Raw genomic sequence first — 46,990 nt, 5'->3', positions numbered from 1 at the left:
TTGTTCGCTAAGTTTTTGAATATTTATGGGTGAAACCCATTTACCAAATGATGAAATTAGTGTATTCTTGTCCATAACGGTTATCCTTTACGATTGGATTTGGACAGGAACCACCTGTACTTCCATTGTAAAGGATTTTTTTGTTTCGAAATCAATAAAAAATTGAACATTCTTAGTATTTTGAATCATCAGATTTAATTACTGCAATGCTAGTGAAAACACCTATTATTTTTACGCCGCACAGCGGTGGAGTGATGGCGCTTCAAGTATTTAATGAGACTGAAAAGTTTTTGATTGGTGCCTATACGAGTGAACCGGATGTAACTGATGCCGGGAACTCCCTTACGATCGGCATACCGCCGCGTTATGACGGCTACGCGGAACCTTTTACAGATTATTCCATGGAACGGTTTGGCAAAAAATTAGCCGCTCTTCCGCCGTCTACACAATATGGGAAAGACTGGGCAAAAACTTTGCTTCCACAATGGGAAAAGAAGGGCGGAAAGGTTGTATATCATTCATCCATTGATTTTTCAAAGGAAACCGACTTTTTCACCATTGTCACAAATGCTCTTAAAGAGAAACCGGATGTTCTATTTATAGGCGGAGCTTCAGAACCTACTGCAAAAGTGGCAAAGCAAGCTAGAGAGCTAGGATTTAAAGGCGGATTCATTATCATGGATCAGGCAAAACTGGATTTTATGGAAAAAATAACAGGTTCCTATGACGTATTAGAAGGTTCTGTTGGAGTGCTGCCGCTCGTAAAATCTAATGATCCGGGAGCGCCGGCATTTGTCGAAAACTATCGAGCAAAATTTAAAGATGAACCTAGCTCTGAATCAGGGCTCAACTATATCGCTACGTATATTTTCGTTGAAGCGATGAAAGCGGCAAAAACTGTTGACGATGCGGAAGCTATTCGCAAACATATGCAAGATGGACTGGATAATCTGCCAAAAGACAAACGTGTATACGAGATTCCATCAATCGGTGATGACGGAAAATTGGAAGTGAAAAGAAAAGTCGCGGTAGTAGAGGATGGTCAAATTGTTTTGAAAGTAGTAGATTAATAGGTTTTCCGATCGGATTGAGCAATGATTGAAAATTTAAGAGGCTGCCTGAATGGGGAGCCTCTAAATACATTTTCCAATGCAATGTTAATGAATATTCGGATATCGGGCATGAAAAAGAGAATTGCTGTAAAGTTTCCGTTATATATTTGTAGATCAGGGTTCCATGTGCACAATTATCATTCGCTTATCTTTTCCAGTAATTGGTCATACAGCTTTTGCGTTTCGCTCCCGTCTTTTTGATTCAAAATGATATAATCATCATCTTTTTCGATATATACATACGGTGCACGCCCTTTGTAAACAAACAATTTTCCTCCTCCACCGTACGGCTCTTTTAGCCGAAAAGATCCTTTCAAACGATTAAAAGCCGCAAAGCCATTACTTTTGGCAACGACATCGGGAAGTTCATCCAACAGCTTCACACGGTCAATCTCATCAATCGGCCATTCCACACCATATAAACCCGTTACCTTCAACTGTCGGTCATTTATGATCACATCATGCTCCTTAAGTCCCAAATAGCCTAAAACGATAACGAATGTGATCACAATAGCCGCAACAATTCCGGTAATCCAATAATATTTTTTCCGTTTATGCTTTAGTTCATATTTTTGTACATAGATCGAACCGCCGAGCAGTACGATGAGAAACAGCAGCATGCCTATTTCAAATCCATATGGGATTTGAAAAAGTGCTAAAATGACCGAAATGAACAAAATGATGAACGTATAAAACAGCAATCTACCAATTGCCTGCGGATAACCATTTTCAATTAATTGCTGCTGTTCTTCTTCTGGTCTGTTGTAGAAGCCCGATATTAAGCTGTAATCTTGCTTCTTTACGACTAAATACGTCAGGCCCCCGTGTATGATAAGTGTGAACCCCATAGTGATTAAAAAAACGATCGTATCTGTTGACACAATGGTTCCCCCTTACGCTTTACAAAACATTTTGATTATTTCTACGGTTTTATCTTACAAATGTTTCACTCGCATAAATACCTAATGGAACTAAACCAATCTGAAGAAAGAAGAAAACACTTTTGATGGAAAAATCAGATTTTTCAATGATCCTCTCTTCCCTTCAACAGAAATTTTTGGAATAATAATTATAATGTAACGTATGGAGAGGAGCAAGCGTATGGTGATTGCACTTGAAAATGTTTCGCTCATTCGCAACAAAAAATATATTTTGGAGAATATAAATTGGAATGTTGATGAAGGCGAGCATTGGTGTATTTTAGGAAGAAATGGAGCGGGGAAAACAGCATTGCTCAATTTGTTAAACGGCTATTTGTTTCCTTCAAAAGGAACGGTTTCCGTCATTGGATTTACTTTTGGAAAGGCAGATTTTCGCGAGGTTCGGAAACAAATCGGCCTTGTCAGCTCATCGCTCCAAGAAAAAATTTACGGACATGATCTTGTTGAAGAAGTTATTTTGAGCGGAAAATTCGCGTCAATCGGCTTATATGAAACACCGGATGAACACGATTTAGAAGAGATGGGGTCATTGATGACGCTATTCGGGGTGGAAAAACTAAGCGGGCGTACATATGACAGCCTTTCCCAAGGTGAAAAGCAAAAAGTGCTGATTTTGCGGGCGCTTATGCCTCAGCCGAAGCTCCTTATTTTAGATGAGCCGTGCAATGGTCTTGATATATTGGCGAGAGAAGAACTTTTAGGGCTGATTGAAACAATTGCCAAAAGGCCAAATGCGCCAACGATCCTGTACGTGACGCATCATGTTGAAGAAATTTTGCCTTGCTTCACCAATTCCCTGTTATTAAAGGAAGGAAAGGTTTTTGCTGAGGGAAGAACAGAAGAGCTGCTTTCAAGTGAACGATTGTCAGACTTTTTTGAAGCAGGCATCGTGGTGGAAAATTTTCATGGCCGATATTATGCGAAGCTTTTGCAAAACAATCATAATAGATTGTTATAGGGAGAGTGGGGCTGTCTAATAAGTCGATTTTCCGGCTTATAGACGTCCCTTTAATGGTTTAGAAATGTTGATATATCAATGTTTATGATGTTTCGTTTTCAATGGATTTTGACTTTCTAAGACACCCTTTTTCGGATTTCAGTGGAAAACTGCTTTTTCTTTTTTGAGCATTCTTTTGATCGAGCGGTCTGCTTCTCTTAAAACAATTTCCTTGTCGAGTGTTTTTATTTTTTTGTTTTCCATTACAATCTCCCCATTTATAATGGTTGTTTCTACATTATCCCTTGAAGCAGAATAAACGATCCGCGAAATCGGATCAGCTTCAAAGGAAGGGAAAGTATGAAAATGATGTAAATTTAGAATCACTAAATCTGCTTTTTTGCCGATTTCAATACTGCCAATCTCTTTTTCCAATCCGACCGCTTTTGCCCCGCCGATGGTCGCCATTTTAAATACCTCTTTTGCTTTCATTGCGGAAGGGCCGTGCTTCGGCTTTTGGATGAGGGCTGCAAGCTTCATTTCCTGAAACATATTTAAATTATTGTTGCAAGGCGCTCCGTCTGCGCCTAAGCTTAACGAAACTCCCATTTCCATCAGCCCGGGAATATCCGCAATTCCTGAAGCTAATTTTAGATTAGACCCGGGGCAATGGCTAACATTTACTCCTCTGTCTTTAATGATTTTCTTTTCTTTTTCATCCAGCCAGATGCAGTGCGCCAAAATCAATCGTTTATTGGCAAGTCCAAGATAGTCAAGATATTCGATATTTCGCATCCCTGTCTGCTGTTCAACCAGCCTGATTTCTTCCTGATTTTCCGCTGCATGAGTATGAACTTTTACTTGATATATTTCAGAAAGCCGTTGAACTTCTTTTAACAGTTCTTCTGTACATGAAAGGACAAATCGGGGAGAAAAGGCATATTGAATTCTTCCGTTTGCAAACATATGCCATTTTTCAAGCAAATCAACGCTTTCTTGGAGAGAATCAGTTGTTTTTTCGCGAAGCTCCATTGGCACATCGTCGCCACGATCCATCATCACCTTGCCTGATAAAGCTCTGATTCCGCTTCCTGCAATCGCTTGAAACGCTGCTTCTGTATGGTGAACGGTTTCCATATCGACAATCGTTGTGGTCCCGCTTTCAATCAATTCTCCAATGCCGAGCAATGCGGAATAATAGATCGATTCCTCATCATGTGCTGCTTCCAATGGCCAAATTCGTTTTTTCAGCCAATCTAACAATTCTAAGTCATCCGCCCGTGAGCGGAAAAGTGTCTGGCATAAGTGAACATGGGTTTGAATGAAGCCCGGAATGACGGTCCGATTTTCTGCATTGATGATTTGATCGGCGTCGCATGCAAGATTTTTCCCTATGTTGCTTATGATGCCATTTTCGATGAAAATATCTCCCGTGAAAATTTCATCCGCATGTTCATCGTAATAATTTGTGCGTTTTTGATCAACAGGCTCTTCATATTCCTTTCTCCTTGCTATAAGTATTGAAATTCATTCTAAGAATGTATGCAGGTAAATTCAATAAAAATGTAAGAATTTATGACAAAAATAAAAAAATGTGGAAAAAAGTTAACAAAGAAATAATCAAACATTTTGAAAAATTGTAAAATCATTTTTAAGAAAAGAGGTGGTTTTTTGAAAGACAAAAGCCTTTTGACAGAACAGAGGCAATCATTAAAAAAAGATATTGCGAGAATTTACAACGAAGTAAATAAAGAAATTTTTCAAACAGGTGTGATTCAACTGCGAGTTGAAGTAACGGATGAAAAAATTTTAATTTTCGGGTTGCATAAACGGGATCCTGCTTTGCAAATTCTTGAAAAAGTAGATGGGGCTTTGACGATGTGGGCAGATTCGTTATTAATTGATGAATTTAAAAAGCGATTTAAATATAAAATGGAAACAATTGTCGGACTTAACGTTTTTTCGGTTTTAAAAGATTATGATCCTTCCACTGGCTCAGCATGCTTGACAATTATTCTTAAAAAAATGAGTTAGCTTGAAGGACGTTTTCCGTCCTTTAGGCTATCCATAGTTCATTCGGTATTGTTTTGATCCTGTTTACGGGATGGAAACAAGCCGTAGGAAAGAAAAGACTTATTGTTTTTCTTTTCCTGCGGCTTTTCTTTTTTCACAAAAGTAATTATTTGTTCGGAGGGGATACGGCATGGAATTTCGCTACCAGGGAGAAGCGTTTGAACAGAAATTTTTTGCAAGACTAACGAGTAAGGAAATTGCTGAATTGCCAAAGCAAAATGCTTTAATCATTTTGCCGGTTGGCGCAGTTGAACAACATGGGCCTCATTTACCGGTATTTACTGATTCTTTAATAGCGGAGGGGATTTTGCATTCAGCTTGCAAACATTTAAAAGAAGAAGATAATATTTGGATTTTGCCTCCAATTGCGTACAGCAAAAGCATCGAACATCTCGGATATGCAGGAACCATCTCATTATCTGGGAGCACTTTAGAGGCAATGATCAAGGATATTGCCGCAAGTCTGAAAAAAAGCGGATTTAGAAAATTCGTCTTATTTAATTCACATGGAGGAAACCATGATTTACTCAATTCCGTTGCCCGCGATATCCGCATTGAAACAGGTTTGATGACTTTCCGGTTGAACAGCTATGACTTCAATATCTCAGAGGATCTCATTGAGGAAAAAGAGGCTGCATACGGAATCCACGGGGGAGAAATCGAAACATCCTTCATTCTTTCCTTCAAAACCGATTGGGTGAAAAAAGAGCTTTGTCCCGATGAGTTCATCCAGTTTCCGGAGAGCGCAAAGCATCTTCAATTAAAAGGCAGCCATTATGTTGCTTGGAGGATGGAAGATATTTCGAAATCCGGGGTTTTAGGAAATGCAAAAAAAGCTTCTAAAGAAACGGGAGAAATCATCGCCAACCGTTTGGGTGAAAAGCTGGCGGTTGTTTTGCGGGAAATGGCGGAATTCGAAATGGAAGATCTCATTAACATGTCTTCCGAAAAGCAGTACAGTCCTTTGACATAGAATGGATGATCAATTGTTTCAAACATAAAGAAAACTTTGGAGGTGTGGAAGCATGGCTTGGAAACAAGAAATACAGCAGCTTTTAGGGAAGGAAAAAGTTCTGTTCGATGCAGCTTCAAGAGGAAAATTTTCTAAAGATTATTATTGGTATTCACCCATTCTCGCACAAAAGCTAAAGGATAAACTGGCCGATTGCATCGCCTTTCCGGAGTCAGAAGAGGAATTAGTTTCGTTAATATCATTCGCCGTAAAAAGAAAAATTCCGATTACGGTCAGAGGTGCTGGAACAGGAAATTATGGTCAGGCCGTACCTCTTCAAGGCGGTATTGTGATCGACATGACGAGGTTTCATCAAGTACTTGAAATCGGCGAAAACGCTGTAACGGTACAAGCGGGAATAAGAATCGGCAAGCTTGAACGGATATTAGAGTGAAGCGGAAAAGAGCTGCGAATTATGCCGAGCACATATATTCAAGCAACGATTGGCGGTTTTGTGGCGGGAGGATCGGGAGGAATCGGCTCCATTACATGGGGCAATTTGTGGGACGGCAATGTGCACAGCGCTTTCGTTTACACAATTGAGGAAAAGCCGAGAAAAATTGTTGTTTCAGGCGATAAACTCGAGCAATATATTCACAATTACGGAACTTTAGGTGTCATGACAGAGCTGCAATTGCCGATCGAGGAGAAAACAGATTGGATGCAAGCAATGGTTTTTCATGACCATTTAGATGAAGCGATAAATTTCGCCCATCAATTTTCGGGAATAGAAACTATGAAAAAAAGGCTCTTATCAGTATGTGAAGAAGCTTTGACAAAGCATTTCGCTCCTTTAAAACAATATATTTTGCCTGAAAAAACGTTAACGATGATTGAGGTCGATGAAAAAGCAAAAAGTGAATTTGTCGAACTCGTTTCCGAACATAAAGGAATATTGGCACATACCATTCCTGCCAATCAGTATCGAAAAGGGGTCCGCCTTTCGGATTTTACTTGGAACCACTCCACGCTGTGGGCCTGCAAAAATGAAGACAATATTACTTACTTGCAAGTTGAGTTTGATATTCAACACCTTTATCATCAAGTCCATTTGTTAAAAAAGGAATTTGGCGGAGAAGTCCTTCTTCATTTTGAATTTATAAAAAGAAACGGAGCAATTATTCCAACGGCCTTGCCGGTCGTTCGCTTTACAAGCGAGAAACGGCTGTATGAAATCATACAATTTTTCCTGAATATAGGAGCTAAAGTGCATGATCCGCATACTTATTTGTTGGGATTCGGCGGTTGGAGTTTACGAATGGATGAAATCATAAAAATCAAGCAAAAAAATGATCCGTTTTATTTGCTGAATCCAGGAAAAATAGCGGACGTCACCTCTTATGCACAAGTGTAACGATGGGAAAATGAATTGAAACGGCTGAAATATACCGAAAAAAGTTCTTATTATCGGCACTAGGTTCTTGGCATGAAGCAGAAATGTAACTAGAAAAATATCAAAAATGGTAGGAGGATTCGTATGCAGGCAAAAGGGAAGGGATATACAAAAATCTTCATTTTATTTCTACTCGTTCTTTTAGCTGGATGCGGCAGCCAATCAGCTTCAACTAATAACGAAGAAGTCAAAGAGGACTCAGAAAAATTGGAAAAAGTGAAGCAAGTCACGAACTGGTTTGCCGAACCGGAACATGGAGGCAACTATGCAGCTTTGATGAAAGGCTTTTATAAAGAAGCAGGCATTGATATGACAATAGAGCCAGGCGGGCCGCAAGTTTCCCCCATTCAAATAGTGGCATCTGGGGAAGCCGATTTTGGAATCACTCAAGCTGACGATATTTTATTAGCTCGCGATAAAGGAATACCCATTGTGGCGATCGGAGCCATTTTTCAAGTGAATCCGCAGGCGTTGTTGTACCAGGCTGATCAAAATATTAAAGATTTTTCCGATTTGAATGGGCGAACGGTGTACACGGCACCTGGAACAGGGTACTGGGCATATATAAAAAAGGCTTATCAGCTCGACAATGCGAAAGAAATGGCATATAGCGGACAGTTGACTCCATTTATAGAGAATAAAGAGTCAGTTACCCAATGCTACATTACGGCGGAGCCTTTCGCTTTAAAGCAGCAAGGAATCGAAACGAAATATTTACTGATTCACGATTCCGGCTACCAGCCTTATGGCAATGTAATATTTACAACCGAAAAAATGGTGAAAGAAAAACCTGAACTCGTCAAACGGTTTATGGAAGCGACAACGAAAGGGTGGGAGTATTATAAAGATCATTCGGATGAAGTAAATCCATTTATACATGAATATAATCCTGATTTATCAATGGAGGCGCTCGAATATGGGGCTGAACAGCAGCTGAACTTAATTTTCGGGCACGATGCGAAAGACCACGGCTTCGGCTATATGTCTCAAGAACGGTGGAACACCTTGCAAAATCAACTCTATGAACTAGGTTTAATTAAAAAGAAAGAAGATATCGCCAATGCCTACACAAACGAGTTTTTGGCGAAAAATTAAAAATGCGCCTCGGAGCAAGTTGGGCAAAAAGGGGAGAAAGCTATGAGTCAACTGCATTTGCTGAATGTTTGTCTGCCGCTTGAAGATCCTGGTTCTCTCTTTGAAATCATCATTAACGATGATCGATATGAAAAAATCACAAAGCAGCCTTCTTATCTTCAGCGCGAAGACTTTAAAACTTTAGAGGCCCTTAACTCATCCTCCGATTCATTCATTGATTGTCAAGGATATGTGTTGCTGCCCGGCTTTGTTGATGCTCATATGCATTTAGATAAAGCCTATTCTCTCAGGAAAGTTCCGAACGCAAGCGGGACGCTTCAAGAAGCAGTAATAAATTACCGGAAGCAATCTCCCCATTTCACGGTGGAAGAAATTGAGTATCGGGCGATGAAAACTGCACTGAATGCACTAAGCCATGGTACAACAGCCATTCGCACACATGTCAATTTTGAATTGCCTTTAGGGGAAGACGTCGTGTTCCGGGCGTTGACAGCTGTTTTAAACGTAAAAGAAAAATTAAAACAATACATTACGATTCAAGTCATTCCAATGTTTTTACTGCCTGACGACGATTCGAAACGAGAGCTGGAATGGATTGAACAAGCGATCAAAATGGGGGCTGATGGAATTGGCGGAGCTCCTCATTTAGCTGAAAACCCTGAGAAGCAAATTGACGGTTTATTTTCATTGGCGGAAAAGTACGACAAACCGATTGATTTGCATGTAGATGAAAGTGATGATCCGAACGTATGCACACTGGATTATATTATCCAAAAAACAATGGAGCGGCAATATCACAATCGCGTTGTAGCCGGCCACCTTTGCTCTTTGGCGCCAATGGAACAAGAAAAAGCTCTTTCTTTAATTAAACGGATGGCGGCGGCACAAATTGGAGCGGTGACGCTGCCGGGTGCCAATATGTACTTGCAAGGTCGATTTGATCAAGGGATTGTCCGCCGCGGCGTCACAAGAATTCATGAAATTTTGCAAAGCGGGGCGACGCTTGCAACTGCTTCCGATAATGTTCATGATCCATTTCATCCATTCGGGAAGGCGGATTTGCTGCAAATCGGTTTGCTAACTGCATATGTTGCCCATTTAGGAAGCGGTGAAGGCCTAAAACAAATTATTCGGATGATTACCGAATATCCGGCCAAATTATTAAATTTAAATAATTACGGTGTAAGATGCGGAGCGAAGGCAAGCTTCGTTCTATTAAAAGCTAGATCAGTAGAAGACATCTTTACGAATCTGCCTGTTGAAAGATATGTGTTCCGAAACGGAAAACTGCTCTATCAATCTAAAAAAGCTGAACATTGGAACGATCGCCAGTTGTTGATGTATCAGCACGAGACGGAAAGCCAATATGTAAAATTTGAAAGGAATTTACAATATGTATGACCTTGTATTAGAAAATATCAGACTGCCCAATCAAGAAAGGCATCATTTTATCGGGATTCAAAACGGGATCATTGCTGAAATTTCCCCTTATCCCCTGCAAGGAAAAGCAGTGATAGACGGCTGTGGAGATTTAGCCATGCCGCCATTTGTCGAAACACATATTCATCTTGATACGGCATTTACTGCCGGAGAGCCGAGCTGGAATCAAAGCGGCTCGATATTAGAAGGAATTTTATTATGGAACGAACGGAAGCAAACTTTGACGATGGAAGATGTCTACGAGCGAGCCAGGAAGGCGCTGAATCAATTGATGAAATTCGGTGTTTTATATGTAAGAGCGATCGCGGATATTTCCGATGAACGCCTCGTTGCTTTAAAAACATTGCTGAAGCTGAAATCAGACTTGCAGGACATCATCCATTTGCAAATCATTGCTTTTCCTCAAAATGGTTTACTCTCTTGTCCGGAAAATCAGGAACGGATGCTTGAAGCAATCAAGCTGGGCGCTGACGGGGTCAGTGCTGTTCCTCACTTGGAAAGAACGAGGGAGGAAGGGATCGAATCCATTCAATTCTGCTTTTCTTTGGCTGAAAAATACGGCCTATTTCTTCATTTCTTTTGTGACGAAATCGATGATCCGCAATCGAGGTTTATTGAAACAGTTGCATCATTGGCGATTTCATCAGGACTGGAAGACAAAGTGACTGCAAGTCATGCGTGTGCAATGGCCTATTATCCGGATAATTATGCTGCCAAATTATTAGATTTGATTGCGAGTTCCAAAATTCATATTGTAGCTTGTCCTCTGATCAACACGGCAATGCAAGGAAGATATGATTCCTATCCTAAAGGGCGAGGGATTACGAGAATAAAAGAGATGCTGCAAAAAAATATCAATGTTTGCATCGCCCATGACGATATCATGACCCCGTTTTATCCGTTAGGTAACGGGAATATATTGCAGGCTGCACATATGGCTGCTCATGTAGGTCATTTAACGGGAATGAAGGAATTGGAGGAATTGATTAACATGATATCGATAAACGGAGCCAAAGCTCTGCAAATTAACGATTACGGAATAAAGGTAGGAAATGAAGCAAATATCATTACGTTCCCGGTTGATCATGCTATAGATTTGATTCGCCTTCAGCCCCATTGCCGCTATGTGATAAAGAAGGGCAGAGTTTTGCTTCACACCAATCCGATGGAAACCGTTTTTTATATGTAATTTAAAAGGCTTTGATTCTGTCCCAATACTGATATAGAAATATTCAAATCGGTTTTTATTTGTAATTTTAAAAGGTTAGGAGCAGAAAGCTTTATGGCAAATATTTTAGTTGTTTTTTATAGTGCTTTCGGACATATAAGACAAATGGCGCAATCAGTTTGCGAAGGAGCAAAGGCGATTGAGAAAACAGATGTACGATGTGTAAAAATTCCCGAATTTACTGATCGTTTAATTCCGGCTATTAGAGAAAATCCGTTGATGATTGATAAAAAAGGAATTTCCGCAACATTTCAAATTGGAAAAAGAAAAGAAAATTATGAGCGTGAAAGCGAAAAGCAGAAAATATTTAAAACAGCGGAAATAGAAGATTTCCACTGGGCAGATGGAGTGATATGGGGATTTCCGACGTATTTTGGATCGATGCCGTCCCAAGTTAAATATTTTTTAGAAACTATCGGCGACCTTTGTGTGGAAGGCGTACTGGAGGGAAAGCCCGCGGGCATCTTTACAAGCGCTGGTTCCATTCATTCCGGGCATGAAGCGGCCATCTTAACATCCATCGTACCGCTTCTCCATTTCGGAATGATCATTATCGGATTACCTTATACTCAAAATCCGGAATATTTAACGGACGCCCCCATTGGCGGAACTCCGTATGGACCAACAGTTTTAGCCGGCCCTGATGGTTCGCGAAAGCCGTCTGATGAAGAATTAAAAATGGCCGGTCGGCTAGGGAGAAACGTGGCGTATATTGCCAACGCATTGTGTATGCAAAGAGAAAGAAACAGTTGATGATTGCGTTTGAACAAAACAATCATTCTCATTACTTTTCTTTCATAAGAGGGGAATTGTTATGGACTATATCCATGAAATTTTAAAGATTGCAACAACTGAGCCAAAAAAAGCTGTGCTTGCCACTATTATTGATGTGGAAGGCTCCGCTTACCGAAAAGAAGGAGCAGCAATGCTGATTCAGGAGGATGGGGAAACAATCGGCGTAATAAGCGGCGGTTGCCTTGAAAATGACCTGCAAGAAAGGGCGAAGCTTTTGCTTGAGGGCGAGTCGCAATGTATCGTATATGACTTGAAAAGCGAAGATGACTTGTCGTGGGGAAAAGGCGCCGGCTGCAACGGCGTCATACGCATCCTGTTGGAGTGCATCGATGACCGTTTGCGAAAGCATTTATCCCGGCTGCATGATTTGCTTCAAAACGGCAAGGACGTTTTCATCCTAAAACAACTCGGCAAAAATTTTTCCGTAAGCAATTATTTATTTTTTACAGAAGACACGGAAACGTTCGGGGAATGGGCTGGTGCGGTGCCGAAACAAATCGATGCCATAGCTGCGCAAGAGAAAAGCGGATTAGTTTGGGTCAATGAACTGTCCTCATATGTTTATGTTCAGCGATTTGAGCCTAAACCGAGATTGATTATTTTCGGTGCCGGTTCGGATGCTGTACCACTGTCGCATTTCGCTTCGCGGACCGGTTTTTCGGTTATCGTTAGTGATTGGAGAGAAGCGTTGTGCAATAGATGGCGTTTTCCTGATGCCGATCAGCTTATCATCGCTTTCCCGCGGGAAGCGGCAACGAAAATATATTTTTCCCCCCGCGATTTTGTTGTGCTGCTGACACACCAATTTCAACAGGATCAAGAGCTTTTAAAGCTGTTGTTGCAGCAAAACCTGCGATATATCGGGGTCAACGGTTCAAAAGAACGGACAAAACGCTTGCTGGGAGATCAGGAAATTCCCCGAAACGTTCATTCACCTGTCGGCTTGTCTATTGGGGCAGAAGGCCCTGAAGAAATCGCGATCAGCATTTTAGCAGAATTAATTCAATTGACAAAGCTTCGATCTCCTCAGAAGGTGCGTGCATAATGAAGCCGCAATCACATTTCACAAAAAACCAGGCGCTAATCGGAATGCCAAAGTCACTTGACCAATAGACGAACCGATGGTTATGTACCGACGCGGTATCTAAACTTGTCAAGCCCCTTTTTAGAGTTCTTTTAAAGGCGGCTTGGAAAAGTCGATAGCAGAGCAAGCGGTGCAATTGCACAAAACAGCCGTTTATTCAACTGGAAATCATCAACGATCTCATTTTTCAATACGAAACTTGATACGCAGCAATAAGTTGTTTGATGAGGATGCTGCCAAGCTGGATCGCTTGCCGAGTCCGCCGATTTTGTTATCCCTATTTAAGGAAGCGGACAGGCGATAATGGTGCATAATCGGTCAAATGCGGACGTCCACAAGGCATTTCCGTTTCTAATCGCAATATGGTTGCAAAAGCACGTTATTTTACTATCAAAGGAAGGGGGATGAAGTTGAAAACATTGTCCTCAAAAATATGGATGCCAACAGATTTAAGAGAAGCATGGCGATTGCGGCAGCTATTGCAATTAGAATCACACTTTATAGCCGGCGGAACATTATGGCAAACAAAATGGGAAAAAGGAGCACCGCAGCCATCTCATTTAATCAGCCTTGAGAACATAAAAATTTTAGAAGCGATATATGAAAAAGAAGATGGCGGCCAAAACTTTCTTCACTTGGGGGCGCTTATCCGATTGGCTGACTGCCTCCGCCATCCCATTATAAAAGCGAAATGGCCTTTATTGACCAAAGCTGTCAAGACCATTGCTGCACCAGCCGTGCGCAATCTTGGAACGATCGGCGGAAACGTCGCCTCAACAATTGGTGATGCCATCCCCGCCCTGTTAGTGATGGAAGCGAAAATCGGATGTTTTGATGGGGACGACATAAAAAAAATCGATTTAGATCATTGGTTGAATGAAGAATTCAAGGATGATCTTATAACGGAAATAGTGGTGCCGGAAATTTCAGCTCCGCCATCATATGTCCATTTTTATCAAAAAATTGGGAGGAGAGAGGCGTTTTCAGGCTCTGTCGTCACCATTGCAGGGATAATCGGCCAAAATGACAACGGAACAATTGACTTTGCGCGGTTGGCAGCAGGCGGAGGCGAGAATCGTCCAAGGCGATTAAGAATAACGGAGCAATTGCTGGCCGGACGCAAGGTTGAGTCCGCTTTACTAAAAAAGGTGCATGATGCGCTCTTTTCTGAATTTCAACCTGTCGGCGATGCTTTTTTTTCAGCGGATTACCGCAGGCGGGTCGCCGCCAACATTGTCATAGCAGAATTAAAAAAATTAGAGGAGAAAGATTAATATATTCAAATACGAGCTTTTTCAATTTGTATTATGAAGAAGGGAAGGGAATGAGATTGAAACAAGTGTGCATCAGACCGGACGGAGTAGGAAAAGTAACTGGACATTTAAAGTTTTTAACAGATCTTTCGTTTCCGAATATGCTGTTTGCAAAAATTTTGCGAAGCGAATATCCGCATGCCAATATCGTTTCGATCTCAACGGAAAAAGCGGAGGAATTGCCGGGAGTTCGGGCTGTCATTACAAGCAAGGATGTTCCAGGTTTAAACGGGTTTGGCTTAATCTTTCCTGATCAGCCTGTTTTATGCAAAGATAAAGTTCGTTTTGTCGGCGATGCTGTCGCGGCTGTTGCTGCGGAAACAGAGGAAATCGCCGAAGCGGCGCTTCAGCTGATCGAAGTGGAATATGAGCCGCTGCCGGTTGTTGATGATCCGGAACAGGCTATGCTCCCTTCTTCTCCGCAGCTCCATCCGAACGGGAATATCCTACACCAAGCATCTTATCAAAGCGGCAATGTGGAAGAAGCATTTCAATCATGCGACTGTATTGTAGAGGAAACGTATCAACTTCCAAGGCAAATGCATGCGTACATGGAAACAGAGGGCGGGGTGTTTGTTCCGGAAAAAGACGGCACTTTGACGGTGTATGCCGGCACTCAGCATGGATATAAAGACCGCTATCAATTAGCCCGCATTTTAAATATGCCGGAAGAAGACATCCGCGTCGTCTCAAGCCCGCTTGGCGGCTCTTTTGGCGGAAAAGACGAATTAAACATCCAGCCGTACGGAGCCTTATTGGCGCTGAAAACGGGATTTCCTGTAAAAATTCATCAAACGAGAAGGGAATCGGTGCGGTCAGGAATCAAAAGGCATCCGATGAAAATTAAAATGAAAACAGGTGCGAAAAAAAACGGCAAAATCATCGCCCATCAAGTGCGAATTATAGCGGATACCGGCGCATATGCAACGTTAGGCCCCGCAGTATTGGATTTTGCGGTTGAACATGCGACAGGCCCATACATGATCCCGAATATTCAAGTTGAAGGCTATTCGGTTTTTACGAATAACGGTGTTGCCGGTGAATTTAGAGGCTTTGGAGGAAACCAAGTAACCTTCGCATTGGAAGGGCAAATCGATCGCTTGGCAGTCAAGCTTGGAATGAGTCCGCTTGAACTCAGACAAAAAAATCTGCGCCAGGCACATGATCCCGGTCCTGTCGGGCAAAAAATCGCCCCAACTGACGGCGCTCAACAAGTTTTAAAACAGATCAGCCAATCGAAACTATTAAACAGCTGCCGAAAACAAGATCATAACGGCTTGATTAAGACAGGCGTCGGGGTGGCAATCACCATGCACGGCGGAGGGCTGGGCTATGGACGTTTAGATCCGGCTGGCGGGAGAATTTCATTGAACGAGGAAGGAAAAATCGAAATTGCTTTTGGGTTTGAAGAATTTGGCCAAGGCTTGCTCGCAGTGATTGAACAAATTGCCATTCGAGCAATAGGCTGCTCCCGAGAGGATTTACACATTGTCATCGGCGATACGTACAAAGTCCCGCGTTCAGGCTCATCAACTGCTTCAAGGGGTACGAGCATGGTTTGGCAAGCCATTCAACGGATGAAAGCTCCGTTTCAAAACAGCCTGTTGGAAAGAGCCTCGCAATGTACGGATGTGCCAGTCAGTCAATTAAAAATAGGCGAAAAAGGTGTTTGGCACCAAGATGAGCTGCTGATTTCATACAAAGAACTGGCAAAACAAACGATAGACAAGCCGCTGATCATTGAAACTCGATTTGACTTTCCGGCAACCCCTTGCTCCATACCAGGCGGACATTTTTTATATTCGTTTGCAGCTTGTGCCGTTAAGGTGGAAGTAGATCTGGCAACTGGATTTGTTCGTGTAAAACATTTAGAGCAAGCCGTTGCCGCTGGTCCTGTTATTTTTCCGCAAGGATATTTGGGACAAATTGAAGGCGGATCCGTGATGGCGTTAGGCTATACATTAACGGAAGAAGCGCTGATAGAAAACGGAACATATGTAACGGAAAACTTTGATACGTATTTAATTCCGACGATAAAAGATGTCCCCCTTTCGATTGACATCACCGCAATCGAGGAGCTGTGCGAAGAGGATGATTATGGGCCAAGAGGCGTCGGGGAAATTGGCACGGTTGCTGTTGCCCCTGCCATCGCAATGGCCATTTATGATGCGACTGGCATCTGGGTGAATAAGCTGCCGGTATCAAGGGAAGAAATCGTCAATAAGATGATGGAAACGGAGATGAGCAAATGGCTGACAAGCAAATGAGCTCAAGCATAAAATTACCGTCTGAAGAACGAATGCGCATGTCGATTTTTGTGAATGGCAAAAAGAAAGAGCTTGAGATTCATCCGGCCGCTCGGCTAGTTGACATTTTAAGAGAGCAGCTGCATCTGACTGGCACAAAGATTTCCTGCGGAATTGGCCGCTGCGGCGCCTGCTCTGTCATCATGAACGGCAGGCTAGTGAATGCCTGTTTAGTTAGAGCTTATCAAGCAAATGAAAAAGAAATTGTTACAATTGAAGGACTTGCGGAAAAAGGGCTTCATCCGATTCAGCAGGCGTTTTTGGAAGAGGGAGGTTTCCAATGCGGATATTGCACCCCAGGAATGATTATGGCTGTCAAAGCGATTTTGGATCAATATCCGAATCCAACTAGTCAGCAAATAGTTGACGGTTTATCAGGAAATCTTTGCCGATGCACAGGCTACTCCGGTATTATTAGAGTAGTTCAAAAGCTTGCTGAAAAAGAAACATCTCGCTTAGACAGCAAATGTTAAGAAGGCGGAGCAGTTCGGCGATTTTTTTAACATGATCAGTTGAAAGAAATTATAGATTTTAGCGTTTTTCGGCTTGTTTCCTTGTCTGCAGCGTTAAAAATTTATGGCTATCGCCGAATGAAATTCGTCATACATCGAAAATAAATGACCCATAAACGAATATATGCCTGATGAAAACAACCGGTATTCAATCTGTGATTCGTTGTAAAAAGAACCGTTACGTTTCATCATCAGCGGTGCATGTGGCTGAGAATGTATTAAATCGCAAATTTTTCAGCAAGTAAGCCAAAAGAAAAATGGCTGGCGGATGTCACGGAATTCAAGATAGGAAACGGTAAAAAAGCGTATTTGAGTGCAATTCTAGATCTGTATAGTTATGTATTAGGGCATTCGAACAATCATCAACTTGTGTTTCAAACAGTTGATCAGGCTATCGCAAGGGTCAAGTCCAACCCTGCCCTAGATTCCTGGCAAATCACCGCTTTTTTTTACACAACATTCAGGACTTAATCTATCACAAGTTTAAAAGAACATAAACAACTTTTGATTTATAGTACATCTCATGGGCTTGAGAAGCGAATAATCGAAGCAAAGCGAACACATAGTATGTCAAGAGTGGGACGCTGCATGGAAAACGACCCAATGGAATCTTTTTGGGCAACCTGAACGTGTGAAAGGTATGATCTGAAACGATATGAAACGTTTAAAGCGTTACAACAAGCGATTAAGAGTTTTATAATAACAAACGCTATCAAGAAAAATTAAACGGCTTAAGCCCATTAGAATTTAGAGCTCAAGCCGTTTAAAGCAATTTTATGATTTCCATTGTCTGCTTGACAGGGGACAGTTCAACTTTTGGACAATCCCTTTAAGAAAGTTATTTTCTTTGTCTCATCACCATATTCTGTGATGTTCACACAATTCCGGAAATAAGTTAGCGAGATTGATACTCAATCTAGAGTAGCTCCTTCGTCAGCTTGCAGACCACTAAGTTGGTAGATGGAAGCGGTCAAGTGCTTTCCTTGACGGATTCCATTCTACCAACTAGACGATTTTTTTTGTTTTTTTAAATAAAGGGAGCCTCCAAAAAGTCAGCGTAACTGACTTTTGGAAGGCCCCGTTTTTTCATGACGTTGTTGAAGAAAGTATTTGTATCCGATTAACTTCCCCGATACACTTGATACCCCCACGGTGAAATAAGCAATGGAACATGGTAATGGGCATTTGCATCAGAAATGCCGAAGCGGACGACGACGTGATTAAGAAACAGCGGTTCCTTCAAGGATAAACCTTTGTTTTTAAAATAATCTCCAATGTAAAACAGAAGTTCATAAGTTCCCGGTGTTAATTGCTGCACAGTGATGAGCGGTTCGTCAACCCGACCGTTTTCGTTTGTGAATGCGGTTTTGAGCAGCTGTTTTTCCGTTTCGTTTTGATCTGTAACAGAAAACAGCTCGATTTTGACGTTTTGTGCAGGCGTACCGTGAGTTAAATCTAAAATATGTGTTGTTAATCCTTTCATATTCCATCTCCTTATTGACCTTTTTATTTGCCTCGTTTTTCATTTTGGAAGCCCGTTTTGTTACTTTGGAAGCGCTTGTCTGACGGGGCATGGCATTTGAATCACGGCTTTCTTTCACTATATAACCAGCGTGTAGTTTCTTTGGTTATTATTTCTCAGCAGATTCAGTTGTACCGCCATTTATGGCGCTTAAAAAGATATGGCTTCGTACTGTGCAAAAGATCAAAAATTACGAAAGTCAATTTGTTCTATCAAAATGGAATGTACGTGTCAGCATAGATTTCTCTCTTCTTTCACTATATCCTTCAGTCGATAATAGGCAATTTTTTTAATTTCTGCTATTGCTTGCTCTATCTCTGCTTCCGCATTGTTTTTGATTCGCTGTTTAATCGATGCAAATATTTCCTGCTTTGTTTTGCCGCGCACAGCCAAAATAAACGGGAATTGAAATTTTTCCATATACGTTTCGTTCAATTTTAACAATCGATCGTATTCTTCATCTGTCAGTTTTTGCAGTCCCGCTTTTTGTTGTTCTGTTTGCGAAAATCGGGTCATTTTTGTTCTTGCGCCTAAAGCAGGGTGATTGCGAATAAGCGCCAATTTTTCGTGTTCGTCAGCTTGATCCACGATCTCAGCCATTTTGGAAAAAAGCGATTGCACGGAAGAAAACGGGCGGAATTTTTCTGCTTTTTCTGCCACCCATGTTGAATCTTCAAATATCCCGCCTAGCTTCTCAATAAATTCAGCCGCACTGAGTTGGTTAACTTGTTCTATGTCCATTCGCCTTTCTCCTTTCGTTTTTAAAATTTGATCGTTGTCGGTTTTAACTGTTCGGCAGCAGAAGATTTTTTCAGTGAGAAATGGTGAAAAAATAAGTTTAAAAAGATGGCTGTAAGACTGCCTGTTATAATCCCATCACTAAAAAGAATTCGCAGCATAGGCGGCAGCTGTGCAAACAAATCAGGAACAACTGTGGAACCCAATCCGAGGGAAATGGAGCAGGCAATTACTAACAAATTGCTTTGCTGTTGAAAATCAACAGTGCTTAACATTTTAATGCCTGAAGAAACGACCATGCCAAACATGATCACCATTGCTCCCCCTAATACAGATGTTGGGATCATCGTAGCAAAAGCAGCAATTTTCGGAATAAATCCAAGGGTGACAAGTATAAAGCCGGCAACGATCGCAACGCTTCTCGTTTTTATATTTGTCAGCTGCACAAGTCCGACGTTTTGAGCGAACGTGTTGTACGGGAAAGCGTTCAAAAAACCGCCGATGATGAAAGCCAATCCTTCGGCACGATATCCGCGCGCAAGATCTTGGTCGCTAAGATCTTTTCCGCAAATTTTGCTTAGGGCTAAAAAAGCGCCAGTCGATTCAATCATGATGACAATGCCCACTAATGTCATTGTTAAGATCGGCACAAGCTCAAAAGTAGGTGTACCGAAATACAAAAATTTCGGAGAATGAATCCATGAAGCTTGCATTACTTCTTTCACATCAACCTCTCCCATAAAAGCCGCGGCGATCGTACCCGCGATAATCCCGATAAGCACAGAGATTGCCCGAAAAAAGCCTGTGAAAAATCGATTCATAAACAAAATCAAAAGAAAAACCCCAAATGAAAGGAGCAAATTTTCCGGATCGCCAAATTTCGGACTTCCTGCACCGCCCGCCATGTTTTTAATCCCGACCGGTATTAAGGACAGTCCTATAAGGGTGACAACTGTACCTGTCACGACCGGCGGGAACAATAATCTTGTTATTTTGCCAAAGAGCGGAGCAAAAAGAATAATGAATATTCCTGCGGCAATGATCGATCCATAGATTGCATTGATGCCGTACTCTTTTCCGATCCCGATCATCGGTGTAACAGCAACAAATGAAGCACCTAATATGGCAGGTAAACCAATGCCGAAATATTTTGTTTTGAACGCCTGCAGCAGGGTGGCGATTCCGCATGTCAATAAATCAATCGCAACTAGATATGACAGCTCCTGCGTCGAAAGGTTTAACGCTCCTCCGACAACAAGAGGAACAACAATGGCGCCTGCATACATCGCCAGTACATGCTGCAAACCAAGTGAAAAAAGATGAATTCCTCCATTTTTATTTGTCAAGTGACCTCTCCTCCTCTTATGTAAAAAAATCTAACATTAGATGTTATTTGTTTTTCATAATAAAAGAACGATGTAGTGAAGTCATTGGTTGAATTACATAATCGTTTTTGCAAAATTTAGTTAATGTATCTAAAGCTTTATAGACAAATTACATTTTCATTTACTAAAGCTCTTGCCTCAATTTTTTTATAATTGAAGCAAATTTTTTATGCGGAATGCCAAGCGGAGGCTAATAGTGGCTTCTGGATCCTTTAAGCTTTTTCCGATGAGCTCCTCGCATTTTTCTAATCGATAGATCACCGTATTGCGATGAACGAAAAGCTTTTTGGCTGTTTCAGAAATTTGACAATGATTTTCCAAAAATAAAAACAACGTTTGCAGCAGAGCCTGTTTTTCAGTGTCTGCCGGGTCTGAAAGGTTTGTCAAAATCTGTTCGTAAAAATCAATCAACTCTTCTTTTGGAATCATTTTCAATAACGTATAAATATCTTTTTTCTTATGAATTTGAATGAATTCTTGATTTCCGGAATACTGTTCTTCTTCCAGCACTTCCAACGCTTCTTTATAGCCTTTTTTTACATCTAAAAATTGTTGGCAAAGACTGCCGATGCCGAATGAGACAGTCCGTTGGAACCTGCTTCTAATTTTCGCTTGCAATTCCTTTAAAAACGGCATGATGGAAGAATGAAGCTCCAGCCATGATTTTTGAATCGGGAAGAGCAAAATGCCTACGTTCCCCTTCACAAAAAAATGAACAGGATTTGGGAACGCATCAGCTTCTTTTTCCATAAATTCAAAAATCCGTTCATTTTCTTTATGGAATTGTGTAAACGTTAATGATTTTTTTCTTTCATCCAATTTTCCTGCTGCACAAAAATACGATTGATCATTGCGAATTTTAAATTCTTTTGCTTTAATGACAATCTCTTCTTTTGATTGAAAGGCGCCATCTGTAAAATTGATAAAAAATTCATTTTGAACTTTTCGTTTATGTTGTTTAAGAGCATTTTTTTTCATCAATTCAAATGAAATGACATTTGTCGCTTGTTCAATCGTCAACACAAGCGAAGGACTGTGAAAAGGAATGGCATCAAAAACAATTAAACATCCGCTGTTGCTTTCATGAGTGTAAATGGGAAAAACGGAAACAGTTCGTTTACTAGAAATAATGGAAAAACAAGTGTAAGAGCTTGGCTGTAAGAAAAAGCGAAATCCGTCTGTGTACATTTCCTCGATTTCCGGCAGACTCGATGTAACGGAAGATGAAGAAGCAATCATTTGAAAGTGCTGATCCAACAGTAAAATTGGACAGCCGATCAAGTTTGCCAAATTTTCCAGTAATGAGACGAGCCCTTTTCCTCTTAAAATATGGTTTGTAAATTGCTGATGGATTTCAATCGCATTGAGCAATTCGTTTGTCCGTTTGTCCAATATATAGCTTAATGTCTGGTTCACAACTTCCCCTAACGTAACCTCAATCGGCAATTCAATAATTGGGAAATTTTTTTCATTTGCATACTTCAGGCAAGCCTCCGGAATTTCTTCCAAAAATCGCTTCATTTTAATTGCCAACCCTGCACATTGCTGATCCGCCATATTTTTGATGAGTGCGAGCAGATCATTCGGATTGTCTTTTAAATGAAAGGCAGTTGTTACAAGCAGTTCATTCGCTTTAAGGAAATCGATGATATCCGGTGCATCCATCATATTGACGCTGAAAACTTCTCGATCTTTTCCGTTATGGCCGGCGATGAGCTTGGCATTTTTCATAACGGGAATTTTTAATATTTCGGAAATTTTCATTTTTTCAGCCCCTTTGTCTTCAAATTTTAGTGAACATGCACAAAAGATGGTGAAATTTATATCAAAATTGCCAATGTATATGAAAAAGAATAACGATAAAATAAAGTAAATTCACATTTTATGGAACAAAATGTAACAAGGATATTTGCTCATTTTGAATAGAAAAGAGGGAAGAGATATGACAGTTCATTTACTTGGGCCCATTCAGCTTGAAGAGGAAGTTGAAAGGCTGATCGAATGGCTTGCAACATTCGGTAAAACGGAAAAAGGCGGAGTTACCCGGCTGTTATATAGCGAACAATGGCTGTCAGCGCAGGAAGCGTTGAAGGAGAAAATGGAGGAATGCGGATTAGCTCCATATTTTGATGACGTCGGCAACTTGTTCGGCCGAGCAGAAGGATCATCTCCATCCTCCAAAACAATCTTAACTGGTTCGCATATCGATACGGTTATTGAAGGAGGAAAATATGACGGCGCATACGGCATTATTGCCGGCTTGTTGGCGACTCATTATTTATTAAAGCGTTTTGGAACACCAAAAAAAACGATTGAGGTCGTATCTTTATGTGAAGAGGAAGGCAGCCGGTTTCCACTTACATTTTGGGGGTCAGGCTCTGTAACGGGGAGGCGCTCTTTTAAACATATACAAAAAATTGTTGATTCTAAAGGGATTTCGTTTGTGCAAGCAATGAATGAATGCGGTTTTGGACAGGAAAGATTTCGCCAGCCATTTCGAAACGATATTCAATGCTTTATTGAGCTGCACATCGAACAGGGCTCTGTGTTAGAAAAAAAGAAAAAATCGTTGGGCATTGTCAGCGACATTGTTGGACAGCGCCGCTATCAAGTAAAAGTTGTTGGTGAAAGCAACCACGCAGGAACAACCCCGATGCCCTGCCGGAAAGATGCGGTGGCCATTGCCTCTGAACTGATTACCTATTTAATGAAACAAGCCAAACAGGTGTGCGACCAACTAAGAGTGACCGTTGGCAAAATAAAGGTTGAACCTAACGTTCCGAATGTGATTGCAGGTGAAGTCGTTTTTACGATCGATATCCGTCATCACGAGGAAGAACTATTGGAGCAATTTTGTTCAACATTTTCACGTCATTTTAAAAATGTGAGCGCACAATACAATGTCGATATTTTGTTAAATGAATGGCTGAACGTCAAGCCGGTCAAAATGGATCAACAATTGCTGAGGCTGTCAAAAGAAATTGCAGAAGAGCAAAATCTGTCTCATGAAATCTTGGTTAGCGGAGCGGGACATGATTCGCAAATGTTCGGAACCTATTGTCCGACTGCGCTTTTTTTTGTCCCGAGTCATAACGGAATCAGCCACTCGCCGAAGGAATATACCGCAGTGGCTCATTTAGAAAGCGGCGTTAAGTTTTTAATCCATTATTTATATAGATTGGCATATTAAAAGAAAGGATTGTGGACGAAATGAAATTTCTGCCTCTACAGACACCTAATAGAACGATCATGACACCGGGGCCTGTTGAAGTCGATCCGAGAGTTTTGCAGGCGATGAGTACGCCGATTTTAGGCCAATTTGATCCTGCATTTACTTCGATCATGAATGAAGTAATGGAAATGCTTCGCTATTTATTTCGTACGGACAACAAATGGGCGTTCCCTATCGATGGAACCTCCAGATCGGGCATTGAAGCGATGCTGGCGAGCATTATCGAACAGGGCGACAAAGTGCTGATCCCAATATATGGCCGGTTCGGCTATTTATTAACCGAAATATGCGAACGTTACGGGGCTGATGTCACTACAATTGAGCGTGAATGGGGAACGGTGTTTGACCCGGAGGATGTAATTAGAGAAATAAAGAAGGTTCAGCCGAAAATAGTCGCGATCGTCCATGGGGAAACCTCAACGGGGTGCATGCAGCCGCTTGAGGAGATCGGGAAAGCTTGCCGGGAGATGGATGTAATTCTTGTAGTCGATGCGGTTGCGACAATTGGAGGAACGGACGTGAATGTCGATGAATGGCAGCTTGACGGCGTGATCGGCGGGACGCAAAAATGCTTATCGGTTCCATCAGGGATGGCTCCCATCACATATAATGACAGAATTGAAAAAATCGTTTTGTCGCGTAAAAAGGTAGAAAGAGGAATTCGGACGGAATTGGATCAGCAAATGGCCACAGGTCAAACAATTATTAGCAACTATTTTGATTTAAGCCAGCTTCAAGATTATTGGAGCCCGCGGCGATTAAATCATCATACGGAAGCTACATCAATGCTTTACGCATTGCGTGAAGGCTTGAGGCTTATTATGGAGGAAGGATTGGATAATCGATTTGCACGCCACCGCCTCCATGAACGGGCATTAATGGCCGGGCTGGAAGCAATGGGACTCACATTGTTCGGCGATAAACGCTTTAAAATGCCGACCGTCACATGCGTCAACATTCCGCAGGGCGTCGATGGAGAATCCGTGCGCCGCATGCTGCTGGATGAATTCGGGATTGAAATTGCCAGCTCGTTTGGCCCGCTCCACGGAAAAATCTGGAGGATCGGTACAATGGGCTACAGCTGCCGCAAAGAAAATATTCTCAAGCTGCTGACAGCATTGGAGGCAGTTCTCATCTATCACGGTGTTCGCATAAACAGAGGTGAAGGAGCACAAGCAGCGCTGAGTATGTATGGAAAACAAAGAAAGGAGTCAGCTTTTTCTAGTGTAGTTCATCGATAAATTGTGTCAATGGCGCAAAATTTTGATCATCATTCATTTTTGCGATCGGTTGAGAAATTGATAAATTCATTCAGACGGAAGAGAAAGCGTTCAGTCCATTGATCTATATAAAATTCAGCTGATGCCATTTTTTTAATGATAAGAAATGGAGATGGTTCGAGTGAAATATGATTCTCTTATCAAAAACGGCAGCGTTGTGTTTCATGACGAAGTGAAAAAAACAAATTTAGCTGTTAAAGACGGCATTGTTGTTGAAATTGGCGATGACATTGACGGGGAAGCCGATGTCGTTTGGGATGCGGAAGGCCATTACGTTTTTCCCGGATTGATTGATGTCCATGTTCATTTCAATGAACCGGGCAGAGAGAATTGGGAAGGCTTTTCAACAGGTTCATCTATGCTTGCAGCAGGCGGCTGTACAACGTTTTTTGATATGCCGCTCAACGGTGTCCCTTCTACAACTGATCTTGAAGCTCTTCGACAAAAAGGAAAAATAGGCGAGGAAAAGTCATTCGTTGACTTTGGATTGTGGGGCGGGCTTGTTCCGGGCAATGAAAATGATTTAGCGCCTCTTGCGGAAAAAGGAGTTGTCGGATTTAAAGCTTTCATGTCCCCGAGCGGCAATAAAGAGTTCGCAGCGGTTGATGATAATACGCTCTTGAATGGAATGAAAACGATCGCCGGCTTGCGTAAAATTTTGGCTCTTCATGCAGAAGACGGCGCAATGGTGCAATTTTTGCAGAGAGAAAAAGAGCGGCAAGAAAAATTCGGTCCGGACGATTATTTACAATCAAGACCGATTGCTGCGGAATGGCTAGCTGTCAGAAAAGCCATTACATTTGCGGAACAGACCGGCTGTTCTTTGCATTTCGTTCATATCAGCAGTGCAGAAGCCGTTGAAGAAATCCAGCAAGCGAAGAAAAGAGGACTTGATGTCACATTGGAAACGTGCCCGCATTATCTTTTGTTTGACCATGAACATACGAAAAAGCTTGGAGCGGTTGCAAAATGCGCTCCCCCATTGCGCGAATTAAGCGACCAAAAAAAATTGGTTGATTTGTTTTTAAAAGATCAGATTGACTTTGTCGCATCCGACCATTCCCCGTCGCCATGGAGCTTGAAAGAAGATGAAACGAATTTTTTCAATGTTTGGGGAGGAATCAGCGGGGGACAATTTACATTGATGGCGATGATCGAACTAGCGGTTCGCTATCGCATTCCTTTTCCGAAGCTGATTCATTGGACATCTGCTAGACCCGCCAAACGATTTGGATTGGACGGGAAAAAAGGGGAAATTGCAAAAGGAAAAGACGCAGATTTTGTGATTATAAGTTTAAAAGATTCCTTCACAGTCGAGAAAAACAGTTTGCTTCAAAAACACAAGCATAGTTTATATGTCAATCATACATTTCCTTGCAAAATCCTTGCGACATTTCAACGGGGGAAATTGGTATTTGACAACGGGCGCATACGGGCTTCCAAGCCTCTTGGCCAATGGCTGAAGTTATGATGGAAAGGGTAAGGGGGCTGTCTAATAAGTCGATTTTCCGGCTTATAAACGCCCCTTTAATGTTTTAGAAACGTTGATATATCAATGTTTATAATGTTTCGTTTTCAATGGATTTTGACTTTCTGGACAGCTTTTTTTTGAACGTTTTCCGTATCCTCCATTTTGCAATCATGTTCCGTGAAAAGTTTTCAAAAAATTTTTTAGCACGTTATCTGCAGCCTTAAAGGACTTGTCGGAAAACCGAAACAGGAAGTTTGGTTAGGTAAATAAAAATGTGAACAGGGGATCTGCGAATATTGAGGTTGGCCCAATAAATAAATGAATAGGTCAGTCTTACGAATTTGTTCAGCTTTTTTGCCGAGTGACAACAGGTTTCGAGGTCTCCAAAAAATCGCATAGATGCCTTCTCCTAAATCGTTACCTTTTCTTTAGAAAATTCAGGAAGAAAGAAGGTGAGGATTGCTGAAATGACTAATATGATTATTGAAAAATAAAAAGCAACATTATAATTCCCGTGGTAACTGTATAGTAAACCCGGCACATAGGCTCCTAGTGCTGATCCAATTTGGTGGCTGAAAGATAGCCAACCAATGATAAAACCAACAGAGTGTTGTTTAAAGTATTGCGTGACCAACAATTGCGTAGGAGCAACAGTGGAAAAATCAACCAATCCAAAAACGATAGCGAAAATAATTAAAAGCAGAGGGTTATAGCTATAGAATAGAATAAACAACGATAATGCCCGTATAACATATAGACAGATGAGCATTTTTCGACTGCTCCAGCGATCTGCTAACACACCAGAAAATAGTATTCCTACAATATTAAAAGCGGCCAATATAGTTACTGCTGCACTAGTCGCACTTGTTGGAACTCCACACAACTGGGCATAAGGGATAAGATGTGTATCCATTAAACCTGTAGTGGTAAAACCGCAAACGCTAAATGGTAAAATCAAGAACCAAAATTGTTTTTTACGAAAGCATCCCAAATTGAAAAATCATTGAATTTACTTGGCTGTTCAGTTGTGCTTTCTTCTTGATCCATTCCGCCAATTGGCAACATACCTTTTTCATTAGGATGGTTTCGTAAAATTAACAGGACAATTGGAAACACAACAATCATTAAAAAACATCCTAAGATGATGACCGTTGCTTTCCAATTCAACCATTGAATTAATAATAGAGATCCTGGTACCAACAGCATTTGTCCGGCTCCAAACCCTGCTTCGACAATCCCTAAAGCAAATCCTTGTCTTTCATTAAACCAGTTTGTAACGACTACTGTTGCAGCCACGTTTGACGCTCCGCCAACCCCAAGTGATACAAATATGGCATATAGAATAAACAATTGCCATGGATGATGGACAAAAGCTGTTAATAGAATACTAACTGCCACCAAAAAAGTACTGACAGAAAGGATTATACGAGGCTCAAATTTGTCGACTAACCTTCCTATAAATGGTTGGGAAACTCCATAAACAATAAAGCTTAATGTCGAAATAAGCGATACCGTCCCTCTGTCCATTGAAAATTCCCTTTCCCAAGGTTCAACAAAAGCCCCGAAAGAAAGACGAACGCCTTGAACAGCTAAAAGAGATAAAAACGTGACAAATAAAATCACCCAAGCATAGTGAAATCGTAATATCATTTTAGTTTAGTCTCCTAACTTCAAAATTTTAAAGATTCGATATTTTTTCCATTCTACCGAATTGGATGTTTAAGTCAAGCCATTTTTTCCAATATTTTTCTCCGTCAATCGCGACAAAAATCAGTTCATATTCCGAGATGGTGGTTATTTTACAGAAGAAGGTCTCAGTGATTTGAATAAGCCAATTGTCGTCGCCACCAATCGTGCAAAAATCTCTGTTCAACCGATGCAAATCAAAGGATTGGCAAAGTTTTCCTAAAAATAATCAATCAAGCATTAAAAATGAAATGCGTATATAACACTTTTTTGGGGTTTTTATCTTCACTATGAGGAATTGCAAGTCTCCATGACCAATAATGACGTGATGCCCGTATCCGTTTTTATCTTCACTATGAGGAATTGCAAGCAAGACGAAAGAGAGAAGTTTGTTTGACGTTCTGGAGACCATTATTTATCATACAGCCAAATTGCCAATTATTTATGTTTCAAAAGAGACGTGCCAACAATGATTGAACGTGCGGAAAAGAAAATAGCGGAAAGAAAAACAGAAAGCCTCTTCTGCCTTTAAATGGGTAAAGAGGCTTTGTCTTTGTTTGTGCATTTACAATTGCTTCACGGTTTTTTTCGCTAATCATATGATCATTTGTTAAAATTGTGACGTCTAAGTCGATTGCGATTCATTTCATTAGCATTTTTCCACTGGCGTTAGGAATTTCACTACATCGTCAACAGCTTCACAACTTGTTTTGTCCGTTCATGACTATTTATATCGGATTCAATTTTGCCGTTTTTCACGCAGTTTATAAATTCTTCTACTTCATAATACATCGTTTCAAATTTATGTTCCACGGTTAAATCTTTTATTTCACCGTTTCGATATTTGATGACAACTTTCTTCGGATCACTGATTTTGTCAATTTCAATAACACCTTTTTCTCCTTGGATCTCACTAGGGAAAAAGGAGTCTGTTATTTTGGAATACATTACGACTGCTTCAAAATTATCATAATTTAAAATCATACTTCCTTGACCGTCTGCACCGGTGGATAAGTAATAGTGATTTTTTACTATGGATTTTGGTTCGCCGACTAGATGAACAATCGGTGCTAAGCAGTATACACCCAAATCCATTTTCGAACCGTTTCCTAATTCCGGTTTAAAGGCGTTTTCAATAATTCCTTCTTTATATTTATCATATCGTGAAGAATATTGATTGTAATGGAAAACAAATCGTCTGATCGGAGCGATTTCGTCAAGATGTTTTTTTAAATTTAAAAAGGTCGGTGTAACGGTTGATTTCATCGCTTCCATAAACATGGCATTGTAAGTTTTGGCCGTTTGAATGACCTCATCCATTTCTTGCACGGACGTTACTGCCGGCTTTTCGCAAAGAACGTGAATTCTATTTTTCATGGCCAAAATACTTTGTTCGGCATGGAATTTGTTGGGGGATGCAATATAAACGGCGTCAATATTGCCGCTTTGAAACATTTCTTCAAGGTTGGTGTACACGTGTTTTATCTGATATTTTTCGGCAAACATTTTTGCTTTTTCCATTGTTCTCGAATAAACAGCGCCGAGAGAAAATTCCGGGTGTGCGCTTGCAGCTTTTATAAAATGGTCGGTAATCCAGTTTGTTCCTATAATACCAAATCTCATAACGAATCCCACCTTTATTGTTCATATTTGTACATGAATATCATATTATAACATGTTCTGCAGCAGCTTTTTATTCGATTATCTTTTTTTTGAACTAACTTAAAACTCCATGTCAATAAAAACCAAAACATATTAACATGGTAAGAGCTGTCTGAAAAGTCCCGAAAAAAAGAGTAAACGACAGTTTCTTTTCATCTGCTTTTCTGTTTTGATCGAATTTCTGAAAAGGATAAACAGGCATTCAGAGTGGGAGCAACCGAACTCGCTTGGTCAATCGGACCGACCATTACATTTATACTGGTACCCTTAAGATTATTCGGTTCGGGATTGCCTTGGCACCGAACACGCAGGGCGGGAAATTGAAAAAGAACGGTATGGAATTTTGGAAACGGAAGAAAAAGTTACGAATATTTAGAGAAGTTGCTTCACGACTTGCTCCAGCAGCTTGGTAATCCTTTGTCTCGGGCAGAAAGTGCACATTTCAAACAAGGGAAAAATCTTGTAGAATATGTAAAGAGAAAATAAAAATAGGAGAGGATAGAATGCCAGTATACAACAAACTTGTCCGTGATAAAATTCCGCAAATTATTGAACAAACGGGAAAGACATTTACAACGAGAATATTGGAAGATGACGAATATCGCAAAGAGCTGCGAAAAAAAGCATTTGAAGAATTAGAAGAATATATGAATGCGAGTGATAATGAAACAGCGCTGGAAGAATTGGCGGATGTGCTGGAAATTATTCATGCTCTTGCCGAATGCCACGGATCGTCGATCGAACGCGTTGAACAAATTCGAGCGGAAAAAGCAGAGAAGCGGGGAGGATTTAAAGAAAAAATCTTTTTAGTCGAGGTACACGATGAGTAAGGTCGAATTAATTCAACGCAATCTTATCGAAAAGATACAGGAACATATCGAAACATCGTCAACCATATACATATTGACCTCGTTCGTGATGAAATCGGGTGTCCGCCTGCTGAAAGAAACATTGAAAAAAGCGGCGGAACGAGGGGCGGATATTAAAATTTGCTCTGGCGATTATCTCTTTGTCACCCAGCCGGAAGCGCTTCGTGAGCTGATCTCTATTCATCCGGACATCGAGGTACGATTATGGCGAAGCAGGGGAGTATCTTTTCACCCAAAAGCATATTTATTTGAAAATACAACAAGCGGCTATTTTATTGTCGGTTCCTCCAACTTGTCGAAATCGGCGTTGACAGAAGGGATCGAATGGAATATCGGGTTGGACAAAAGCGTCGATGAAAACGTATTTGCAGAGTCAATGGAAGAGTTTTTGAAGCTGTTTTACGCTGATGAAACAGTACAAGTGAACGAAGAGACGTTAAAGGACTATGAAAAGCAGTATCATGACTATCACCAACGGCATCCGAATCTCGCGCGAACGTGGGCGGAAGCGGAAGAAGTTGAATTAATGCTTCCATTGGATAAAGCGGAGACGGAAATCAATGAACGTGATCATGACGTAATTTACGATCCAGCAACGGTTACATACGAAACGATTCGACCGCGCTTTGCCCAAGTGGAAGCGCTCGAACGGCTGGAAGCGGCTTACGAAGAAGGCTACGACAAGGCGATGGTTGTCATGGCGACAGGACTTGGGAAAACGTATTTAGCCGCATTTTTTGCCCGCAATTTTCAAAAAGCGCTGTTTATCGCACATCGTGAAGAAATTCTTCGTCAGGCGAAAAAATCGTTTCAGCGCGTCATGCCTAACAAAACGTTTGGCATTTATGACGGAAACGTGAAAGAAAAAGAAGCTGATATAATCTTTGCTTCGATTTTTACGTTAAGCATGAAAAAACATTTAGAAGCATTCGCCAAAGATGCCTTTGACTTGATTGTGATTGACGAATTTCATCATGCTGCCGCTCGTTCGTATCAGCGAGTACTGAATTATTTTCAGCCAAAATTTTTACTTGGGATTACGGCAACGCCAGATCGCAACGATAATAAAGATGTATATGCCATTTGCGATGGCAACGTGGCGTACAAAATTGATTTTATCGAAGCGGTGCAGCGGGGATGGCTTGCTCCTTTCCGCTATTACGGTGTTTACGACGATACGGATTATTCCAAGATCAAATGGCTTGGCAACCGCTATGATGAAACAGAACTGCTTCAAGTGCAGCTAAGAGAAGAAATGGCGGACAAGATTTTAAAAGCATGGGAGAAATATAAGAAAACAAGAACGCTTGTATTTTGTTCATCGATCAAACAAGCCGACTTTTTATCCGAATATTTTCGAAAACGAAATTATCGAACGGTCAGCCTTCACTCCCAGCAGACAGACATTCCGCGCGATCAAGCTATCGCGATGCTGGAAAAAGGGGAATTAGATGCTATTTTCACGGTGGACTTATTTAATGAAGGCGTTGATATTCCATCAGTGGATACATTGCTGTTTGTCCGGCCGACAGAATCGCTTACCGTGTTTACCCAGCAAGTGGGCCGCGGACTTCGGTTGTATGAAGGAAAGGATTATTGCGTCATTATCGATTTAATCGGAAACTATCGCAATGCAGACGTGAAATTAGCGTTGTTTGATACGGAACGTGGGGAAGGTAAAAAGAAAAAAGCGTCACTGATCCCAACTGTTCCAGAAAATTGTTCGATTCACCTCGATGTACGAGTAATTAATCTATTAGAGGAAATGCGGAAAAAACGCCAGCCGCGTCGTGAGAAACTATTATTTGACTATCAACAACTAAAACAGGAACTCGGTTATCGCCCGACATACTTGCAGCTTCATCTCTATGGAAGAAGTGAGGCGTCTGAATATAAATCAGAGTTTAAATCGTATATCGGGTTTCTTTATTGGGCTGGGGAGCTGTCAGAACGAGAGAAAGAAATTTTCTCAAAGTATGAATCATGGTTAGTGGAAGTAGAACGCACTCCGATGACAAAAAGCTACAAAATGGTTGTTTTACAGGCGATGCTTCAACGGGGTTCTTCACGATGGCATTTGCCGATTACGCCGCAAGAGGCAGCACCATTTTTCCATCGCTATCTAACCGAGAAAGAATACCGGAAGCGCATTGATTTTTCAGACAAGGAAACAAAACGGCTATGGGTTTACGATGAAGAAAAAGTAAGCAAACTTATCGCTAGAATGCCGATGACGAAATGGAGCGGGAGTTCAAACGGACTTCTTTCCTTTGACAACAATGTGTTTTCTTTAACATTTTCCATCGGACCGGAAGACGAAGAGATTTTATACCAATGGACGAAGGAGATTTGTGAGTACAGGTTGCATGTGTATTTTGAGAGAAAGAATAAATAATTGTTTATGAGAACAGAAGCTAATACACGCTTCTGTTTTTATTTATACCGACACGATTCGACAACATTTTTCTTATGTTTTCGATACGATAATTTTAGGCATTTTTTACTATATGTGGAGGGATTCGATGAAGCCAGGAGCAAAGAAGTTACTAGAATACTTACAGGAAAATAAAGAATTAGATTTTAAAGATGCTAAAAATATAGGAAGTTTTTGGACTGATAAAACCATTAAGCGCTTTGTGGAAGAATACAATGATATTTTTGTTGTTGAAAACCAAAAAGTAAGACTTAAGAAGGGGGAAAACTTACAGTCTTATAAGACTCATATAGATGTGAATGAATATGTTCAAATGCGTTCAACGATTCTTTCAGAATTAGAGAAATTTCTCGTTGGTCCATTTGAAGAAAATGAAACTCTCGGTCGTAGAAAAGCACCAATGGCCCTTTATCTAACTGGGAAGCTTGTTCCATTCGGTTCCACTTTTGATGTTATTAATGAAGAAGAAAATCATATTGAAACAAAACAATTATTAGAAGATGAAGCGATGGATGAAATGCTTATTCATCGCCATGTATTTCGTCCATCTGCGATGGGATTTAGTTTTAAAATGAAATCCCTTTCGAGTATAAAAATTCACATTAGTTGGGGAATGTACGATGATGAAGAACATAAACGGACGCAACTACAAGAAGAATGGTGTTTTGTTCCTGAAAATAAAACATATGTGGCTAAAAATGAGCCTGCTCGAGTACGTTGTAAAATTAAATATCATGACGGTTTATATCATATTAGTTTATTTTTGATTAACAGCTATAAACGGGATTCATATCCAAAACAAAGTGAAATTATGTTTCAAACAAAAATGATTGTGGAGGTTCCTAAGGAACATATAGCTGTTTTTTCTTCCAAAGCTGATATAAATCATTACGAAGATGAGCTATTATACGGACGGCATTTTCATGAGTATGCAGTTGGTCATGGGGTTGGCGTAGATTGGAAAGAAACGGATCAGTACGTCATTATTGAGAGCAAATGGCTTCCTTTTTATGAATTGCCTGTTGTAGAGCATCGTACTTTCTCTCATGCTCGATTTTTTATGAAAGAGTTAAGTGAAATGGATTCGGAAAGTTTACATACAACATTATCTATTATTCCTGAGCAATATGAAAAATGGCTATGTGAACAAAAAGGTCATATTCCATCTTTGCCGGAACATTTACAAGATATAGCGAGAAATAATGTTAACAAGATTGAAAAAATAATTAAAAGAATTCGAGAAGGTATTTGTTTAATTATAAGCAATCCTTCTGTAAAAGAAGCATTCCAATTTGCAAATAAAGTTATGATGATTCAGCAAGCTCAATCGAAGGTTGCTTTGCATTATCGTACTTTTCAAGAGAGAATAGAACCAAAATATACATCGGAATGGCGTTTATTCCAAATAGCATTTTTATTAATGAATATCGCTGGTATTGTTGATAGACATCACGAAGATAGAGATGTTGTAGATTTAATCTGGTTTCCGACAGGTGGGGGGAAAACAGAGGCGTATCTAGGATTAGCTGCATTTACCATGGGATATCGTCGGCTTATTGGGGAGTGGGATAATCCGGAAACATATGCAGGTGTTACTGTATTTATGCGTTATACATTGCGGTTGCTAACAACACAGCAATTTCAAAGAGCTGCAGCTATGATTTGCGCTGCTGAGTTGATTCGTCAGGAAAATCCTGAAAAATATGGAATTGAACCATTTCGTATAGGACTTTGGATAGGACAATCTTCTTCACCTAATACATATGAAGATGCAATACTAAAAATGGAGCAAATTAGGGAAGGAAACGAAGTACTAGAAGGAAATCCGATGCAGTTAACTCACTGTCCTTGGTGCGGAACAGAACTTAATGCGGAGTATTACATCATTGAGCGGCATAAGCAATTAATTCGTTGTCATTATTATGATTGTCCTTTTTCATCTGAAAAGGGAATTCCTGCTTTAACGATTGATGAGGCTATTTATCAATATGTTCCTACGATTCTTATAGGAACTGTTGATAAAATGGCGCAGATTGCTTGGAAAAAAGATATGTATGAGTTATTTGGTCGTAAAACTCATTATGATTTAGAAAAGGGGTTTATTTTTTCTGAAACGAATAAAAAAGGATATAAGAAAATTAATTATTTAAAGCCTCCTGAATTGATTATTCAAGATGAACTGCATTTAATCTCTGGTCCATTAGGATCTTTGACGGGTCTATACGAATTAGCTGTAGATTATTTATGTCAATATGATGGAGCAGGTCCTAAAATTGTCGCATCTACGGCCACTATTAGAGGAGCTGATGAACAGATTCGTCGTCTCTACGGCCGTGAGGCTAGTCAATTTCCTTTACCAGTCCTAAAAGCAACAGATAATTTTGTATCGTATGAAGTTCAAACACAACAAAAGCCAGGAAGGTTATATGTAGGAATTTGTGCACCGGGTGTCAGTGGAAAAATTCATTCTGTCCATGTTTATTCAGCATTGTTGACAATAAGTGAAAAATTAAAAGGACCTGTAATTGATCCGTATTGGACAATTTTAGGGTATTTTAATACGATAAAAGAATTAGCAGGAACAACAATGCTTTTTAAAGATGAAATCCCAGTTCGTTTAAAATTACTTAATGAGAATTCCGAGCAAAAGGAATTAGTTATTGAGGAAATGACAAGTCGAAGAAAAGCAAGGGAAATTCCTCATTTGCTGGCTCAAATGGAAAAAACGTATGCAGAAAATGGAGCGCTTAACGCTGTATTAGCTACAAATATGATTTCGGTAGGAGTGGATGTCAATCGTCTTGGAATTATGGTAGTGCATGGTCAACCAAAAACAACATCAGAATATATTCAAGCAACTAGCCGTGTTGGAAGAACATATCCAGGTCTTGTTTTAACCTTATTCAACTCTTTACGTCCACGGGATTTATCACACTATGAAAGATTTAAATCTTACAACAGTTCAATTTACCGTTTTGTTGAACCTACAAGTGTGACACCATTTGCTCGAGGGAGTATTCAACGTGGATTAACCGGTTTGGTAGTAGGATCAATACGGCAAGGAATCATAGAGATTAGCAAAGAGCAAAGCGCAAAACGTTTTGTGATAAACGAAGATGTTGAAGAGATTAAGAAATTTTTGATTGAGAGAGCCGTAAAGACAGGAGAAATATCTGAGCAAGAATTTGAACAACATATTGAAAGTGTTTTAGATTGGTGGCTTGGAATGACAAATAAATATGATTCACTTGCCTATCGATCTTCAAAATATAATCATATGCCTTATTTATTGAAACCATTTGGTGATAGCAATGCATTGAAAGACGCAAGACCTGCGATGCATTCTCTCAGAAGTGTGGAAGCAGAGATTGAAGTAAAAGCGTGGAAAGGATAAAGTCAAAAGAAATAATTATTTGAGGTGTAGAATTATGGAAAGACAATTCGGGCAGTTGAGGCCAAGCCAGCTTTTGTTTTATCATGGACCAGGCGCCATTGTGGATATGTTGAGTGGCAGTGTTATGATTATGGCTGCAGATTTATGGGATTTTCGTTCCAAAAATGTAATAGAAGATGAGCGTGTAAGGAGTTCATTAGGAGTTCCTTATTTGAGATTGCTCAATGAAGATCAAGAAAAGATAAGTGTAACTGCGCGGCCGTTTCCAAAATGGAAAGTATGTCCAAGATGTGGAATGATGACAGAATGGGATACAAGAGAGTGTTATTACTGTGGAAAAGAAAATGTAAAAATAGAGTTATTTCCTAGTCGCTTTGTCATAGCGTGTAAACATGGTCATATTCGAGATTTTCCATGGATTGAATGGCTTCATGAAGGCGAAGAAGAATGTAAAAAACCGATATTAAAAATGACTTATCGAGGTATGGCTGGATCCCTTTCAGATATGTATGTTCAATGTGTGAAATGTAGAAAACAAAAATCATTGGCAAATATTATGAAATTTACGATGGATTGTACAGGAGAACGTCCATGGATAGGGGATGAAGAACAAGATAAAGAGCAATGCAAAGAACAAATGGAGACAGTTTTACGTGGGGCTTCGAAGTTATATACTCCCATCGTATTTAGTACATTAAGTATTCCTTTAAGTGATGGGAGAGAAGACAACTTAATCGAAAAAGTAAACAGAGAGAAACATAACTTACTGAAGATAAAGGATAGATCATATGAGCAATTTAAACAAATTGCCTTAATATTGTTAGATATTACAGAAAATGAACTTCCTGCTGTTGAGCAAATTTTAAATGGTGAGTATGAGCAATCAGTATCATATGAAACCATTCGTAAGCAAGAATGGAATACAATAATTAAGAAAAATGTTGATTACTTAGAAGAGACAGGTTTTAAATCTGTTGAAGTAGAGATTCACGAACAAATGAAACCATATTTTTCATCCATTGTAAAAATAGAATCATTACCTGAAATTCAAGTATTGAGAGGATTTACACGCCTTCATTACCTAGATCCATTCGATGCTACGGAGATTCCTTTTTGCTCCATCATGAAGAATAGCCGGTCAACCGATTGGTTGCCAGCGGTAAAAAATTTAGGAGAGGGTATATTTTTTCAATTCAATATCCAGAAACTATTAGAATGGGAAAATAAGGAGAATGTGAAACAAGAATTATCTCGTATTTTTGAGCGCTATAATAAACGTCGGGAACAACTGGGGAATTCATCTATTTATTTAAAAGCCCGCCATATATTGATTCATACGTTTAGTCATGCGATGATTCAAGAATTTGCAAGGTTCTCTGGATATGCTACTACATCTCTGCGAGAGAGATTGTATTGTAGCGACGATATGTATGGTGTGTTAATTTATACAGCATCGTCTGATTCAGAGGGAGGATTAGGTGGGCTAATTGAATTATCTAAGCCAGAGAAGTTATATCCAATCTTTGTACGCGCGCTTGAGAAAATGGAGTATTGTTCGTCTGATCCTCACTGCTCCGATGCAAGATTTGAAATGCAATCTACCGTTAACGGGGCAGCTTGCCATGCTTGTGGATTTGTTTCTGAAACATCATGTGAGTGGGGGAATCAGCTTCTTGATCGACGAACTTTAATTCCCTTAAATGAAGGAGAAAGTCTTGCGTTTTTCCAATTGTAAGAAAAAAGAGCAAACTCTATTATGGGTTTGCTCCTTTTAATGCTGGACATTTTTTTAAATGTTTGAGGGCTTTGTTTTCAATTTGACGTATACGTTCACGGGAAACACCGAATAATTCCCCGATTTCTTGCAATGTCATTTCTTCACCTGTCATAAAGCCAAAACGATACAAAATTATTTTCCAATCTCTCGGGTTTTTTATGATATTACGTAAATAATCAATAGCGCTCTCAGCCAATACGCGGTTTTCTATTTCTTCCTCATAACGCTCTTCTGATAAAAGCCAGTCGCATTCCTCAGGTTCTTCAATATAAGAATAATCAATAAAAACCTGCCTTTTTAAGCTGGTGTCTTCATAAAAAGGATGGTTAAAATAACAATATATGCGTGCACGTGCCACATCTCCAACATTGTCATCATATAGAGAATAAAGTTCTTCAAAACTGATATAATTTGTTTTGAAAAGTATATAGTCGCTATCCAAGATGTTAATATTAGTTTTCTCATTTGTTATTAGTTGTTTTTCGAAGATTTGATCATTTTTCATAAGTGTTTCAATCCGATGAGTAGGAATACGAATCAAGGACAAATTGTCTGATTTATAGCGTTGTAAACGAGCAAATAAATGTCTGCGAAAATAATGATAAAAACTACCGCCCAATTCGGGATTGTATTTTTCGTATGCCTTATGTAATGCGAAATAGGCTTCTTGATAAAGATCCTCCATTGGAACTGTTTCACATGAAAATTTTTTTGCATATTGGTAAATTGTAAATGAATAATAGTCCCATGCTAAAGAAAGAAAAGTTTCTTTCGGCAATTGTTTAAATTGTTCGTTGGTCAAGCGTCGCTTTGTTTTAGTGGATGCTAACGCTTTTATTTTCCATTGTTGTCTAAGAGTAGGTATTGATTTTGATTTGAGGTTATTTTTTATATTATTTTCTAATTCCATATATTGTTTTTTCCACAGTTTAGGGTTGAACCGCCAATACCCCACCTTTCCTTTAATAGGCTCAAAAAATGGATAGGAAGATAAAGTATTTCGAATACTGCTCTCTGCGTATGTAGTATCTTCTTGAATGTCGCGTACGATTTCGCGAATATGTAATCCTGATGGATGCAGCATTAGAAGTTCAGCTAAATGTTGCATTAGTGATTTGGTGCCTAGCTTTTTCATTTCTGATAGCTTAGCTAAGTCTTCATATTTCATTTGCTCTGTATGTGCTTTTTCATCAAATACACCTAATTCCAAGTATAAATGATCGTCTTTTAGAAAAAATTCTAGCTTTTGTCCAGGCTCTAAATCGTAATCGATCATAAAATTACTAAGATGTTCACCATATAACACATTGTTCTTTTCATCATAATGAATAATCATAGGTGTTATTTTTTCACCATCTAAGAAATTTACTTTTAAATAACCATTTTGAATCCAATCTTTGAAATAATGTGCAGCTAAAGTTTCTTGAATTCGATCATAATAGCGAAGGGTATAGCTCAACTTTTGTCTTTTCACTAGCGGCGTTGTTTCATGAGATGTTTGATCCTTTTGTTTTAGCGAAGTAGTCTGGTTATTTATGTTATAGTCTAGTTCATTAACCTTTAAATCAATGATATCCAAATTAGTGCTTCCATATAATCGCTGTTTTGGTATGATTTTCGGTAATTCTTTGGATGCTGAATATATGAGAGAATCGTCATTTACTAAAAAAAGATTGTTTTGCAATAGTGGAACTATTTGTTTAATTGCTTCGAAATACGGAAAAAACAACGGTTGATGTGGTTGCAAGTTAAATATTCGTTTAATGATATACCGTATTTTAACAGCTTCCTTACTATCCATTACAAATTGTTTAATGATAGGAATTTTCATCGCAACTTTTTCTTTAATATAGTCGGTTACTTGAACAGAAAGAAATGCCTCGCTATAGTTTTTTTCAACTTGAGAAACGATTTGTTTGCGATTAACTTGAAAACGAGGATCAATTTTTGGAAAAAAGTATGCATTAGGATCATCGATTGAATATTTAGATAAAACATTTCTGTATATATCGGAAATTGGGATTTTGTCAATATTGTTTTTTACCATATAATAGTAGACTAAATCATTCAGCAAATTCCATTCGCTCAGAACTAAGTATATAATTCCGTCATCAGATGAAATTGTATCAAATCGGGGATCTAAATAGATTTCACTCATTGTTAAATTCATTACTCTACTATTATATTGATATGGATAAGGGTTAATTTGCATATTATAATAGAGACGGTCTAGCTCTTTGCAATAAACTTCTTTACGTGAAAAATGATCTTCTTCACTTGCTTTTTCATAATAAAATTGAGCTTCAAGAGCAAGTTTTACAAGATTTTGAGCTTCTTCAAGCGGAAGTCCTCTTCCATTTCCCCAATGTGTACGAACAAAATCAATAATAAGGTCACGGTGAAGGGGAGATCCAAGCGCACGGAATGCTCTATTAATTATGGATATATTGCTGTAAATAGGACCATTTTTCATTCCCAATTCCCCCTAGTACAAGAAAAAATGTAAAACTGTTATATCCTTTTTGTTTTTTTAGATTATTATACCAGAAGCAAAAGTTTATTATTAATCAGGTATTTTTAAACAATAAAGCAGACAGCAGAGAAAATTCTATTTAAACCAGAAGAGTGATATGATGCTACATATTGTAGATGCTATGCGTAGTATTTGCAAACAAAGAAACCGTCCTAAAAAATGTTGGTACGTAGTTATAAGTAAAATTTAAAGGGCAGTCCTTCAATGACACACGCATATAGTGTCATTGAGGTGATACACCATGAGTAAGTCATCTTCTCCGTTGAAACTAGGTAAGGAAACATATGGAACGATGAAAATAGAAGAAGTATTTCTGAAAGCGTTGGAATTGTATTTTGGAAGAGATAAAAATTGAAGTGTTGAGCAGTAATGAAATAGAAGCTGGTATGTCAACACTAAACTAGACAATTTTTTTGAGGTGTTTCTCTTTGTACTCCACCGGGCTTAAATACCCAAGTGTTCCATGTATTCTAATATGATTAAACCAATGAACATAATCATCTAATTCCAGTTTCAATTGGTCTAAATTTTCGAAATATCTACCCTTAACAAATTCTGTTTTGATAATTTTAAAGGTTGCTTCAGCTACTGCGTTGTCATAGGGGTAGCCCTTCATGCTTAACGACCGATTAATCTGAAAAGTATCTAGAGCTTCATCAATTGTCTTGTTCTTGAATTCATTGCCTCTGTCTGTGTGGAATAATTGAATTTGCCGTAAATCTGCTTTCACGGTCGATAAAGCTTGGTAGACTAGCTGGGCATTTTTGTTTGGGCCTGCACTATGACCAATAATTTCTCGATTATAAAGATCGACAAATAAACAAGATGTAATGCCAGCTTTTTTCTACTCTAACGTATGTTAAGTCACTAACCACAACTGTTCATTTTTTTGTTGATCAAATTCTCGTTTTAACACATTTTCAACTTTTGATTCATTGCATTTATCTACATGAGGTTTAAACTGGGCAACCGTATAATTTGATACTAGCCCGTTTTCTTTCATGATTCTGCCAATTCTTCGTCTTGAGGCAATCATACCAAGCTTCTCTAATTCATGTTTGATTTTACGTGTACCATAGTTTTTTCGGCTTTTCTGGAAAATTTCCAGAATGGTGGCTGTCAGTTTATCTTCTGCATTACTTTTTCTTTTGCTTCGTAATAATAGGTGCTTCTTGGAAGTTGTAGGACATCGCACATTGCTGATATCGAGTATTTGTGTCTGTTATTCTTGATCACATTTACTTTTGTCCTAGTATCAGCGCGGCTTGCTTTAAACTATCATTCTCTATCAATAAACGCTTGTTTTCTTTTCGAAGCTGGATCAATTCATTTTCTTCTGGAGAACGATTGTCCTTTTCCTTAAATGAACCGGATGTTTTGCTTTGTTTGATCCATTTGTCCAAGGCTGAAGGCGTTAAATCATATTCACGAATAATATCTTTTCTTCGTTTCCCATTTTCATAAAGCTTGACCATTTGAGCCTTGAATTCTACAGTGAATGTTCGTCTTGCTCTCATTTTTAAACTCTCCTTAACTGTGGTAGTGTTGAAGTAGACCACCAAAACAGTGGGTTTGCGACGAAACTTGACATGGAGCCTCTGCGGGCATGCTTTCCCAGCCAGGAAGCCAGATGATGTGTTCATCTGTCTCGCCGACAAGGCTAGCATCCCCGCCACTCCACGTAAAGTTTCTAGTACGGATCCTTATGTTTAATAAGCAGTATACCCAAATTTGGTGTTTAGTCTACTTGACCTTAATTTTATTGTCCAGTTAAGTGTAGCCGATTCAAGCCTTCGTTTCTTGTTTGAAGAGAAAGAAGGCTTTTTGTTTTGAATCTTTATTAAATACAATTGTAAGCACTACTAATGTTCTACAGTATTAATGTTATCTGTATGTCCCCTTTCTGTTTTGCTTTTGTTAAAAAAGAAACCAAGTATAAATCCATTTTTATCGACACAATCATTCAAATTTAGAGTTAATTAACTCTAAATTTTGGTAAAATTAAATAAAAAACGGAGAGGAGAAAGATAATGTTATTAAAGAGGGCGATTATTAAGAATTTTAGAAACTTCTCTGATGTCGAGATTTTTTTTAATAAAAAAAGTTTAGTTATTGGAGCCAATGATGTAGGGAAAACAAATTTAATGGATGCTTTACGAATTCTATTAGACAAAAATTTATCAGAGGCTGACTTAGTTCCAAAAGATGAGGATTTTTGTGCGTTTACTGAATGTAATTCATTTGAAATTACTCTTGAGTTTACCGATATTACAGAGGATTGTATATTTTCAAAGCTAGCTGAGTATATCAGTGAAGATACCCGAAGCATGTATTTGTCTTACGAAGCAACAAGGGATGGGGTTGGTGGAAGGAAAGACTATAAAATTAAAGCTGGGTATGACATTGCAAACTTAGAAGAGATACCAGGGAGACATTATCTTAAGGTGTTGAATTTAAGATATGTTGGTGCGACCAGACAAATAGATTCTTTTTTAAGAAATCAAAAAACTAAACTGTTGGAAATGCTCATGAGTAGCAGAAGCTCTGAGGAAGAACAGAGAGATGATTCGCAATGGCTACGTGTAAATGAATTACGTAATCAAATTCAAAACGAATTAGATAGTCTTTCTTACATACAAAATGCTGGTATTAAGATTAACGAGGAACTAAAACAACTTGCAGAGCATCATAATTTACAAGAGATAAAATTAGGAGTTGATGTTCCAAATGAGGGAGAACTCTTTAGACGATTGAAACTTTTATCTTTTGTAAATGATACTGCTATTCAAGTTGGAGGAGATGGAAGAAAGAACCAAGCATTTATTGCTTTATGGGCTGCAATGAATAAAATTCAAAAACAAGACGGTCAGCCTGATGAAGTTTCTATTCTTTGTATTGAAGAACCTGAATCGAATCTCCATCCTCATCAACAGAGAAAGCTGTCAGAGTATCTGGTTCATAAGTTTGATTCTCAAGTCATACTTACTTCTCATTCGCCTTTTATTGCAACTGATTTTATGCCTGATTCGATTATTCGTCTGTATTCTCAGGCAGATAAATCAACTATTGTGGCAAGTAAAGGAGCGTCTTCACAAATTGCAGCGAGGATAGATGATTTAGAATTCCGTCTTAATGTCATTTCGACGGAAGTATACTTTAGTGATTGCGTGTTGTTAGTCGAAGGTTCTTCAGAAGTTATCTTTTATAAAGCGCTTGCTGAACAGATAGGTGTAGATTTAGATAAGTTGAATATTAGTATCTTGTCCGTTGAAGGTGTTGGTTTTGAGCGCTATATTCGTTTGTTCCATGAACTTGGAATTCCATATGTAATTCGTACAGATAATGATTATTTTAAAATTCCAAGAAAAGAGGCATACAGACTTGCTGGTGTACAAAGATGTATTGAAGCAGTTAAGGTCATTGATGAAATAAATGGTTCTCATAGAACTGAAATTGTAGACAAGATATGTTCAGTTACAGAAGGAAAGCTAACAGGACTTCCTGAGCCATGTAATGACCATAGAAAAGAAGTGTATGAATTAGTAAGCCAGGACCTCAAGGAATTCAATGTATTTCTAGCCGAGATAGGTTTAGAAGAGGATTTGTTATTTCAGTCCAATACAGTTAAGAAACATATTTACCAATACTTTAATTTATCTGAAAAAGAGCATACAGACGAAGATGTCCTTGAAGAAATGAAGGATAAAAAGTCAACTTTTATGTACCACTTTGTAAAGCAACACAGGGAATGTTTAAGTGAACTTAGAAATTGTTCAATTGCTGAGCCTTTGTTGCAGTGTGAAAGAATTATAGGAGGGTTGCGAAGTGGTCAACCAGCTTAATGCGGAGGAACATGCTCCTACTAGAAGACTCTTCAATCCTACAGATGAACAAAGGGCAATTTTAAACCATGAGGGAAATTGTGTAATTGCGGCAGGACCTGGTAGTGGAAAAACTACCATACTGTCGCATAAGATTACGCAAGTTCTTGAGGAAGCCAGAATGTATCAAGGTGTTGCTGCAATATCTTTTACAAACAAAGCAAGTAACGAATTGGCTAGTAAGATACATAAACTTTGTAAAGATACCAAACACTCTTTCTTTGGAACAATGGATTCCTTTTATATATCTAATTTTATTATTCCCTTTGGAAAGCGGTACTTTGGAGTTCCGACTGACCCTCTTATCATTACAAAAATACCTGAAACAAACGAAACAAAGCGTGAAGTTGCCCAAATAAAAGCCATTTCTCAAGCTATTACATCCATTATCAGACGATATGAACATGTATCCCTAGAAGAATTAAGTAAACAAGGAATACAACCCATTTTAAAATTACAAGAAAGCCACTTGAGTTTCTTGCAAGAGAAATATCAATCTGGTTTTCTTGATTTACGTCTTGTTTCTGGGATAGCTAATCTTATCTTTCTTAGCTCTGCTGTATGCCAAAGATATATACGTTCTCGTTATACCCATTTAATGATTGATGAATTCCAAGATTCTGGATATGAACAGTATCAATTATTTAAACGTATAGCTGAAGCAGGGGTGATATGCTGGGCTGTAGGAGACCCAAACCAATTTTTGTATCGATTTTTAAAAAGGGACCCAATATACTTAACAAGTCTGTTTGACCATCCTGACTTTACAACTTTTCAGATGACTGTCAATCATCGTTCCCATCCATCAATTAATTACTACTCACAAAAATTGTTGGGATACGAACCTGAACCTCCTGAAGAAAACAGGGTCTTTTATCACTTTGTAGAAGGTAATGAAGTAGATATTGGAAGATGGTTTAATGATAATGTTGAGCTGATTAAACAAACCTTTGGTGTAGAGGACAACTTTGAAATAGGTATAGTTGCAAGAAAGGATATCACTTTAGAATTATTTGCACAGGGGCTTAATATTCCTTATAAATTTTATCAAAAGACACCTTTAGATGAGGACCAAACCCCAACAGGAAGGACTCTATACCATTTACTATGCATGTCCTTCGACAACAGGCAATCTGTCACTGCTTTTGTAGAAGACAAATTTGGAACTGATTTCCTAAGAAATTTTGGGTTTATAAGACAGTTAAAGAAACTGATTCAGGATTTTAAAGGTTTAGTTAAGGCTTATCAAGAAGATGAACATCAGGATATAGAAAAAATTGAGGGTCTTTTCATAGAAATTTCGGAGTACCTGCATCCTAATGTGAGCAGCTTGGACCAAACCATACATAATTTGCAGGAGATACTATCCAATCCTAGAAATTTGGACAACTTTATTCCAGCAAAAAAAGATGAAATTCAGTTGATGAACATTCATAAATCTAAGGGATTAGAATTTGATTTTGTACTGCATCTAGATTTATATCAAACAATTATTCCATCTGCTGGTTGGGTAATTGATGGAAAAGAAGAAGACTTAATTGATTCCCTAAATTTACACTATGTTGCAGTTACTCGTGCAAAAAAAGGGATTATTCTTATAAGTAGTTCTCATAGATTTCAACAAAAGACGGGTAAATTTTTTACAGCTGATGTTTCGGAGTTTATAAAAGCAGAGCAAATTGAAACATGGAAATATAATGGTTAAAATCACACCGAACAACAAAGAGTAGCTATTTCATTTACCGAAATAGTTAACTATTTAGCCCCTAAATGAACTTGGACAATAAGAGTAAAAAATAATATACTGTTTAATGTACCAAGGAGGCTAAACAACATGACACGAACCAAACACTCCAAGGAGTTTAAATTACAAGTCATCAAAGAG

Annotated in this window: 31 protein-coding genes and 6 pseudogenes; 26 read left to right on the top strand and 11 right to left on the bottom strand. The window is 39.2% G+C overall.

Annotation, left to right across the window (positions count from 1 at the left end; genetic code table 11):
* Window positions 1–218 precede the first annotated feature (218 nt).
* Window positions 219–1,070, top strand: a pseudogene (locus AC0KTX_RS11480) (ABC transporter substrate-binding protein); the annotation flags it as partial.
* 179 nt (window positions 1,071–1,249) lie between these two features.
* Here the strand turns inward: AC0KTX_RS11480 and AC0KTX_RS11475 are convergent.
* A complete protein-coding gene (locus AC0KTX_RS11475; protein ID WP_474252310.1) occupies window positions 1,250–1,993 on the bottom strand; it encodes a DUF3784 domain-containing protein in 744 nt (247 codons plus the stop codon).
* A gap of 220 nt (window positions 1,994–2,213) precedes the next feature.
* Between AC0KTX_RS11475 and AC0KTX_RS11470 the strand changes: the two genes are divergently transcribed.
* On the top strand, window positions 2,214–3,011 hold the full coding sequence (locus tag AC0KTX_RS11470; RefSeq protein WP_474252309.1) for an ABC transporter ATP-binding protein: 798 nt from the start codon (window positions 2,214–2,216) through the stop codon (window positions 3,009–3,011).
* A gap of 138 nt (window positions 3,012–3,149) precedes the next feature.
* Here AC0KTX_RS11470 and AC0KTX_RS11465 read toward each other — a convergent pair.
* A pseudogene (locus AC0KTX_RS11465) lies at window positions 3,150–4,486 on the bottom strand (5'-deoxyadenosine deaminase).
* A 175-nt stretch (window positions 4,487–4,661) separates the two neighbouring features.
* On the opposite strand from AC0KTX_RS11465, the gene AC0KTX_RS11460 reads away from it, so the two are divergent.
* The 15 genes and pseudogenes from AC0KTX_RS11460 to AC0KTX_RS11390 all read left to right on the top strand — a co-directional run.
* Window positions 4,662–5,024, top strand: a complete 363-nt coding sequence (locus tag AC0KTX_RS11460; RefSeq protein ID WP_339212478.1) for a Na-translocating system protein MpsC family protein — start codon at window positions 4,662–4,664, stop codon at window positions 5,022–5,024.
* A gap of 169 nt (window positions 5,025–5,193) precedes the next feature.
* Window positions 5,194–6,036, top strand: a complete 843-nt coding sequence (locus AC0KTX_RS11455; RefSeq protein WP_327873890.1) for a creatininase family protein — start codon at window positions 5,194–5,196, stop codon at window positions 6,034–6,036.
* A 52-nt stretch (window positions 6,037–6,088) separates the two neighbouring features.
* A complete protein-coding gene (locus AC0KTX_RS11450) occupies window positions 6,089–6,469 on the top strand; it encodes an FAD-binding oxidoreductase (RefSeq protein WP_474252308.1) in 381 nt (126 codons plus the stop codon).
* Window positions 6,470–6,490: 21 nt separating this feature from the next.
* Window positions 6,491–7,429: a hypothetical protein gene (locus AC0KTX_RS11445; protein WP_474252307.1), complete on the top strand. Its 939-nt coding sequence runs from the start codon at window positions 6,491–6,493 to the stop codon at window positions 7,427–7,429.
* Between the two features lie 123 nt (window positions 7,430–7,552).
* On the top strand, window positions 7,553–8,563 hold the full coding sequence (locus AC0KTX_RS11440) for an ABC transporter substrate-binding protein (RefSeq protein ID WP_327848060.1): 1,011 nt from the start codon (window positions 7,553–7,555) through the stop codon (window positions 8,561–8,563).
* A 42-nt stretch (window positions 8,564–8,605) separates the two neighbouring features.
* Window positions 8,606–9,964: an amidohydrolase family protein gene (locus AC0KTX_RS11435; RefSeq protein WP_340733541.1), complete on the top strand. Its 1,359-nt coding sequence runs from the start codon at window positions 8,606–8,608 to the stop codon at window positions 9,962–9,964.
* Window positions 9,957–11,192, top strand: a complete 1,236-nt coding sequence (gene codA / locus AC0KTX_RS11430; RefSeq protein WP_474252306.1) for a cytosine deaminase — start codon at window positions 9,957–9,959, stop codon at window positions 11,190–11,192. Before AC0KTX_RS11435 ends, codA begins: the two co-directional genes overlap by 8 nt.
* Window positions 11,193–11,285: 93 nt before the next feature.
* A complete protein-coding gene (gene wrbA, locus AC0KTX_RS11425) occupies window positions 11,286–11,984 on the top strand; it encodes an NAD(P)H:quinone oxidoreductase (protein WP_063386893.1) in 699 nt (232 codons plus the stop codon).
* 61 nt (window positions 11,985–12,045) lie between these two features.
* Window positions 12,046–13,071 carry an XdhC family protein gene (locus tag AC0KTX_RS11420; RefSeq protein WP_474252305.1) on the top strand — a complete coding sequence of 342 codons (1,026 nt, stop codon included), beginning with the start codon at window positions 12,046–12,048 and terminating at the stop codon, window positions 13,069–13,071.
* A 142-nt stretch (window positions 13,072–13,213) separates the two neighbouring features.
* A complete protein-coding gene (locus AC0KTX_RS11415) occupies window positions 13,214–13,414 on the top strand; it encodes a hypothetical protein (RefSeq protein WP_341342817.1) in 201 nt (66 codons plus the stop codon).
* 100 nt (window positions 13,415–13,514) lie between these two features.
* Window positions 13,515–14,384, top strand: a complete 870-nt coding sequence (locus AC0KTX_RS11410) for an FAD binding domain-containing protein (protein ID WP_474252304.1) — start codon at window positions 13,515–13,517, stop codon at window positions 14,382–14,384.
* Between the two features lie 50 nt (window positions 14,385–14,434).
* The gene (gene pucD / locus AC0KTX_RS11405) at window positions 14,435–16,690 is read left to right on the top strand and encodes a xanthine dehydrogenase subunit D (RefSeq protein ID WP_474252303.1); all 2,256 of its coding nucleotides are present in this window, start codon (window positions 14,435–14,437) and stop codon (window positions 16,688–16,690) included.
* Window positions 16,672–17,202 carry a (2Fe-2S)-binding protein gene (locus AC0KTX_RS11400; RefSeq protein ID WP_474252302.1) on the top strand — a complete coding sequence of 177 codons (531 nt, stop codon included), beginning with the start codon at window positions 16,672–16,674 and terminating at the stop codon, window positions 17,200–17,202. The genes pucD and AC0KTX_RS11400 overlap by 19 nt, the downstream gene beginning before the upstream one ends.
* Before the next feature lie 167 nt (window positions 17,203–17,369).
* Window positions 17,370–17,652, top strand: a pseudogene (locus AC0KTX_RS11395) (IS3-like element ISEnfa5 family transposase); the annotation flags it as partial.
* Between the two features lie 278 nt (window positions 17,653–17,930).
* Window positions 17,931–18,008 (top strand): annotated as a pseudogene (locus tag AC0KTX_RS11390) (IS3 family transposase); the annotation flags it as partial.
* 353 nt (window positions 18,009–18,361) lie between these two features.
* Here AC0KTX_RS11390 and uraH read toward each other — a convergent pair.
* From uraH to AC0KTX_RS11370, 4 genes are all read right to left on the bottom strand, one after another.
* Window positions 18,362–18,724, bottom strand: a complete 363-nt coding sequence (uraH, locus tag AC0KTX_RS11385; RefSeq protein WP_340786780.1) for a hydroxyisourate hydrolase — start codon at window positions 18,722–18,724, stop codon at window positions 18,362–18,364.
* Between the two features lie 270 nt (window positions 18,725–18,994).
* Entirely contained in the window at window positions 18,995–19,504 is a 510-nt protein-coding gene (gene uraD / locus AC0KTX_RS11380; protein WP_340786783.1) for a 2-oxo-4-hydroxy-4-carboxy-5-ureidoimidazoline decarboxylase, read from the bottom strand.
* 20 nt (window positions 19,505–19,524) lie between these two features.
* A complete protein-coding gene (locus AC0KTX_RS11375) occupies window positions 19,525–20,847 on the bottom strand; it encodes a nucleobase:cation symporter-2 family protein (RefSeq protein ID WP_340881285.1) in 1,323 nt (440 codons plus the stop codon).
* A gap of 186 nt (window positions 20,848–21,033) precedes the next feature.
* Complete coding sequence (locus tag AC0KTX_RS11370; RefSeq protein ID WP_094245587.1) at window positions 21,034–22,650, bottom strand: PucR family transcriptional regulator; 1,617 nt, start codon at window positions 22,648–22,650, stop codon at window positions 21,034–21,036.
* 178 nt (window positions 22,651–22,828) lie between these two features.
* Between AC0KTX_RS11370 and allC the strand changes: the two genes are divergently transcribed.
* From allC to allB, 3 genes are all read left to right on the top strand, one after another.
* Window positions 22,829–24,076: an allantoate deiminase gene (gene allC, locus AC0KTX_RS11365; RefSeq protein ID WP_474252301.1), complete on the top strand. Its 1,248-nt coding sequence runs from the start codon at window positions 22,829–22,831 to the stop codon at window positions 24,074–24,076.
* A 20-nt stretch (window positions 24,077–24,096) separates the two neighbouring features.
* Complete coding sequence (locus AC0KTX_RS11360; protein WP_474252300.1) at window positions 24,097–25,359, top strand: pyridoxal-phosphate-dependent aminotransferase family protein; 1,263 nt, start codon at window positions 24,097–24,099, stop codon at window positions 25,357–25,359.
* A gap of 151 nt (window positions 25,360–25,510) precedes the next feature.
* Complete coding sequence (allB, locus tag AC0KTX_RS11355; protein ID WP_474252299.1) at window positions 25,511–26,869, top strand: allantoinase AllB; 1,359 nt, start codon at window positions 25,511–25,513, stop codon at window positions 26,867–26,869.
* A 409-nt stretch (window positions 26,870–27,278) separates the two neighbouring features.
* On the opposite strand, the pseudogene AC0KTX_RS11350 reads toward allB, so the two are convergent.
* From AC0KTX_RS11350 to AC0KTX_RS11340, 3 genes and pseudogenes are all read right to left on the bottom strand, one after another.
* A pseudogene (locus AC0KTX_RS11350) lies at window positions 27,279–28,519 on the bottom strand (MFS transporter).
* A gap of 485 nt (window positions 28,520–29,004) precedes the next feature.
* Entirely contained in the window at window positions 29,005–29,190 is a 186-nt protein-coding gene (locus AC0KTX_RS11345; protein WP_474252311.1) for a hypothetical protein, read from the bottom strand.
* 46 nt (window positions 29,191–29,236) lie between these two features.
* Window positions 29,237–30,178 carry a Gfo/Idh/MocA family protein gene (locus AC0KTX_RS11340; protein ID WP_063386903.1) on the bottom strand — a complete coding sequence of 314 codons (942 nt, stop codon included), beginning with the start codon at window positions 30,176–30,178 and terminating at the stop codon, window positions 29,237–29,239.
* Between the two features lie 542 nt (window positions 30,179–30,720).
* Between AC0KTX_RS11340 and AC0KTX_RS11335 the strand changes: the two genes are divergently transcribed.
* From AC0KTX_RS11335 to drmB, 4 genes are all read left to right on the top strand, one after another.
* Window positions 30,721–31,047, top strand: a complete 327-nt coding sequence (locus tag AC0KTX_RS11335; protein WP_015864194.1) for a nucleoside triphosphate pyrophosphohydrolase — start codon at window positions 30,721–30,723, stop codon at window positions 31,045–31,047.
* Complete coding sequence (locus AC0KTX_RS11330) at window positions 31,040–33,481, top strand: DEAD/DEAH box helicase family protein (protein ID WP_474252298.1); 2,442 nt, start codon at window positions 31,040–31,042, stop codon at window positions 33,479–33,481. Before AC0KTX_RS11335 ends, AC0KTX_RS11330 begins: the two co-directional genes overlap by 8 nt.
* A 127-nt stretch (window positions 33,482–33,608) precedes the next feature.
* On the top strand, window positions 33,609–36,914 hold the full coding sequence (gene drmA, locus AC0KTX_RS11325) for a DISARM system helicase DrmA (RefSeq protein WP_474252297.1): 3,306 nt from the start codon (window positions 33,609–33,611) through the stop codon (window positions 36,912–36,914).
* Window positions 36,915–36,948: 34 nt separating this feature from the next.
* Window positions 36,949–38,649 (top strand): DrmB family protein, encoded by a 1,701-nt coding sequence (gene drmB / locus AC0KTX_RS11320; RefSeq protein ID WP_474252296.1) that lies wholly within the window; start codon window positions 36,949–36,951, stop codon window positions 38,647–38,649.
* A gap of 19 nt (window positions 38,650–38,668) precedes the next feature.
* Here drmB and AC0KTX_RS11315 read toward each other — a convergent pair whose 3' ends face one another.
* Both AC0KTX_RS11315 and AC0KTX_RS11310 read right to left on the bottom strand, forming a co-directional pair.
* Entirely contained in the window at window positions 38,669–41,164 is a 2,496-nt protein-coding gene (locus tag AC0KTX_RS11315; protein ID WP_474252295.1) for a sigma-70 family RNA polymerase sigma factor, read from the bottom strand.
* Between the two features lie 460 nt (window positions 41,165–41,624).
* Window positions 41,625–42,741 (bottom strand): annotated as a pseudogene (locus AC0KTX_RS11310) (IS3 family transposase).
* A 513-nt stretch (window positions 42,742–43,254) separates the two neighbouring features.
* On the opposite strand from AC0KTX_RS11310, the gene AC0KTX_RS11305 reads away from it, so the two are divergent.
* Window positions 43,255–45,066: an ATP-dependent nuclease gene (locus AC0KTX_RS11305; RefSeq protein ID WP_474252294.1), complete on the top strand. Its 1,812-nt coding sequence runs from the start codon at window positions 43,255–43,257 to the stop codon at window positions 45,064–45,066.
* Window positions 45,050–46,810 (top strand): UvrD-helicase domain-containing protein, encoded by a 1,761-nt coding sequence (locus AC0KTX_RS11300; RefSeq protein WP_474252293.1) that lies wholly within the window; start codon window positions 45,050–45,052, stop codon window positions 46,808–46,810. The genes AC0KTX_RS11305 and AC0KTX_RS11300 overlap by 17 nt, the downstream gene beginning before the upstream one ends.
* Window positions 46,811–46,990 lie beyond the last annotated feature (180 nt).

The sequence above is a fragment of the Aeribacillus sp. JST-2 genome (assembly GCF_056032925.1).
The sequence above is the reverse complement of the archived record's forward strand: the minus strand, read 5'-3'. Positions and strand labels throughout refer to the sequence as shown.

What these genes read in the sequence shown, in the direction of transcription:
- AC0KTX_RS11370 (WP_094245587.1), bottom strand. Translation starts at nt 22,650, where the DNA reads ATGAAAATTTCCGAAATATTAAAAATTCCCGTTATGAAAAATGCCAAG.
- AC0KTX_RS11410 (WP_474252304.1), top strand. Translation starts at nt 13,515, where the DNA reads ATGAAGTTGAAAACATTGTCCTCAAAAATATGGATGCCAACAGATTTA.
- uraH (WP_340786780.1), bottom strand. Translation starts at nt 18,724, where the DNA reads ATGAAAGGATTAACAACACATATTTTAGATTTAACTCACGGTACGCCT.
- AC0KTX_RS11420 (WP_474252305.1), top strand. Translation starts at nt 12,046, where the DNA reads ATGGACTATATCCATGAAATTTTAAAGATTGCAACAACTGAGCCAAAA.
- AC0KTX_RS11455 (WP_327873890.1), top strand. Translation starts at nt 5,194, where the DNA reads ATGGAATTTCGCTACCAGGGAGAAGCGTTTGAACAGAAATTTTTTGCA.
- uraD (WP_340786783.1), bottom strand. Translation starts at nt 19,504, where the DNA reads ATGGACATAGAACAAGTTAACCAACTCAGTGCGGCTGAATTTATTGAG.
- AC0KTX_RS11400 (WP_474252302.1), top strand. Translation starts at nt 16,672, where the DNA reads ATGGCTGACAAGCAAATGAGCTCAAGCATAAAATTACCGTCTGAAGAA.
- AC0KTX_RS11330 (WP_474252298.1), top strand. Translation starts at nt 31,040, where the DNA reads ATGAGTAAGGTCGAATTAATTCAACGCAATCTTATCGAAAAGATACAG.
- AC0KTX_RS11340 (WP_063386903.1), bottom strand. Translation starts at nt 30,178, where the DNA reads ATGAGATTTGGTATTATAGGAACAAACTGGATTACCGACCATTTTATA.
- AC0KTX_RS11335 (WP_015864194.1), top strand. Translation starts at nt 30,721, where the DNA reads ATGCCAGTATACAACAAACTTGTCCGTGATAAAATTCCGCAAATTATT.
- allB (WP_474252299.1), top strand. Translation starts at nt 25,511, where the DNA reads ATGGTTCGAGTGAAATATGATTCTCTTATCAAAAACGGCAGCGTTGTG.
- AC0KTX_RS11450 (WP_474252308.1), top strand. Translation starts at nt 6,089, where the DNA reads ATGGCTTGGAAACAAGAAATACAGCAGCTTTTAGGGAAGGAAAAAGTT.
- AC0KTX_RS11440 (WP_327848060.1), top strand. Translation starts at nt 7,553, where the DNA reads ATGCAGGCAAAAGGGAAGGGATATACAAAAATCTTCATTTTATTTCTA.
- drmB (WP_474252296.1), top strand. Translation starts at nt 36,949, where the DNA reads ATGGAAAGACAATTCGGGCAGTTGAGGCCAAGCCAGCTTTTGTTTTAT.
- AC0KTX_RS11445 (WP_474252307.1), top strand. Translation starts at nt 6,491, where the DNA reads ATGCCGAGCACATATATTCAAGCAACGATTGGCGGTTTTGTGGCGGGA.
- AC0KTX_RS11315 (WP_474252295.1), bottom strand. Translation starts at nt 41,164, where the DNA reads ATGAAAAATGGTCCTATTTACAGCAATATATCCATAATTAATAGAGCA.
- drmA (WP_474252297.1), top strand. Translation starts at nt 33,609, where the DNA reads ATGAAGCCAGGAGCAAAGAAGTTACTAGAATACTTACAGGAAAATAAA.
- AC0KTX_RS11305 (WP_474252294.1), top strand. Translation starts at nt 43,255, where the DNA reads ATGTTATTAAAGAGGGCGATTATTAAGAATTTTAGAAACTTCTCTGAT.
- AC0KTX_RS11470 (WP_474252309.1), top strand. Translation starts at nt 2,214, where the DNA reads ATGGTGATTGCACTTGAAAATGTTTCGCTCATTCGCAACAAAAAATAT.
- wrbA (WP_063386893.1), top strand. Translation starts at nt 11,286, where the DNA reads ATGGCAAATATTTTAGTTGTTTTTTATAGTGCTTTCGGACATATAAGA.
- AC0KTX_RS11435 (WP_340733541.1), top strand. Translation starts at nt 8,606, where the DNA reads ATGAGTCAACTGCATTTGCTGAATGTTTGTCTGCCGCTTGAAGATCCT.
- allC (WP_474252301.1), top strand. Translation starts at nt 22,829, where the DNA reads ATGACAGTTCATTTACTTGGGCCCATTCAGCTTGAAGAGGAAGTTGAA.
- codA (WP_474252306.1), top strand. Translation starts at nt 9,957, where the DNA reads ATGTATGACCTTGTATTAGAAAATATCAGACTGCCCAATCAAGAAAGG.
- AC0KTX_RS11360 (WP_474252300.1), top strand. Translation starts at nt 24,097, where the DNA reads ATGAAATTTCTGCCTCTACAGACACCTAATAGAACGATCATGACACCG.
- pucD (WP_474252303.1), top strand. Translation starts at nt 14,435, where the DNA reads ATGAGATTGAAACAAGTGTGCATCAGACCGGACGGAGTAGGAAAAGTA.